General features: G+C 37.7%; 41 protein-coding genes and 1 pseudogene. 23 read left to right on the forward strand and 19 right to left on the reverse strand.

All coding sequences use genetic code 11. From position 1 onward, the window contains the following. Window positions 1-320: 320 nt before the first annotated feature. From XM47_RS01510 to XM47_RS01520, 3 genes are all read left to right on the forward strand, one after another. Window positions 321-1,241 carry a reverse transcriptase family protein gene (locus XM47_RS01510; RefSeq protein WP_281175787.1) on the forward strand — a complete coding sequence of 307 codons (921 nt, stop codon included), beginning with the start codon at window positions 321-323 and terminating at the stop codon, window positions 1,239-1,241. A 1-nt stretch (window position 1,242) separates the two neighbouring features. After that, on the forward strand, window positions 1,243-2,637 hold the full coding sequence (locus tag XM47_RS01515) for an AAA family ATPase (RefSeq protein WP_048688584.1): 1,395 nt from the start codon (window positions 1,243-1,245) through the stop codon (window positions 2,635-2,637). Between the two features lie 539 nt (window positions 2,638-3,176). Then, window positions 3,177-4,784, forward strand: a complete 1,608-nt coding sequence (locus tag XM47_RS01520) for a methyl-accepting chemotaxis protein (RefSeq protein ID WP_172656488.1) — start codon at window positions 3,177-3,179, stop codon at window positions 4,782-4,784. Between the two features lie 300 nt (window positions 4,785-5,084). On the opposite strand, the gene XM47_RS01525 is transcribed toward XM47_RS01520, so the two are convergent. Together XM47_RS01525 and XM47_RS01530 are read right to left on the reverse strand one after the other, a co-directional pair. Beyond that, entirely contained in the window at window positions 5,085-8,753 is a 3,669-nt protein-coding gene (locus XM47_RS01525) for an Ig-like domain-containing protein (RefSeq protein WP_048688590.1), read from the reverse strand. After that, the gene (locus tag XM47_RS01530) at window positions 8,750-9,214 is read right to left on the reverse strand and encodes a hypothetical protein (RefSeq protein ID WP_048688592.1); all 465 of its coding nucleotides are present in this window, start codon (window positions 9,212-9,214) and stop codon (window positions 8,750-8,752) included. Before XM47_RS01530 ends, XM47_RS01525 begins: the two co-directional genes overlap by 4 nt. A 459-nt stretch (window positions 9,215-9,673) precedes the next feature. On the opposite strand from XM47_RS01530, the gene XM47_RS01535 reads away from it, so the two are divergent. Next, complete coding sequence (locus XM47_RS01535; RefSeq protein WP_172656489.1) at window positions 9,674-10,525, forward strand: type 2 periplasmic-binding domain-containing protein; 852 nt, start codon at window positions 9,674-9,676, stop codon at window positions 10,523-10,525. A gap of 134 nt (window positions 10,526-10,659) precedes the next feature. Here XM47_RS01535 and XM47_RS01540 read toward each other — a convergent pair whose 3' ends face one another. Genes XM47_RS01540 through XM47_RS01555 form a run of 4 tightly spaced genes read right to left on the reverse strand, consistent with a single transcriptional unit; the run spans window position 10,660 to window position 14,887 of the window. Next, entirely contained in the window at window positions 10,660-11,697 is a 1,038-nt protein-coding gene (locus tag XM47_RS01540; protein WP_077066429.1) for an SMP-30/gluconolactonase/LRE family protein, read from the reverse strand. Window positions 11,698-11,702: 5 nt separating this feature from the next. Beyond that, the gene (locus tag XM47_RS01545; RefSeq protein WP_048688595.1) at window positions 11,703-12,353 is read right to left on the reverse strand and encodes a bifunctional 4-hydroxy-2-oxoglutarate aldolase/2-dehydro-3-deoxy-phosphogluconate aldolase; all 651 of its coding nucleotides are present in this window, start codon (window positions 12,351-12,353) and stop codon (window positions 11,703-11,705) included. After that, on the reverse strand, window positions 12,354-13,688 hold the full coding sequence (locus tag XM47_RS01550) for an MFS transporter (RefSeq protein ID WP_048688601.1): 1,335 nt from the start codon (window positions 13,686-13,688) through the stop codon (window positions 12,354-12,356). Window positions 13,689-13,732: 44 nt separating this feature from the next. Next, the gene (locus tag XM47_RS01555; protein ID WP_048688604.1) at window positions 13,733-14,887 is read right to left on the reverse strand and encodes a mandelate racemase/muconate lactonizing enzyme family protein; all 1,155 of its coding nucleotides are present in this window, start codon (window positions 14,885-14,887) and stop codon (window positions 13,733-13,735) included. Window positions 14,888-15,053: 166 nt separating this feature from the next. Between XM47_RS01555 and XM47_RS01560 the strand changes: the two genes are divergently transcribed. Together XM47_RS01560 and XM47_RS01565 are read left to right on the forward strand one after the other, a co-directional pair. Beyond that, window positions 15,054-17,375 (forward strand): beta-galactosidase, encoded by a 2,322-nt coding sequence (locus XM47_RS01560; protein ID WP_053084491.1) that lies wholly within the window; start codon window positions 15,054-15,056, stop codon window positions 17,373-17,375. Window positions 17,376-17,606: 231 nt separating this feature from the next. Continuing rightward, on the forward strand, window positions 17,607-18,164 hold the full coding sequence (locus tag XM47_RS01565) for a YiiX/YebB-like N1pC/P60 family cysteine hydrolase (protein WP_048688606.1): 558 nt from the start codon (window positions 17,607-17,609) through the stop codon (window positions 18,162-18,164). Window positions 18,165-18,209: 45 nt separating this feature from the next. Here the strand turns inward: XM47_RS01565 and XM47_RS19490 are convergent. From XM47_RS19490 to XM47_RS01580, 5 genes and pseudogenes are all read right to left on the reverse strand, one after another. Further along, window positions 18,210-18,341: pseudogene (locus tag XM47_RS19490) on the reverse strand (IS256 family transposase); the annotation flags it as partial. A 184-nt stretch (window positions 18,342-18,525) separates the two neighbouring features. Further along, window positions 18,526-19,560, reverse strand: coding sequence for a CobW family GTP-binding protein (locus XM47_RS01570; protein WP_048688609.1), 1,035 nt, complete (start codon window positions 19,558-19,560; stop codon window positions 18,526-18,528). A 23-nt stretch (window positions 19,561-19,583) separates the two neighbouring features. Beyond that, the gene (locus tag XM47_RS18810; RefSeq protein WP_245623397.1) at window positions 19,584-19,781 is read right to left on the reverse strand and encodes an SEC-C metal-binding domain-containing protein; all 198 of its coding nucleotides are present in this window, start codon (window positions 19,779-19,781) and stop codon (window positions 19,584-19,586) included. A 64-nt stretch (window positions 19,782-19,845) separates the two neighbouring features. Continuing rightward, window positions 19,846-20,241: a MerC domain-containing protein gene (locus tag XM47_RS01575; protein ID WP_048688611.1), complete on the reverse strand. Its 396-nt coding sequence runs from the start codon at window positions 20,239-20,241 to the stop codon at window positions 19,846-19,848. 433 nt (window positions 20,242-20,674) lie between these two features. Beyond that, complete coding sequence (locus tag XM47_RS01580; RefSeq protein WP_048688613.1) at window positions 20,675-21,178, reverse strand: DM13 domain-containing protein; 504 nt, start codon at window positions 21,176-21,178, stop codon at window positions 20,675-20,677. Window positions 21,179-21,424: 246 nt separating this feature from the next. On the opposite strand from XM47_RS01580, the gene XM47_RS01585 reads away from it, so the two are divergent. Beyond that, entirely contained in the window at window positions 21,425-22,654 is a 1,230-nt protein-coding gene (locus XM47_RS01585; RefSeq protein ID WP_048688616.1) for a hypothetical protein, read from the forward strand. 113 nt (window positions 22,655-22,767) lie between these two features. On the opposite strand, the gene XM47_RS01590 is transcribed toward XM47_RS01585, so the two are convergent. After that, complete coding sequence (locus XM47_RS01590) at window positions 22,768-25,083, reverse strand: methyl-accepting chemotaxis protein (protein ID WP_048688619.1); 2,316 nt, start codon at window positions 25,081-25,083, stop codon at window positions 22,768-22,770. Between the two features lie 304 nt (window positions 25,084-25,387). On the opposite strand from XM47_RS01590, the gene XM47_RS01595 reads away from it, so the two are divergent. Then, complete coding sequence (locus XM47_RS01595; RefSeq protein ID WP_412731118.1) at window positions 25,388-25,906, forward strand: hypothetical protein; 519 nt, start codon at window positions 25,388-25,390, stop codon at window positions 25,904-25,906. A gap of 53 nt (window positions 25,907-25,959) precedes the next feature. Here the strand turns inward: XM47_RS01595 and XM47_RS01600 are convergent, their stop codons facing one another. Further along, a complete protein-coding gene (locus XM47_RS01600) occupies window positions 25,960-27,165 on the reverse strand; it encodes a glycoside hydrolase family 43 protein (RefSeq protein ID WP_048688624.1) in 1,206 nt (401 codons plus the stop codon). A 246-nt stretch (window positions 27,166-27,411) separates the two neighbouring features. On the opposite strand from XM47_RS01600, the gene putA reads away from it, so the two are divergent. The 5 genes from putA to XM47_RS01630 all read left to right on the forward strand — a co-directional run bounded on the left by putA (window position 27,412) and on the right by XM47_RS01630 (window position 38,355). After that, window positions 27,412-31,230 carry a bifunctional proline dehydrogenase/L-glutamate gamma-semialdehyde dehydrogenase PutA gene (putA, locus tag XM47_RS01605; RefSeq protein ID WP_048688627.1) on the forward strand — a complete coding sequence of 1,273 codons (3,819 nt, stop codon included), beginning with the start codon at window positions 27,412-27,414 and terminating at the stop codon, window positions 31,228-31,230. Between the two features lie 114 nt (window positions 31,231-31,344). Next, window positions 31,345-32,277: a homoserine O-acetyltransferase MetA gene (metA, locus tag XM47_RS01610; RefSeq protein ID WP_048688629.1), complete on the forward strand. Its 933-nt coding sequence runs from the start codon at window positions 31,345-31,347 to the stop codon at window positions 32,275-32,277. Between the two features lie 159 nt (window positions 32,278-32,436). After that, window positions 32,437-36,135, forward strand: a complete 3,699-nt coding sequence (gene metH / locus XM47_RS01615; protein WP_048688631.1) for a methionine synthase — start codon at window positions 32,437-32,439, stop codon at window positions 36,133-36,135. A 212-nt stretch (window positions 36,136-36,347) separates the two neighbouring features. Next, window positions 36,348-37,154 carry a flagellin gene (locus XM47_RS01620; RefSeq protein WP_048688634.1) on the forward strand — a complete coding sequence of 269 codons (807 nt, stop codon included), beginning with the start codon at window positions 36,348-36,350 and terminating at the stop codon, window positions 37,152-37,154. 250 nt (window positions 37,155-37,404) lie between these two features. Continuing rightward, window positions 37,405-38,355 carry a substrate-binding domain-containing protein gene (locus XM47_RS01630; RefSeq protein ID WP_048688638.1) on the forward strand — a complete coding sequence of 317 codons (951 nt, stop codon included), beginning with the start codon at window positions 37,405-37,407 and terminating at the stop codon, window positions 38,353-38,355. Window positions 38,356-38,388: 33 nt separating this feature from the next. Here XM47_RS01630 and XM47_RS01635 read toward each other — a convergent pair whose 3' ends face one another. The 3 genes from XM47_RS01635 to XM47_RS01645 all read right to left on the reverse strand — a co-directional run bounded on the left by XM47_RS01635 (window position 38,389) and on the right by XM47_RS01645 (window position 42,190). Next, window positions 38,389-39,501: a DUF3083 family protein gene (locus XM47_RS01635; RefSeq protein WP_048688641.1), complete on the reverse strand. Its 1,113-nt coding sequence runs from the start codon at window positions 39,499-39,501 to the stop codon at window positions 38,389-38,391. Window positions 39,502-39,707: 206 nt separating this feature from the next. Continuing rightward, window positions 39,708-40,124, reverse strand: a complete 417-nt coding sequence (locus tag XM47_RS01640) for a SulA-like leucine-rich domain-containing protein (protein ID WP_048688643.1) — start codon at window positions 40,122-40,124, stop codon at window positions 39,708-39,710. Window positions 40,125-40,465: 341 nt separating this feature from the next. Then, a complete protein-coding gene (locus tag XM47_RS01645; RefSeq protein ID WP_048688645.1) occupies window positions 40,466-42,190 on the reverse strand; it encodes a proline--tRNA ligase in 1,725 nt (574 codons plus the stop codon). Window positions 42,191-42,728: 538 nt separating this feature from the next. Here XM47_RS01645 and queA point away from each other — a divergent pair. Genes queA through secF form a run of 5 tightly spaced genes read left to right on the forward strand, consistent with a single transcriptional unit; the run spans window position 42,729 to window position 48,141 of the window. Continuing rightward, window positions 42,729-43,793 (forward strand): tRNA preQ1(34) S-adenosylmethionine ribosyltransferase-isomerase QueA, encoded by a 1,065-nt coding sequence (queA, locus tag XM47_RS01650; RefSeq protein ID WP_048689188.1) that lies wholly within the window; start codon window positions 42,729-42,731, stop codon window positions 43,791-43,793. Between the two features lie 25 nt (window positions 43,794-43,818). Further along, window positions 43,819-44,937 (forward strand): tRNA guanosine(34) transglycosylase Tgt, encoded by a 1,119-nt coding sequence (gene tgt, locus XM47_RS01655; RefSeq protein ID WP_048689191.1) that lies wholly within the window; start codon window positions 43,819-43,821, stop codon window positions 44,935-44,937. Window positions 44,938-44,974: 37 nt separating this feature from the next. Continuing rightward, window positions 44,975-45,310, forward strand: a complete 336-nt coding sequence (yajC, locus tag XM47_RS01660; protein ID WP_048688647.1) for a preprotein translocase subunit YajC — start codon at window positions 44,975-44,977, stop codon at window positions 45,308-45,310. Between the two features lie 29 nt (window positions 45,311-45,339). Then, window positions 45,340-47,193 (forward strand): protein translocase subunit SecD, encoded by a 1,854-nt coding sequence (secD, locus tag XM47_RS01665; protein WP_077066430.1) that lies wholly within the window; start codon window positions 45,340-45,342, stop codon window positions 47,191-47,193. 3 nt (window positions 47,194-47,196) lie between these two features. Beyond that, window positions 47,197-48,141 (forward strand): protein translocase subunit SecF, encoded by a 945-nt coding sequence (secF, locus tag XM47_RS01670; protein WP_048688653.1) that lies wholly within the window; start codon window positions 47,197-47,199, stop codon window positions 48,139-48,141. 283 nt (window positions 48,142-48,424) lie between these two features. On the opposite strand, the gene ppnP is transcribed toward secF, so the two are convergent. Then, entirely contained in the window at window positions 48,425-48,706 is a 282-nt protein-coding gene (gene ppnP, locus XM47_RS01675; protein WP_048688656.1) for a pyrimidine/purine nucleoside phosphorylase, read from the reverse strand. 237 nt (window positions 48,707-48,943) lie between these two features. Here ppnP and fadI point away from each other — a divergent pair, with 237 nt between their 5' ends. From fadI to XM47_RS01700, 5 genes are all read left to right on the forward strand, one after another. Continuing rightward, window positions 48,944-50,254 carry an acetyl-CoA C-acyltransferase FadI gene (gene fadI / locus XM47_RS01680; protein ID WP_048688659.1) on the forward strand — a complete coding sequence of 437 codons (1,311 nt, stop codon included), beginning with the start codon at window positions 48,944-48,946 and terminating at the stop codon, window positions 50,252-50,254. Next, window positions 50,254-52,410, forward strand: a complete 2,157-nt coding sequence (gene fadJ, locus XM47_RS01685) for a fatty acid oxidation complex subunit alpha FadJ (protein ID WP_048688662.1) — start codon at window positions 50,254-50,256, stop codon at window positions 52,408-52,410. The genes fadI and fadJ overlap by 1 nt, the downstream gene beginning before the upstream one ends. A 172-nt stretch (window positions 52,411-52,582) precedes the next feature. Continuing rightward, on the forward strand, window positions 52,583-54,187 hold the full coding sequence (locus XM47_RS01690; RefSeq protein ID WP_048688666.1) for an NAD+ synthase: 1,605 nt from the start codon (window positions 52,583-52,585) through the stop codon (window positions 54,185-54,187). A gap of 16 nt (window positions 54,188-54,203) precedes the next feature. Then, on the forward strand, window positions 54,204-54,542 hold the full coding sequence (locus tag XM47_RS01695; RefSeq protein WP_048688670.1) for a P-II family nitrogen regulator: 339 nt from the start codon (window positions 54,204-54,206) through the stop codon (window positions 54,540-54,542). Window positions 54,543-54,566: 24 nt separating this feature from the next. Continuing rightward, the gene (locus XM47_RS01700) at window positions 54,567-54,947 is read left to right on the forward strand and encodes a rhodanese-like domain-containing protein (RefSeq protein ID WP_048688672.1); all 381 of its coding nucleotides are present in this window, start codon (window positions 54,567-54,569) and stop codon (window positions 54,945-54,947) included. A gap of 139 nt (window positions 54,948-55,086) precedes the next feature. Here XM47_RS01700 and tpiA read toward each other — a convergent pair whose 3' ends face one another. Together tpiA and XM47_RS01710 are read right to left on the reverse strand one after the other, a co-directional pair. Then, window positions 55,087-55,887, reverse strand: a complete 801-nt coding sequence (gene tpiA / locus XM47_RS01705; RefSeq protein ID WP_048688675.1) for a triose-phosphate isomerase — start codon at window positions 55,885-55,887, stop codon at window positions 55,087-55,089. Window positions 55,888-56,146: 259 nt separating this feature from the next. Then, on the reverse strand, window positions 56,147-57,592 hold the full coding sequence (locus XM47_RS01710; RefSeq protein ID WP_048688677.1) for a sulfatase: 1,446 nt from the start codon (window positions 57,590-57,592) through the stop codon (window positions 56,147-56,149). Window positions 57,593-57,671 lie beyond the last annotated feature (79 nt).

Genomic DNA, 57,671 nt, shown 5'->3' on the forward strand with positions numbered 1-57,671 from the left:
GGCTATGAGTCATGTTACCCTTACGCCAATTCGCCTATCTGTGTATTGGCGTAAGAATGTAACCTACCCCTTCCTTTTCCTTTCAGAAATCCCTATTCACTCATTCCTGTTACAATTATCAAATTTTTTGCTGGCGTACAGATAAGAAACATCCACACCATATACATTAATCTTTTAGCCAGTATACTGATAACATAACGTATTAATAAGTATAGGTTTATAGGCGGAGCATTATACACGTGAACGGTGAGAACAATAGACGATGTCTACAAGAAATATTTGTCTCGACATTCCATGACAAAATAATGTTTAAAGACTTCATGCAAATTGATGTGAATGGTGAATTTCAGAAGATTAATCTGAAAAAACGTACAGTGTACGCTCCTACACCTAAACTAAAATTGCTCCACCGTTTTATAAATAACACTGTATTAGAGTTCGCAGACTACAACGCTGATGTAGTTTTTTCTTACAGAAAAGGTGTAAGTATTCGTAATGCTGTTGAAAAGCATTCACATAATAATTTTTTCTTTCAAACAGACCTATCGAACTTCTATGGCAATATTCACCAAAGTGAAGTTCAAACGGCATTAATGAATCAGCTTAAAAATACACCTGTGTTAGACGTGGAAAAATATATCCAAAGAATAGTAGAACTAGTTATTGTTGATGACCATATTCCTGCCGGATTCTCGACGTCGCCTCTATTAAGCAATATTTGCCTATTTAGCTTCGATAATGAGCTTTTAAAATATTGCCAGGCACATGACCTTACTTATACTAGATATTCAGACGATTTAATTATATCCGGTCAGACTAATGAGTTCGCTGGAGATATTGAACCAGTAATTAATAATTTACTGGCCGAGTATGTAAATACCGGAATTAGTATCAATAAATCTAAGACTAAACTTCACAAAAAAGGGCACAAATTCAAGTTACTTGGCTTTAGTATTCTACCAAATGGGGTTGTTACAATACCTAGTGCAGATAAAAAAGAAATCGAGTCTCTGCTTTATTTTTATTTAACGGATAACAATAAATTTGAAAACCATTTTAAGAATACTCAGAATCCTAAGGATATAGAGTCCTATGATAAATCATTAAGAGAGCACGCTTTAGGTACACTATCGGGAAAATTGATAGCTTTTAACTCAATGGACAAGCAGTACGTTTCTAAATTACGTCGAAAATATGGCAATACAGTGATTGATATGTTCATCAGAAAGTCGGTGAAGTAAATTGAATATTACAATTACAGTTAGTAATGTTCAACATATACACAAGCAAGAAGTCTCCTTCGATTTGTCTAAAAATCATCTTATGTGTATTGCAGGTAAGAACGGAGTGGGAAAGACTACTTTGATACGTGCTATACGTAATTTAGCCATAAATAATACATTTCAAGAAACCGCCGCCCCATATATATTTAATAAAGACAGTAAAATCAAATATTCAATTGATAAATTAGCTGAGCCAATTGAATTTACGTTCAACAAATTTTTAAAAGGTATAGACAGTCGGCAAGATATACCAGAAGAGCTTAAGTCTATTATTAATGTCGAGCTACCAATACCCCATGGAGAGCGTTTTAACCACTTCAGGCGCTTATCTGACATTGACGAATTATTGCGAGCTAAAATAGCTATAGGTGAATTCACAGCACCAGCAGAGTTAATTACATTCTTGGAAAGGATCTATGGCGAGAATAGATTCGAGTTGTTAAAACAAGTTGAAATCAGTAAAACCACTTACTATTTTATTCTCAAAGATGAAGAGGAAAGGTATTACATTAGGGAAGATTACTTTAGCTCTGGTGAGTATTTTGTTGTTAATTTGTTTAAGCAAATTCAGCAAGGCAAAAAATTGATTGTAATTGATGAAATAGATATTTCGTTAGATGCTAGTGCTCAAGTTAATCTAGTTAAAGTGCTTCGAGAGTATTGTATTCAATATCAAACAAATATTGTGTTTACCACTCATTCACTTGCGTTGATGAAAACACTAGAGGACGACGAATTATACTATATGGAGCCAGTTCAAGGACCTGATGGTGCTCGCATTTCAGTCACGCATCGTTCGTATAACTTCATTAAGAGTGTAATGTATGGCTTCACAGGATTTGACAAGTATATACTGACTGAAGATGAGTGTTTAGCTAACTATATCAATTATTTAATCAGCACTTTTGATAATGGGGTATTTTTTAAATACCAAATTATCTACATTGGTGGTGCGACTCAAGTAATTGATCTTAAGAGGCGAAATGATAATGCTAATTTTCTTTCTGAACCAAAAAATATAATGGAAGTATTAGATGGTGACCAAAGAGGAAAAGCTTATACACATGATGTTGAAAATTTGATTTTTCTGCCATTTTTGAACATAGAACTTGAGTTATATAGAAGGTTTGAAGCGGGAGAACTTCCGATTTCTGGTTTAAGTGAAATAACTAATAAAAAAGAAACTGACAAAGCGAAAAATTTATACAAACAATTGACTAAAATAGATTACGTACGTGGAGCGTTGATGTCAAAGGAAGATATTTACGCTTATTTGGAAACATTGAACCCAGATGGAGTACAGGAATTCAAAGAGCATCTTCGTGAATTTTTAACCATCGAGTTTGATAAATAAGATCCTAACTAAATCATTTTCGTTTTATATCAGTGGTTATATATTGTCTTGAATTGAGTAATTAAGCAATTTATATCCAAAAATATCATATGTGGACGGCTGCTTTGAAATTTTTAATAAACTAAGCAAGAATGTTCTGAACGTCCGCTTCTGGCACAGAGCCGTCCTTCGGCTCTAAATTGTTTCTGTCCAAAAACGTGCTAGAGTGGCCGTCCGCTTTTCGCGCAAAGCAGAAATATAGGCTTTGTGCCACAGTGAACTTAATTTGTCAGCGGCAAACTTAATGCAATTCAGTGGTGACCGTAAATGTCATTTGGTGGCTGTGTTGAATGATAATGACTGGCATTTTTGATGTAATAGGCTGGCAAATTTAATGTGATTTTCCACGTGGGGGCGGGGGCAAACTTATTGATTCCAATTCGGTAAATCATGTAACACTGATGCAGTTTTCGACTGATATTAACTTTATCACTTGATTACCTGAAAGTTGTTTCTTAAAGGTCAGGTCTCATTAAGACTGGTTAATAATGGGACTTATTATGAGAGCTTTTTTTCAATCTATTAGTGGCAAGGTGCTGCTTGGTTATTTATCTGTTTTTATCATTACTTTATGCGCCGCTAATATTTTAATTAGTGCGAATCATAAAGTTAATTTAAAAACGAGCGCTTTTATTGAGCAAACGCTGCCGCAAATTGATTTAATCAATCAGTTAGATTCAAATTATATGCAAGCCTTACTGTTTGCATATTCTTATTATGGAACAACCATAAATCCAGCTGAATATTTAAAAGTCGTTAAACCATTGGACGAAAAGATTAATCAGCAAGTCAAGAAGTTACAAGTAATGGAATTAGCGAACTCGGATTTAACTGCAAAAAATAACCGTTTAATTCGATATCTATATGACCTCAATAAAATTATGCGAGAATCATCCGTAGACTGGGATGCGGCGAGGGATTTACTCGTTCAACTAGATAAACAAGCTATTCTAATCACAGAATCTCTGGATCAAGTTAAAATCAAAGTATCGAATCACGCTAAATATGAAAGCCAAGTTATTCTGGATGATCTTGATTTTAGTTATTATGTGTTACTCAGTTTAGTAGCGGGTATCTGCCTCGTATCTGTAATTGCTTACTTAATATCTCAACAAAAAATAACTGCGCCGATTAAACACTTAACCAGTAATTTGAGCATAATATCAGACCAACACGATTTAAGCCGTGCGATAAGCTTAAACTCTAAAGGTGAAGTTAAGACTATGACGGATAGTTTAAACTCATTATTTGATAACTTTAGAGGTAGTATTACTAAGGTTTCTTTAGCGACTAGCCAAATATTTGAATCAAGCCGACACTTTACCGCTAATAGCCAAAGCTCAAACCAATCAATAACAGATCTCAGTAGTAAGGTTGAACAAGTTACTGAGCAAATGCAAAATCTAGAGCATCAGATGATAGAAAGTTTTGAATGCTCCCAGCTAACAGCGGCGCAAGCCCAGCAAAGTGCTGACTTGGTCGCAGCTGGGCAAGACAAGGTAGTTGAAAGCGCCAAAAGTATTAATGAGTTAGCGGTTGATATTAGTAAAACAGCCGAAATTTTAAATAGTTTGCATCAATCTGGAGAGCAAGTTTCTGGGGTCGTCGATACGATTGCTGATATCGCTGCTCAAACTAATTTACTGGCATTAAATGCGGCTATCGAAGCAGCTAGGGCAGGAGAATCTGGACGCGGATTTGCTGTTGTTGCCGATGAAGTACGAACATTAGCAACTCGAACGCATCAGTCGACAGTAGAAATAAATAGCATGCTGGTGAAAATAGTTGAGGCGATTGGCTCGGCACTCGCCACTATGGACTCTAATCAAGCAAAGGTAAGAAAATCTGAAGCGCAAGCTGAGTTATTAGTAGAGTCATTAGAGTTAACTCGAGGTCATATTTTACAACTAGCTGATACCAGTATTAAAAATCAAGCTTTGGCGGCTAGCTCAGAGCAAAGTGCTAAGAATATGGAGCAAGATATTATTCAATTTAAGCAGGTCGCAAACAGTATATCTGATGGTAATTTAAGAACGATAACCAGTGCCGAAGATCTAACTGAGCTGGCATCTCAATTAAATGATTTAGTCAAAGTTTTTAAAACATAATAGTTTAAAAGTAACGGAAATTTTGAGCAAATACAGCTAATGCATGTGAAATATTATCACTTTTGATTCTATGCTCTGAGGCAAGATTTAGTTATAGCTCACAGATATTTTGGGCTATTTTTCCTTGCTAATAAGGTATTAGGTGCGTTGAATTTGCGTACATAATAGCCAGCTATGACGTACGCAAATTGTCCTTATGCAAAGAAAAAGCACATCTCGAGAAATAAAAACCAATAATATCAATGATTGGATTGGTTAACTCACCTCTAGTCCCGAGTTAAGGTTATTTACAGCTTATTTTTATAATTCTATATCATCAACATATAGCTTTCTGTCAATTGAAAGTAGATATTGAATCAAGTCAGCTTTCTCCTGCTCTGTAAGTTCAACTTTATGATCAGCGGTATTTAATACTTGATCGATAGAATTTGCCTGACCGTTATGGAAATAGGGGGCGCTGTCCCATAACTCGATTAATGTCGGGGTTCGTATGGCCGTCAATGCTGCCCCGAGTCTATTACCAGAAGCGGCAGTTATTGTTCCAACGTCGTGCATATTGCCATCTCTAAAAGCATCTGATTGGTGGCAGCTATTACAATTTTTATCAGTAAAAACTTGTTGCCCACGACTAGCCGAGTCTGTTAAATCGCCATTGTATGTTCGATATGGTGAATGTTTGACTCTTTGCTTGCCAAGTCCATTTATATAAGCGGCTAATGCATCTAGATCATTCGATAGATTAGCGCTGACGTGGCTGATAGGATCGTCGTTAGCGCCAAAAGTTTGTCCTTGAACTAATCCGTCCCCTCCATTCAGTCTTTCAATTTGTAATTCAAAATCTTGTACTTCATCAAAATTACCAGACCAGTGTAAGTTGCCAAAACGTGTGCCATTTGAGCCATTTAGCGAAATAGTATTGCGAAGCCCTTCACCGAGTGAAGTGATATCCCAAGTTCTCCCATCGTGACCAGCACCATCATGGCAGCTCGCACAACTCATGTATCCTTCGTTGCCCATTTGCGGAATTGAAGAGTGATAGAAAACTTGCAAACCCTTAAGTTCTTCAGCAGAAAGTGTTTCTGTGGCAACTGTCGAAATAGTTTCAACGTTAGGGTTGATATCGCCCTGATTTAAATAAGACGAAATATCAATTGCAGAAATACTACGATCAGTGAAGTTTTTAACATATAGAGTACGCAAATTACTGCACATTTCTTGAGGTGCTCCACCGACTCTAAATCTTGCTGTAGTGTTGTTTTCAGCATTTGTTACTAAAACCACATTGTTACCTTGAAGCGATATCGCGTTGATTTGTTCATTGACTAGATAAGTTATGCCCGCTGGATCTGAAACGTTATCTAAATCTATCGCGTTATCACGGCTGGTCGCGTCGATATTTGAATCGATATTATTGGTTAAATCTAGGGTAACTATGATGGACCTGACGGTATTATCATCGTCTAGCGCTTCTGAGTTTGTACTCCCTGCACGTGAACCACGGTCGGTATTCGCTTTATTGGCTGTGATATAGGCAAATTCGCCGGCCGAATCAATCACGATACTGCGCAAATAATTAGGTACCCCAGAGCCATGATCTATGTCATCTGGCACTAAAATTTTATTCACTGTTATGGTTCGAGTTAAGCTCATATTTTGGCTGATATCGACATCGTAGACACTGCCATGGTCTAACGCTGAGATGAATCGAGTTACTAGCAGCCTATCACCATTTAAAGCCATTGCTTTTGGGGTAGAGCCTAAATATAAACGTTGGACAATTTGTTTTGTGGATACGTTAATTTTAATAACTTCGCCACTGGCATACAAAGCGACATAAACGAAACCATCTTGCGAAACAAGATTAATTGGTTGAGTACCATGACCAGTATCAATTGAGAATTGAGGCTGTCCATCGGTATTAAAAAACACCACTTTATCGTCATTTTGATAAGTTACTGCTTTCAGCTCACCTGTTTGTGTGATTGAAGTAGGTGTTTCGTAACCTAGGTTAATTTCCATTTTATAGCTATGTGTCTTTTCTAAAGTATCCGAATGAAAAGATGATGTGATGATCGCGATAGTATCGTTGTCTGGGTTAACAACCCAAACATCTTGGTTTTGCTCTGTTTGTGCGCAAGATATTTGAGACGACTTTGTCGGAAAATAACTTACTCCACTATAACTGGGTTCAGCGTCTGGTTCTGGTGGGGTTACTGGTATTCCAGGTGTTGCACCATTCAGTAAATCGCCATCATTAGTGGTGAAACTAAATTGGTAATCTTGCATCGTATTACCCATGAAATCTTGAATACCAGAAACACTAACTTGATATTGGGTGTTTGCTGCCAAATTTTCATTAGGCCAAATCGATATCATCCCAGTATGTGCAAGCTGATAACGAAAATCTATACTTTCGTTTGTTGTTAGATTTGTCACTGAGACTGCATTTTCAACTGTTTCTGTTCTAAGCGTCTCAGGTATATGGACATGAATAAAAGTGTCAATCGGCACACCAACTTGTTCTGCTAGTGGTCTATGCCCTGCTACATATGGAGCACGAGTATCAGGCTCATCACTTGTTACAAAAAAGCACATGCCTTGTTCATTTACATCATCAGTCACCCACCAGTCGTAGCCACCAAAGATACCAACTTGACCAATTGGCCTGAAATACTGGCTGCCGTCACACTGGTTTGCAATATCGTCAAATTTATACACGATTTGGTCAAACTCTTGTGCATCTATTTGACCATCTTCAAATAAGGTTTCGCAAAGCGCCATATTTACTTGGAAGTGGTCGACATAGGCATATTCATCTTGAAAATTAACATACATAGGATCACTAGAGCCGTCTCCATCTGAATCATTATTTTCATCTTGATCAAAAAATATTTCGCAGGTTACTTTAGGGTTTTCTGGATCTAAAAAGTCGACAATGAATAAGCTAGGGTAGTCTCGTTTCGGTACATCTATGCCATCTAAAGCCCTAGCAGAGTAAACCATTTTACTTGCACCATATGCCTCTACCCAATAACCGCCGACGCCGACTGTATTGCCACTAGGTTCGGTTCTTTGCTCGTTATAGACACTCAGTAAACGCGGTAACCTACCTTGTTTAAAACCAGATACATCATAAACAGCTAAGCCTGTTGATTGTTGATCGGATGCTACAACCAATAAATTCCCTAACCATGTTGGAAATCCTGTTACACCTGTCGCGGCTAAATGATCCCAATGAACGATAGGCTCACCTAACCAAACCCCTAGGTTAGTTGGGCCAAAAAGGGCTTCTAATTCTGGATTTCCTTCAACAGACCAAGGATTAATTGGGCCACCTTCTATATGTTTTGAGCTATCTCGGATGATATATTGACCTTGATTGTCAAAGCCATAATTCCAATAACTACGAATATAATAGGGCGCTGTCATATGGACATATGCAATTGGGTCATATCCCCAATCCCAGTAATTTTCATTGGTGTTAAGTTCACCATCTGTGCCTGCTAGTTCAGGGTGATGGCTCAAATCACCTGAGTTTCTACCGTATAAAAGTGGGCCTTTATTCGGATCAAATCTGACTACCGTCGCATGAGCAGCAATTGGCATACCCGGATGGCAATCATCAGTATCACAAGTTAATTGTCGATATAAGCTGGGATTGGTTAAATCCGATAAATCCCAAGCAGAATCTCGGGTGCGGTTATTTAAGGTAATACCATCTAATGGCTCTCCCGTAATGGGATCGATAAAAGTTGTTGAAGTGGTTCCTGGTGCTTCAGGTAGGTTAATTAATATAGGACCTACCGGCATTAAGATAGCCGTTCTGCCGTATTCAGTTCCGCGTTTTGCTAAAAATTCACCTTTTGTACCGTAATCTTGGTTGCTAGGATATTCGACGGCTAGAGTTTGAAAGCTTGTAACAATGCCAACGGCGGCGCAAGCATGGACTAAATAATTGAATAATTTCATTGTATCGCTCCTACTTGAATTGGAGCGCTAAAAACACTGTTGCCAAACTCATCAAAAGACTCAATGAATAATTGACCACCACTTAACCTAGATGCAGCTGTTAAACTCGCCTGATTATTACTGGTAACAAGTGTGTTGAATTCACCTGTATTTGCGGTAAATAAAATTCGATAACTGTGGGCATTACTTTCATCCCAGCTTAACAATAAATTCCCTGAGCTGTCGTCCTGCAATTGCAAGTTTGTAATGGTTAAACTTGCTAAATCAGTTGTGTTCAAAGATTTAGCGGGTGGCTTTGGATTGTAATTAACAACCACAGGTTCTGGCGTAGGGGGAGAAATAATGGGAGGTTCTGGGTTATCCGTTTCATCTTCAATTGAAATTGAAGCGTTACAGCCGCTTAGTAATAAAATTGTCATCACACTAAGTCCACTTTTCGTTAATTCATTTACTAATTTCATATTGCCTCTTGCATTAGACCGCTAAATAAATATTTCCTTTCAAAGATAGAACTTGAATATAAGACAAATATTTCAGTTTTATTCTAGCGATTATGAAAAATTAGACAGTGTTAACAAAAAAATGTGGAGAGGTGGTAGTTAATTTAAATAATGATATTGGAGAGGCAAGGGACGCAGCGCGTTGAAAAATTAACTTAATCATCAAGTAATTCATTTGTGTTTTTATAATTGAGTGTATTTTCAGGCACTAGGTATAAGTAGCTGAAAAAACGTAACTAAAATTCATTTTTATTTTTTGTTATTAATCTTTAGCTGCAAATATTGATACTGCATTTTAGCTAAGAGAGTCTATAAAACTAATCAATTATGAAAGATAGGCTAGAATAATAGAATGTTTAGACGTACACGGCTTTTCGTATCTTAATGCTCCCATATCAGTTGTTTATAAAATTTTTATATTTGACCTGTTTTTGGCTTGGTGCTTTTTCAGCCGGTGCTGCAGATATCGTTAATATTGTCAAAGGTCAATCTGCATTTGACACTCGTAATAAATATACAGATGCAGTACTTAGATCGACTCTAGAGCAAAGCACAGATAAGTATGGTCCTTATGTCTTAAATTACGTTAAAGAAGTTATACCTACCCCCAGAATTAGCCAGTTTCTTGCGGATGACCATTTATTAAACGTAGCAATCGCACTGACTAACAAAGAATGGGAGCGGGATTTAATTACTATACGTATTCCTATTCGCAAAGGCCTACTAAATTATCGACTCCTATTGATAAATAGAAAAAATTCAGACAAATTTAAAAATATTAAAACGGTCGAAGACCTAAAAAAACTCTCTGTTGGCCTTCGAAAAACTTGGGTGACACATGGGGTAATGTCTGATTTAGGTTTTAGTATTGTTGATGCATTTGCCTACGATGCTATTTTTTCTATGTTACAAAAACAAAGGTTTGATTATATCCCGCGCGGAATCTACGAAATTTATGATGAATTAGAGGCGCGTAAAGAATTAACTGACTTGATGATAGAGCCTAATTTAGCCCTTCATATACCCGCACCAATTTATATGTTTGTGTCGCCTGCACATCCCAGAATTGCCAAGCGACTTGAATATGGACTTAACAAAATGGTCGTCACTGGTAGGTTAAATCAAATTTTTGACGATTTTTATGGCGATTTAATTAAAAGAGCGCAGTTACATAAAAGATTAATACTAGAGGTTGGTAACCAACAATTGCCAGAGAAGACACCAATACATGATAAATCGTTATGGATAGATATATTGAACCAACAAAAGTAAAGTTCAGATATACCTCAATAGTAAAATTATCACGGTAATTTAATCGATAATATGTTCAGAGGTTACGTCTTTTAGGGGTCATGAGAATGAGTTCGCTAGGCTAGAAGCTAACCGCTTCTAGCCTATTTCGAGTTTTATTTTAGCGCGACACTCATTAACGTATCGTGAGCTGTTAAATATAAAGTTTTTTCATCTGCTGATAAGGTGCAGTTTGCAGTTAATTTACCTGTGTAGATTTTCGCTAATACTTTTCCTTCTGGCGTGATAAGCCAAACACCGCCTGGCCCAGTTGCAAATAAATTACCGCTTGAATGCAAAGCCATTCCGTCCGGCATACCTATTTCGCCTTTTACCTTAACATCGTCAGTGGCGTCGATTAATAATCGCTTGTTGCTGATGCTGCCATCAGATTCAACTTGATAAGCTAACCAACGAGGAAATTCTTCATCAGACACAGCAACATATAAGGTTTTTTCATCTTTTGATAAGGCGATACCATTTGGAAAATTGATACTATCATCGAGTAGTTCTAGTTTACCTGCTGGGTTAATACGAAAAAGCCCCTGAAATGCCAATTCTTTACGTGGATCATTTAACCTTTCTTTTAAACCGTAAGCTGGATCTGTGAAGTATAAGCTGCCGTCAGAATGATAGACTGCGTCGTTTGGACTGTTTAAACGCTTGCCGTTTAAGTTGCCAGCTAAAGTGATAAATTTAGATTTAGGCTTGTCTAAATCTGAGTCCATAATGGCAACACGTCTGTCCCCTTGCTGCAATAATACAAGTTGACCTTTAGAGTTTATCAATAGGGCGTTTGAGCCTTGGTCATGGTCTCCTTCAAATAATCCAGTTGCCCCGGATTTATTTAAATAAAGCTCTGCGCCTTTTCCTGGCTGAAACTTCATAATTTTATTATTCGGAATGTCTGAATATAATAGATAGCCAGCGTCTGGTACCCAAACAGGCCCTTCAGTCCAAATATGGCCTGAAGCTAGAGTTTCAATTTTTGCATTTGGACTAAGGTATTTTTCGGCCTCTGCTTCAAAAATTGTCACTGAGGGTTTAAACGCTTCTTGTGCGGTGCTTATTTGATGAGATTCATCTTTAACTGATGCGCAGGAAGCTAGCAATAAGCTGCTCGACAATAGGGTTAATATTTTTATTTTTTTCATCTTTATTATTCCATTGGTAATTTAGATAGATATGATTTGATATGCTTGATTAATTCTAATTTTTCGTTTTCTGTTGTAACTGCTCGGGTCAGATCATTGCCGACGCCAACACCGACGGCTCCAGCATTGAACCAATCTGTGATATTGTCTAAATTTACGCCACCTACAGGCATAAATGGCACGCCTGAAAAAGGACCTTGTAAATCTTTAAAATACTTCACACCTAGTGAGCCAGCAGGAAAAATCTTGATAAAATCTGCCTTAAACTCTATGGCTTCTGCAACTTCTGTTGGGGTTAACGCGCCCATTAGCACAGGTAAACCATGGGCGTGAGCTAGCTCAACAACATCTTTGTTGGTATTGGGTGTAACAATAAATTGAGCACCAGCTTCAATTGCACTTTCTGCTCTTTGTATATTAGTGATTGTCCCTGCACCAACTAATGCATTTGGATAAGTGGCTCTTGCTTCACGGATAGCTTGACAGTATCCGGGGGTATTGGCTGTGACTTCTAGTGTAGATACCCCTGCCGTAACTAAACACTCAACAACCTTAGCCACTTGATATTCGTTTTTTAGCCGAATAATGGCGACTAGCTTGCTTGCTTTAATTTTTTCAGAAACGGCTAAGCGTTTTTCTAAGATAGATATATTCATTTATATTGCCTTTGCTTCTACTGATGGTGATTCTGTTGAAATTCGTTCAATTTTTCCAACTAAGAATAAATAAGCGCATGATCCAATTGCAGCTAGCGAGGCAATAAAAATGAGGGCTGGCTTAAAATCACCTCCCTGTACTAAAAAACCAATAATGATGGGGACTGTTACCGCGGATAAGCCACCAATTGAGTTAAAGCAACCGCCAACCAGACCAACTAGATGTTTAGGTGCCAGTAATGAGACAAATACCCATGCAATTGATGATAAGCCGTTGCCAAAAAATGCGATCGATAAAAAGGTAATCACCCAAAAGGTATCGTCAGTGTAATTTGCGCCAAGAATAAAGATAGTTAGCAGCATGCCTACAATGATAGGGGCTTTGCGCGCGACTTCTTTTGAAACGCCTTTTTTAACTAAAAAATCAGAGCTAAAACCCGAGACTAAAACACCACAAAAGGCCGCTAAAAATGGCACAGAAGCGAGAAATCCGGATTGAATAAAATCTAGTCCACGGTACTCAACTAAATAGGTTGGGAACCAAGTTAAAAAGAACATTAAAGTACCGCCTAAACAATATTGCCCTATGTATATTCCCCATAATTTTTTGTTAGAGAAGACCGCAATAAAGTCTTGTTTGCTGATCTTAGTCTCTTTCTTTGGTTCTTTGCTGTTAGTTGAAGTTGTTTTGACTTCATCAGCTTCGATGAGTTTCAATTCTGACTGGTTTATACTGGGATGATCTTTAGGATCTCGGTAAAAAATATACCAAACGACTGCCCAAACAATACCGATAATTCCCGAAATTATAAATAGCCCACGCCAACCAAATTGACTTTGAATTAGTGCCAGTACAGGCATTAAAAATGCCAAGCCAATGAATTGCCCTGAAGTATAGACGGCAATGGCCGAAGCTCGCTCGTTTTCCGGAAACCAAGTTGTCACTATTTTATTGTTACAAGGGTAAGAGGGCGCTTCAAATACGCCTATTATCATACGGCAGCCAATTAAAGCGGCAAAAGAGCTAACTAAACCTTGGACTAAAGTGGCAATTGACCAAGCAGTCAAAATGAAAGGATATAAAATTCTAATTTTAACTAAATCCACGGTTAAACCGCCTGGAATTTGCAATAGTGAGTAAGTCCAGCCAAAAGCTGAAAATATCAATCCCATTTGGACTGAGCTTAAAGACAGCTCTTCCGTGAGTGCAGAAGCTGCGACTGATATATTTGTTCTGTCCATATAATTAATCACGACACTGATAAAAATGAGCGTGAGTATTTGAAACCGCTTTTTGGTTGGCTTATCACCAATCTTTGTTGTTTGTTGTAACATGACTGAGCCTTATTTTTTCTATAATTAATTTGTGCTTAAATCGATTACCAGTTGTTATAAGAACCATCTACTTTGTGCAATCTTGGGGGCTCCCAAAACTTAAATTCCAAGTTCTCAATGAGTGATTCGTTAACATCAATCCCCAAACCTATGGTTTCTGATACTTCAAACGCATTATTTTTAACTTCTGGGCGGTTTATAAAAAATTTGTCATAGTCAGACATATCACCGTCATATGGCGGTAGTTCTAGCCAAGCTAAATTACTAATAGCAGCGCAAAAGTGAATTGACGCAGCTGCACATATTGGACTGAGTGGGTTATGCGGCATCATATCTATGTAATGTAATTCACACATGGCGGCTATTTTCATTGCTTCTGTGAAACCGCCAGCATTACAAATATCGATACGACCGTAATCTGTGATACCTGTTTCAACAAAAGGCGCAAAGTCCCATTTACTGGTAAATTCTTCACCTATGGCTAAAGGCACTGGACATCTTTGTTTTAAAGACTGATAGGCTTCTGGGGACTCTGCTCGAATCGGTTCTTCTAGAAAATCTATGGTGCCAACTGGCATGCGCTGGATGAATGAAATGGTTTCTGGAATGGTTAACCTATGGTGATAATCAATCCCTAAAGTGACTTCTGGGCCTAGCGCAGCTCTGGCTTCGGTCAGCCATTTGGCGGCTTGTGCAATTGATTTTCTACAATCGAAGAGCTCAGAATGGTTAGGGTTACCGTGTTGTCCGGTTGTAGCTCTGATAACTCGCCAGCCTTGTTGCTTTAGCTTAACAACATCTTCGACTAGTTCTGGCCCGAGCGGTACAACACTGGTTGAAAACAATGGAATGGTTTGGCGCTGTTTACCACCAAGCAGTTTATAGACTGGAATTTTTAAGCTTTTAGCGACTAAATCATGCAGTGCAATATCGATGGCTGAAATAGCGGCTGCTAGCACACGGCCGCCTTCAAAATATTGGCTCCGATACATTTCTTGCCATATTGCTCCAATGTTAGAAGGATCTTGGCCAATTAAGAATTGCTTAAAATGCTCTATTGCTCCAATGACAGCTTGTTCTCTGCCTGATAAGCCTGATTCACCCCAGCCGTATACACCCTTGTCTGTTTCAACTTTTACTAAGCAAACATTGCGAAAGCCTGCCCAAAATCCGTATGCTTTAATGTTTGTTATTTTCATTCTAATGCCTATTTATTCATCACTAATTTTATATTACACTCAAAAATATAAAAATTGCACATAATTTATTTTATTTTGTGTATTTATGTTTTAGGCCTTGTTAAAATATTGATTAAATGTTAATTGTTGACAAAGTTTAGGCGAAAAACGTTAATTGGTGAATAGAATGATAAAAAATAAACTGAGAAAATCTCTGATTATCCTAGCTTCAAGTTATATGGCTTTGGGATGTTCGGAAAACTCGCAACAAAAAACTGAGTCGAGTCAAAGTCAGCTCAATCAAACTTATTTGTATCAATTTGATTTGGCGACAGAGCTAAATGATTTTCTTGAAGAAAATACTCAGCTTAGCTTAATTCCTGAGACTGCAGCGATAGAAAATGCGACTAGTAAAAGATTAAGTGTGACTTTTTTAGCCAAAGAGAATTATAAATCGTCTTTAACTATTCAGCCTAAAAAGCCATGGAATTGGCAGCAAGATAAGGCATTTTATCTTGCGCTTGATATTGAAAACCCAACGCAAGACTCTACTCATATATTCGGTCAAGTTATTGATAACAAGAAACAAACGCATACTCGAAGCGTTGTGATCCCAAAACAAAGTAAGCACACCTTTTATATTGAATTGAAAGGTGAAGATCTGAATCAAGAGACAGGTATTCGGTCAAACCCAGCTTCGTGGCAGTCTAAAGACAAACCTTTCATTTGGCGCTGGGGAGTTAAAAACTTAGATTTAACCCAGATCGTCAAAGTCAAATTTAGCGTAACAAGCTTATTAAAAGATAAAACTATAATCCTAGATAATATTCGGTTAGTCGACAGCCCCGAGATGGACCCGAATTACCTGGCAGACCTAGTAGATAAATACGGCCAAAGCACCAGAGTTGATTATCCACAAAAGGTAGAGACTGATGATGTTTTACAAAAGGTGAGTCAAGCTGAACTTGAACAGCTCGACGGTAAATTAATGCCAGACAGATCTAAATTTGGCGGGTGGAAGTTTGGTCCTAAATTAGAGGCAACAGGCTATTTTAGAGCGGAAAAACTAGGCAACACTTGGACTATGGTTGATCCAGAAGGTTACTTATTTTATTCGCACGGTATTGCTAATGTCAGAATGGCAAATACTACGACGATAACAGGACGAGATTATAAAAAGCCAATTCCTCAAACGGCGGCAAGCGACGTTACTCCGGAAGATTCGAAAGGGGTTATTCGTGCCAGTGATGATGTTTTGAAAACCGTATATGTTGCCTCTGAATTACGACACAAAATGTTTCAGTGGTTGCCTGAATATGATGATAGCTTAGCTAAGCACTTCGGCTATCGACGAAGCGTGCATACGGGGGCACTTGAAAAAGGTGAAACCTTTAGCTTTTATCAAGCTAATCTAGAACGAAAATATGGTGACGATTTTATTCCTAAATGGCGAGATGTCACAGTTGATAGGATGATTAACTGGGGTTTTACCTCATTTGGTAACTGGATAGACCCTATGTTTTATCAGTTAGATCGTTTCCCTTACTTCGCAAATGGTTGGATAATTGGTGATTTTAAAAAGGTGAGTAGTGGCGCTGATTACTGGTCACCTTTACCCGATCCTTTCGATCCTGAATTTAGTAAGCGTGCAAAAGCGACTGTTGATGTGATTGCGAAAGAAGTACAACAAAACCCTTGGTGTGTCGGTATTTTTATTGATAACGAGAAAAGTTGGGGTAGCACATCAAGTTTACAAGCTCAATACGGCATTGTTATCCATACCCTTAATCGCACAGCAACGGAAAGCCCAACAAAAGCTGAATTTGTAAAGTTGATGCAAACTAAATATCAAACCATTGAACAGCTCAACCAGAGTTGGAACACGAAAATTAGCAGCTGGAATAGTTTTGCCACTGGTTTTAAAACACAAGATTTAGAATCTTCAGCCAACATGATAGCGGATTACTCAGCTATGTTGAGTCATTATGCTCAAGCTTATTTTGACGTGGTGAATAAGGCCCTGAAACAACAACTGCCAAACCATATGTATATGGGTGCCCGTTTCGCAGATTGGGGCATGACGGCGGAAGTTGTTGAAGCCGCGGCTAAATATGCAGACGTCGTGAGTTACAATTTTTATAAAGAAGGTTTGCAAGACAAGCACTGGGCTTTTCTGGAACAAATTGATAAACCTAGCATTATTGGTGAGTTTCACATGGGCGCAACTGATACTGGGCTATTAAACCCTGGGCTAGTTCATGCACAATCTCAGCAAGATAGAGCTGATATGTACACAGAATATATGCAATCAGTACTTAAAAATAACTATTTTGTCGGAGCACATTGGTTCCAATATACAGATTCCCCTTTAACCGGACGTGCCTATGATGGTGAAAATTATAATGTTGGCTATGTCAGCGTGACAGACACGCCTTATAAGGAAATGGTTGAAGCAACTAAAAAAATTACACGTGATTTATACTCAAATAAATATGGTCATTTAAAGTAATTTGGCTGGTGCTCAACGTAACTAAATACTAAGGACTGGGTTTGTAAATTACTTTGGCGTTAGATCACTGCCTATATTTAGCTCAGCTGTGATCTTTGGTTCAAAATGAAGCAAAGAATAGGAGTAATAATATTTGAACCAGTATCAATAATTCTGTATTTTTAATGTAAATTGTATTCTTAAATCTAAATCAGCCTCAATTAAGCTTAATTGAGGCTATTAGGAAAAATTATGCATTTAAGTCGGATTAACATTGTTAATACTCTCAATAATGGTGATTTAGTCTTTTTTAGTGGGAAAGATTACATTTCACGTACGATTAAAGTTGTTCAATTTAGCCGCTGGTCTCATGTTGCTATGGTTATTCGACCGCAGTGCTTCAATTATGAACCCATTATTTTGGAGTCTAGCGGTAAGATGGGGCAAGTTATTATGACACCACTATCTGATCGTATGATTAGCTATCGAGGTAAAATTGGAATTAGATATTTGTCTGGTGTCGAGTTTAGCGATGAAGAAATGTATCAACTGAAACTTGCTCAATTTGATTTTTATGGCAGGCCATTTGAGACAAAAAAATTTGAAATGTTAAAAGCTTGTTTTCGACCTTTTTCGAATAAAGAAGAAGATCTAGAAACGGTATTTTGTAGCGAACTTGTGGCTGAGCTTTATCAAGTAATGGGTTTGATTTCAGAAGATCATAATAGTAATAACTTTACACCAAGAAGCTTATCTAGGCAGGTACCCTTACTTCGAGGTGAATTATCTAAAATGCGGATATTTAAGTGATGTCAGATTTTTATGACCCAGTAACCTATTCTGTAACGGTCAGGTTTAAATAACATCTTTCAAACGGTCTTCGAATTCAATCATAAATCGATTCAAGGCCTTTTTCCAATTTCTTATCGGCATCGTCCATTTTTCGTTTTCGGATGCCTGCTCAATCGCCAAATAGATTACTTTTTTCGCTCTACCTTCAGCTTCTTCTAACTAGGATAAGCTTTTGACTTTAAACCTGCATTCATAGCTAAGTCACAATTGACTGAGTCTCTTATTTGACTGAATGAGCTTTTTATCTTCATTGTTTTGCGTAATTTAAGTTTTCTTTCTCAGCTTAGTTATTTTTTATCCGGCAGAGGTGAGGGGGCTTTTAATCTGTTTCCATTAGATTTAAGCAAGCTAGCAGTTTTGTTTCTAGCTTGTCATCTATGTCAGATGCAATTATTTCAATATAGCTTTCTTTGCTTTTGTCACCAGATGGTTTGAGTTTGATCTCGGTTAAGCCATCAGAGGTGATGTTATAGCCAAATCTCCCCTTATCTGTGATTAAACTGGCTTTAATACGTTCTGCATTGATCGTTAGTAACAGGGTTTGGAGTTTGGTGTGGTCAAATATTTTTTGATCAGAAAATCGCCAGCCGACACTCGTGAAACCTTCTCCGCTATTAACCGCTTTTATAAACCCTGATTCAGGTATAGGTATGTCTGAAACTAAGGTTTTTTTGGTTTGATTATGTTTATGATTGTCTTGATATTTGCTCGTTACTGATGAATTTAATGTATTTAAACCAGCTAGTTCTGCAAGTGTGATATTGCCTTGCTGTGCAAATATGACTTTGGCATTGGCTTGCCCTTTGACTTTTACATAATCAATTAATCTTGCTTTGTCTTCATCCTGATATAAGTCGACTTTGTTACCAACAATTGTGCCAGCAATCGCAATTTGCTGGTTAAAGGTTTCATGCTCGGTGTAACGAGGATCGGATAATTTTCGTGCGTCGACTAGTGTGATTGTTTTTTGTAATGCTAGGGTTTCTTGGTAGTACTGACTTGAAAGCACTTTTAGTACTTCTTTGGGGTGACCCAGCCCAGTAGGTTCTATAAATAGGCGATCTGGCTTCGCGGACACGAGCAGCTTATTTAATGCAATTTGCATCGGCACGCCTGCTGCGCAGCACATACAACCGCCGGGAACCTCTTTTATATAAACACCTTGTTGTTGCGAAAATTGTCCTTCAAGCAAAGCGCCATCAACCCCAATTTCGCCAAACTCATTGACTAATACTGCCCAGCGTTCATTGGCTGGCTTGTGTTTAAATAATTGTATTATGGTTGAGGTTTTACCTACGCCTAAAAAGCCCGTAATAATATTAGTAGGAACAGAGGTAATTTTATCTGGCTTCATCATTTCTCTTTAGGTCTAGTACTTTACCCACAACATTTTTTAAACTTTAGGCCACTCTTACATGGGCAAGGTTGGTTGCGACCTATTTTAGCTTGGTTATAAACTACAGGGCTTTGTGGAGCACAGCAACTTGATTTACTACAACAACTACTATCATTTACTTTAGTTTCATTTATGATTGCAGGCCGCTTGGTAACTTGATTATGGTTAATGCTAGTCAATTATTAAACCTTTTTATAATTTATGTAGACAATGCTAATTTGTTTGAGATCTGGAACTTCATTTTTAGTGTGCGCAGTTTTTATTGTTTTGACAGCGTTTAAAGTTGCGTAAATGAGCACTGGCCACAAGAATAGCACCTAATAAGGTTAATATTTTTTCGCCTGTTTCGCCCAATATATCATGAGCGAAAAATACGGCTGTGACCATTAAACTAAGGCCTAGTAATCCCCAAGCAAATAAATTGTATCTTTGATGCTGTTTACAGCCCATGTTTAATGCATAAATGCTAGTCGGAATAACGGCGAGTAGCATCCAAGTATGTAGTGCTTCATTTTGCAGCTGTAGTGTTACTAAACTTGGCAACATGGTTAGTAAAACGGGTAACACTAAACAATGTGTTGCACATAACATAGATAGCCCAATTGCGAATTTGTCTGTTAATGCTTGTGTTGTTTTCATGCTTCTCTCTATTTTTATTTTAAACTTGGAAAATTATTGAATTCATTCAAGAGTCAGTTTTTTAGACTTGGCTTAGGAATAATTTAGCGTCTCGACTTTTTGTTATGTTATAACATATCTTGTAATTGCGCTAGTATATGTATTAGGATTATTTTATTAAATCTAAAGGGTTTTTACGATTAGGCTGCAGTGGTGGAATAATGTTAAACCTGAAAGAAGAAAGGCAGGCACCGCTTGTAAGTGACTAAATTAAGCGTTAAATTTAGTCACTTTATTGATTGAAAGCGATCTTGAAAAGTCATTTTAACAGTCTGTAGCTTACAAGTGAGTATGAAGCCAAGTAAGCTGAAAACGGGTAAAACGATTAGATAAAAGTATTCATTTTAGGTGCCGATCTCATATCGGATAAGCACCTCTTCCTTGAGCTTGTTGGTTACATAAACAAGCCATCGCCAAAGCTAACATTAAAATCTGCACACCATACGCTCAACCCGTTTAGCTGATCAAGTTGTGCAGCAGAAGTTAATGTGACATCTATCGTATCACCACTATAAACAGTTCCATTTAGCATATTCCCTAGTGCAAAACCGCCACTGTCGTCACTGTAGACACCGTCTATACCACCGTAAAAATAAACAGCAGGACCATCGCCGTCATAGTTAAATGCAGATACGCGTATAGTGCAGTTGTCGAGTATTTGAGCTGAGCCACTGACATCATGGGCTAATGTACTGAAAACCATAGTTTTACCTACGTTTGGATGATCGTTTTCATCACATTTATATTGTGTGTTCATATCCATATTGTCGTCTGACATTTGCTCTGAGCCTTCATCACTGGCGGCTTTTTTTATATCAATAGTAGTGTCAGTGCCGCAGGCCGATATTGTTAAAGTGGCTGCCAGCATTAATCCAATTCGGGTAAGTTGCAATTTCATTGATGAGTCCTCTAGCTTATTTAAATAACTTTTATCAAGACATTTAAACCAGACCGGGAGTTGTTAAAAAAAATTTCAAATTATAGTTTAGTCATAAAAATAAACCTGCTGGCGCAGGCTTCTGTGAATTGTTATGGAAAATTACAGAATTTAAAACTAACGACTAAATTTGAATTTAATGATTTATTTTGATTTAATTTTGTTGTTATTGTAGTATTTTTGTTTTTTATTTTTTGGGAAATGGTTATGGATATTTGGAAATCTGCATTAAGCACATTATTCGCATGCTCTTTGGTGTCATGCGGTGGGTCAGGGAGCTCTAATGAAAGTAAATTGTCAAACTCGGATATTCAGCAGGTTAAGTCGGAACTGGCCAATTTGGGATATAGCGACTTTTCTAAGATGTCAGCTCAAGAGGTACAGCAGCTTCAAACTGCACTAAGACAACAAGGTTTCGGTACCTCAGATATAGATAAACTGTTTGTTGCCTTGGGTGTTGGTGGGGATAGTCCTGAACAAGAATCCCAAAGTGGTGAAAGAGACAATGGTGAAGAAGATAATAATAGCGAGCTATCGACTAATGTCATAGACTCAAGTCTATTTGGTTATTGGAAAGCAGAGTCGCAAGACCACTATGTGGTGATTGGGAATGCGTCATTTGTGGAATATGTTGATAAAGGTGGGTGTTATGAGGCATTTCCTTACAATCTAGTATCCAACCAAAATAATAAAATATCTGTTTCATCTGTCGCTGATGGCTCTATATCAGCAGCCGCTCTTAGCCTTGAAGGTGGAAGTATATCAGCTGAATTGCCTATCGGGGGTATTCAAACCTATTCATCTGTTACTTTTATTCCGTTTGGTATGAAAGGGTGTGCTAGCAATAATCCAATCCGGATTGAAATTGATTTTCGTGCTTTACCACAAGCTATCCGACAACTTGACACAACTTATCGAGTAAATGTATTTTTTGATGTGAATCGTAATGGTCAATTTGACGTTGGTGATCTAAATGTACTTCTAGTCAAAAGAGCTAATGTGAATACTGGCGGCACTTATGCAGAGGTCCCAACCGATTTGAGTGCCACAATAACTCTAGTTAACGAATTTTCAGACCGAATAGCAAGTCGTTCAAATGCCGACAATGCTATTTCTGCTTCTGTTTCTGGCAATACATTAACTTTTCAAGCAGATGCTAGCCAAGCTGCTTTATTAGCAAATTTATCATCGACAACTCCATTTTATGTACAGACTAATTTATCTTATTCATCACCAGATAGGACGCCTTATCCAGACATGACGATGCAAGATGAAGGGCCTTGGCTGTGGTCTGAATCAAGTGAATTGCATTTAGATAGATTCCCAGATAACGGTTACGCAGATTTTAGTGCTGCAATTTACCATGATGCTCTAAATGATCAGACTGGTGAAGCTGGTTGGGTTGACATTGAATCAATAAAAATTTCGTTTAATTAATGTCATAGCCCGAGTAAATTGTATATAGCCAAGTACTCGGGCAAATTTAGAGAGTAAATCGTGCGATTATCTATTTCATTTTATAGCACGATATAAATCTTATTCATTCCAATTTATTTAAACTGGCACACCTGTCCTAGTAAGCCACTAGCAATACCAGAAAGGGCAACACTCGCGCTAGATACATCTTTGGACGCAACAAATAACTCTGAAGCTGATTGTTCAACTTTTGTCATGTTTTTCATGATTTCATCGCAAGTATATTTTTGCTCTTCGTTAGCGGAAGCAACCGTTAAATTAATGTTATCTAAATCTTGAATGCCTAGTAGTAGTTCATTTAGTGATGTACTGAGTTCATCCACAAGATGGATACCTCCTTCTGCTGAAGCAGATGCTCTTTGCATTGAATCTACTGCTGCACCTGCAACTATAGTAAGGGAATTAATATTTTCTTGAATTTCGACTGTGCTTTGTTGCGTTCGAGTCGCAAGTAACCTAACTTCATCTGCTACAACGGCAAACCCCCTTCCATGCTCACCGGCTCTGGCTGCTTCGATAGCTGCATTTAATGCTAAAAGGTTGGTTTGCTCTGCAATAGCAGTGATGACGTCTAAAACTTCATTTATGCTTTCTACCTGACCTTTTAATTGCCCAAGTGTATCGGCTGAATGCAATACTTCGTTAACGAGTTGGTTGATGTTACCTTTGGCTAAATGAGCACGTTGCGAGTTTTCTTCGGTAATATCTTTAGCTCTTGATGTTTCAGATGATGCTTGGTTAGAATTTTCTGCAACTTCCTTTATTGTTAAATAAAACTGCTTTAATGCTTCGTTGATTTCGTGTGATTGTTCTTGTTGTGTGTAAGCTGCATTATTTGTTAATTCAGTAGTCACATTTAGTTGGGTACTTGATGATGCAACACTTTCTGAGTGTTCTTTAATTGAACCGATTATTTGTTTTAGGAGTGACAGAAAATTGTTAAACCCTAGTGTAACTTTGTCTATTTCTGTGATACCACTTTTCTTGAGTACTACATTTAGATCTGCATTGCCGCTATTTAGTTTCTCAACCTGATCAGCTAACTTGTGAATAGGTCTGGTTAATATCACAGATAACCAATAGGCTAATACAAAGGTTACAATTACTAACATTGCAATAACTGTTGTTGCAGACCACCAAATGCTTTGACTTAACGTTTCTATTGCAGCATACGCTTCAGTTTCATCTACTTCGGATAATAGGGCCCAAGTATGACTGCCATAATGAACTGGACCATAAGCAGATAACACTGCTACCCCTCGGTAATCATTTAGAGTTGTAAATCCTTTATTACCTTTTAATGCCTCATCAGATGCTTTCCCTTGCACTGATTGGATACCTATTGTGGTGTTCTGAGCTCTAATCTGTTTAGCTTGCGCCGGATACATTGTCGAAATGGTGTTTAAATAATTACTTTGATCTTCTACGAAGAATCGACTTTCATTTCTCAATGTTTTGTCTTTACCGACTAAATAAGTTTCTCCACTTTGGCCAAAACCTTTATTTTTCCAGTCAGAATCGTGGGTCATAATATTGTTAATTTCTGCTAATGGCATCTGGAAAATTAGGATTGCTTTTGATTGACCATCAATTTGAATGGGACTTGCAATGAAACTTGCCGGAGCATTGTATGAAGGCAAGTAAGATGTGAAATCAGAAATATAAGTTTGGTTAGCAGGTAATGATTTTGCTTGCCTAAATGCTTCGGCGATACCTGTATTGGCATATGGTCCATTTATTAAGTTTGTGGCAAAATCCAACTCTTTAAACACGCTGTATACTATATTGCCTGAATCAGCATCTACGATGAAAATATCGTAGTAGCCAAACTGATTTAAATAGAATTGAAAATCTCTATGGTGCTGCTGGTGTATTTTCGCGTAAGTTGTATTGCCTTTTGGTGCAAGAAGTGCATCTTTTTCTCCCAGTTTATTCGGATTGTTACTGATAAAATCGAACTGTAGCAGGTTTGAGGTTGCGTTAAGGTTTTTATAAAGCTTTTCAACTTCTGTCATCTGGCCATTTACGGTCTCAAACTTTTTACCAAATTCTTTATGGTAGTAATCTTGCAAAGACTGTCTTAATTCAAAGTCTGTAATTTTTTCACGTTCGCCTGTATATAATTTAAAGGCGTTAATAAAATCACTGGCTGCTTTTTGTGTCTGTGAGTTTGCTGACAGTGTTTGAACTTGTTTTTCTATGGTAGAAAAGTATTTTTCAATTTTTGTTGTAATTGCTTCTCTTTTGGCAATTAAATCGCGTTGCGATTTTTGGTGGATATTTTCATCGAATTCAGCAATGGAGATTTGGGCAATCAATATGACTACAGCAATACTTGCGGTAATAACACTCAAAACCATACTGATTAATATTCTATTTTTATAACTCATTAATTACCAACAACTTATAACACTCTTGATTTATATTGGGGGCACGCAAAATGTATACCAAATCAGAAATAGACCAACTTTATACGTTTGAGAGCACAAATCTGGTTTATAATTTATTAATTGCACTAAACACACGCTTATGTGTGCACCATTAAGTGAATTTGTACCTATTAACGTTAGTCCTAATAGATACGGGGATAATTTGGAGCTTTAATTGCAATGAATTTATGATTTGTTATTATTGAATGTTGTTTTTTTGTTAAATGATATTATATTTAAAGAAAAGCTTAATGGAATGAATACTTTGTCTGCAAAACTACCCATTATTATAGATATTGAAGCCTCGGGATTTGGTAAAGGAAGTTACCCGATTGAAGTTGGTTTTGTCCTAGCAAATGGCCAGAGAAAATGTCAACTGATCAAACCTGATTCAAGTTGGACACATTGGGATTTAGAGGCAGAGAAAGTTCATAAAATTAGGCGACTGCTATTACAGGAGCGAGGTGATACTCCTCACCAAGTTGCGCTTTGGCTAAATCAAGAATTGGCTGGTAGCACAGTTTATTCTGATGCTTGGGGACACGATTCAAGTTGGATAGCTAAATTGTTTGATATAGCAGAGCTGAATCCAAGTTTTAAAGTAGACAGTATAGTTACTCTCCTCACAGGTGAGCATGATTTAGATTTGTGGCAGCAAAGTATGGATAGGGTCATTACCGAGTTCAAAGGACAAAGGCATAGAGCAAGTGTTGACGCTGCTATTATCCAACGTTGCTATGAGTTAACTAAACTTAGAGCTAAAAATATTCGGAGAGTTGCTTAGTGTTACTGCGTTAAACTGACTGTTTAACGCAGTATTTCCAAACCTTCAATTTGTTATTTAACTAACTTGTATTGCTCAGCAGTCAACTTGATTGTTTGTTTTGTATAAGTGGGGCCGTCGGACTTTAATGCACCGTCTTCATCTATCCAAATAGGATCCATGACTAAAAAGGGTGACTTACCATGCGCTATGCCGTGGCAAGATAACCATAGACGGCCATCAGGGCCTCTAAAAATCGCATTGTGTCCAACATGATTGAATGGACTGTTCACGTCACCTGTATATTTAAAACCACGTTCTTCGGTCACTTGTTTATTCATCGCGCCATAAAATGGATTGTTAGAATGCTTAGTCCATGGACCTGTGATTGATTTAGCAGTAGCGTAGCCGATTTCATAACCTCTAGTCCAACTAGAGTAAAACAAATAATAAGTGCCTTTTTCTTTAATCACATACGCGCCCTCAATGCCGATTGAATCCCATTCATAATATTTAGCGACTTTAGGTTTTGGGCGGCCGTCATAGCCTGGTTCTTTTAATAATTTACCTTTGTCATCATAGGCGTAGTCTAGCGGGCCAGCTTTTATTGCAGTTTGAGGCTCTGTGGTGAATTCACCTTTAGCTAAGTTTATTTCGGCAAAGCGAATGCCTTTCTTGTGTCCTTGGTTCCAAAATGCCCAAGTTGTCCCATTTTCATGATAAAAAGTTAAGTCATTTCCGCCGGTCAGAGGCTTTTCCTCTGTTACTACAGTATAAGGCCCTTCAATCTTGTCAGAAACTGCGTAACCTGTGTATTGGCCTACATAACCAAGTTCGTCATTTCTTGCATTAAATAATGCATAGTATTTACCTTCTACTTTTTGAATCTCGGGTGCCCAAAAGCGACGGTAGTACCATTTGTGTTTTCCGACTGGCTGAACAATATAACCTCGGTTTTCCCAATCAGTGAGGTTTTTAGAACGGTATAAAATCACACCTTTATTTAATTTACCACTTGCTTCATCTTCTTGGCGCGACCAATGTGGGTATGAGGTGCCGGTCATATACCACCAATCTCCATCACGAAATATTTGCGCGTCTCGTATGCCATCTTTATCTATCCCAGAGGTGATAGGATTTTGGTAGCTAAATTCGAATGTTTTGTTTTGCTCTGAAGTTGTATTGATGTTATCAATTGTGTGTGTGCAACTCAGAATGAATAAGCTAGCTGATGCTGCAATCGTTAGTAAACATTTTTTTAGTAATAAGTTATTAAGCATAAGTTAACTCATAATGATTTATTTTAGACAATCTATTATTAAACTATGCATGCGCAAGTTGTAATGCGAATTGTTAAGAATTGTGAATCGATTATTTTCGTTTTTAATTTTAACTCCTGTAATAAGTTTATAAAAATAATGGCTTAATTTCCGTTAGCATGTTAATTGTAAAATTAAATATTTAAATTATTTCTTAATTGAGGAATTTCTACACTGGTTTTAAATTTAATTTAGGGGTCTGAATATATGCTATTTAATGGCAAGTTAATCACTGAATGTCCTATCCGTCAGAAAATTCGAGATTTTTATCGTATCGATGAAAATATTGCAGTTGATTTAATTTTGCCAGATGCCGAAGTGAGTATGGCAGCGCGCAGTCGAGCTTGGGCAAGGGCTAGAGACTTAGTTTTAAATATTCGAAAAATTCAAGAAAACAACCACGGCATAGATGCATTACTCAACGAGTATTCACTCTCAAGTGCCGAAGGTGTGGTTTTAATGTGTTTGGCAGAAGCATTATTGAGAGTGCCAGACAAAGCGACTCAAGATGAGTTAATTCGCGACAAAATATCTAAAGGCCATTGGACTTCCCATCTTGGTCAATCAGAATCCTTATTCGTAAACGCATCTTCGTGGGGCTTATTAATCACCGGCAACATGGTCAAGTATGCCGATAATAAATCACAACATAACCTGCTTAAACAATTAATGGGGCGCTTAGGTGAGCCAGTTATCCGTAAAGCCATGAATATCGCGATGAAGTTAATGGGTAAGCAATTTGTTATGGGCGAAACCATCAAGGATGCGGTGGAGCGAGCTCAACAAAAAGAAAGTACTGGCTATGTTTATTCTTACGATATGTTAGGGGAAGGGGCTAGGACGCGTGAAGATGCAAATTTGTACTTTAAAGCCTACGCCGATGCAATTAAAGTTATTGGTACAGCAGCGAAAGGTAAGGGGCCAAGACTGAGTCCAGGGATTTCAGTTAAGTTGTCTGCATTAGAGCCTAGATATGAAACAAGTCATTACCAGCATGTGATGCAAACCTTGCCTGTGAAATTGAAACAGTTGTGTTTGCTGGCTAAATTTTACGACATAGGTTTAACCGTTGATGCGGAAGAATCTGAGCGATTAGAGATTTCTCTCGATATTATTGAAAACGTGTTTACTGATCCTGAATTATCAGGCTGGACAGGCTTTGGTATTGCAGTGCAGGCTTATCAAAAACGTGCGTTATTTGTCATTGATTGGTTGCGCCAATTAACCATAAAAACAAGACGAAAAATGATGGTGCGACTGGTGAAAGGCGCATACTGGGATAGCGAAATTAAGCAAGCACAAAAAGATGGCTTAAAGCATTATCCAGTGTTTACACGAAAGTCATCCACCGATGTTTCTTACCATGCCTGTGCTAATCGTTTATTAGATTACAGAGACACTATTTACCCACAGTTTGCCACCCATAATGCTTATACCGCATCCGTGATTATTGAATTAGCGGGTGACGATAAACAAGGCTTTGAGTTTCAATGCTTACATGGCATGGGAGATGGATTATATAATCAAATCGTTGAAGAATTAGGCATCCAATGCCGCGTATATGCGCCGGTTGGAGGGCATGAAGGCTTATTAGCTTATCTGGTGAGACGATTACTAGAAAATGGTGCTAACTCTTCATTTGTTAATGCGATTGTCGATGAGAGCAAGCCTGTTGAGACCTTACTGTACGACCCTGTTGAAAAAACCCAAAACTTAACCAGTAAATACAATACCCAAATCTTAAAACCGGTAGAGTTATATGGATCTGAAAGGGATAATTCGAAAGGGTTAGATTTGTCTGATTTTGATCAAGTATATTCTTTGAAATTGCTAGTAGAGCGCAGTTTAAGTCAAATTCAATACACTGAAAATCTAGGTTTAGCAGAAGTATCTGACCAAAAACAGCTTGTTAGAAATCCAGCTAATTTGAATGAAGTGATTGGCTTTCATACATTTGATAAGCGTGAATCTATGCTGGCTAAGCTGAATCAAGTAGATTCAAATTTTTTAGTTTGGTCGCAAACGGATGTAAAACTTAGAGCAGATTTACTCAATCGAGTAGCTGATATTTTTGAAAGGCATATGCCCGATCTGATTGCATTGTGTATTAAAGAAGCAGGCAAAGTGACACAAGATGGCATAGATGAAGTTAGAGAAGCGGTTGATTTTTGTCGATATTACGCGGCACAAGCGATCAAGCTATCGCAGGATGAAAGGCTAGTACCAAGAGGCGTGGTTTTATGTATCAGCCCGTGGAATTTTCCGCTCGCTATTTTTATTGGTCAAGTAGCAGCTGCGATCTCTGTTGGCAATACGGTTATTGCTAAGTCTGCAGAGCAAACGAGTTTAATCGCCAAACGTGCGTTAGAATTGATGGAATCTGTTGGTTTACCTAAAGGTGTGGTCGAGTTGATTGTCGCCCAAGGTTCAGAAGTCGGCAAAGTTTTATTACCGGATGACAGAATTAAAGCCGTTATGTTTACAGGGTCGACAGAAACAGCACAAGTTATTAATCAAGCTTTAGCTAAACGAGGCGGAGACCAAGTTCCTTTGATTGCAGAAACAGGCGGTCAAAATTGCATGATAGTTGATTCCACCGCGTTACATGAACAAGTGGTTGATGATGTGATTAGCTCAGGTTTTAAAAGCGCAGGACAACGCTGCTCAGCTTTGAGAGTTTTGTACTTACAGCAAGATATTGCAGATGATGTTATTAAAATGCTAATTGGCGCGATGAAAACATTAACCTTGGATGATCCGGCTTACCTATCAACCGATATTGGTCCCGTGATAGATGATAAGGCGCTCTCAAATTTAACTCAGCATGCCGAAAAAATGCAGCAGTTTGAACAAGAAGGAATGGCTAAACTCTTGTATCAAGTTGACTTACCTGTGTTGGCTTCGCAAGCTTATTTTTTCCCAGCGAGCTTGTATTTAATTGACAGTATTAAGTTGCTCGAAAGAGAAGTATTTGGCCCATGTGTTCATATAGTCAAATTTAAAGCAGAAGAATTAAACCAAGTAATTGAGAAAATAAACCAGACAGGCTATGGCCTAACTATGGGGATCCACAGCCGAATCGAATCCAGAGCGGTAGATTTAGCGGCTAAATCAAAAGCGGGCAATATTTATATCAATCGAAATATGATAGGCGCTGTGGTTGGTGTTCAGCCATTTGGTGGACGAGGCTTATCTGGGACAGGGCCGAAAGCAGGTGGTCCTAACTATTTATCTAGGTTGATGAAAGAAAAATCGACTATAGAATTCACACCTCAGGAATACGATTTAGTTCAGCCCTCATTACAAAGTGACGCGCAGGCCATTTTAGAGGCGGCCCAACTTATGCTAAAAGCGAACCAAGCGGAAACCGCATGGCGGCACACAGATTTAAATAGCCGCTTGTCTGTGGTTAGGCAGCTTTTGGCCAAGATTGCGACAGTCGATAAATTAGATGAGTTTGCCGACGATTTAGATCGAACTTTAGCTCGCTCGCGTAGCCAATTGATTCAAATTGAAAAGCAATTAAAGACAAGTTTGGTTTTACCTGGGCCGACAGGAGAGTCGAATACACTGTCTCTAGAGCCAAGAGGTATACTAGTTTGTTTTGCCGATAAAGATGTAACTTTTGAATATTGGACTTTGTCGATAGTAACGGCATTGGCGACAGGTAATATTGTGATTACTGTGGTGTCTGATCTCTTCTATCAAGAAGCGCTGGCGTTTAAAGATAAGTTTGATTCAACGGGGGCTGATTCAGGTGTTCTACAAGTTGCAAAACTTAAACATACTCAAGCTTTACTTGAATCTGAACAGCTTAAAGGGGTTGTGGTTGATAGTCATTCTCTAAGAAGTGCCTATTTTGCTATGCAGCTAGCCAAACGCAAAGCAGATATTCTGCCTGTCATTAGCGCTGAATATAATGATAACTTAATCAAGCGCTTAGTTACTGAAAAATGCATTAGCATAGACACAACAGCCTCAGGCGGTAATACGAGTTTAATGACCTTAGTGGAAGAGGAAAATTAAACCGACTGGTAAGTTAAACTTACGTCTAGATGTTTAGACGTCTAGACGTAAATAATTTGACAAAATAGGCTTAACCAGCAACAATTCACTCATATTTCAATTCAGGAGTCTGTTATGCCTATTAAAATTCCCGATCAGTTGCCTGCGATCAAGGTTTTGCAACAGGAAAACATCTTTGTTATGTCTGATTCTCGAGCGTCTAGTCAAGACATTCGCCCGATGGAAGTTGCGATCCTGAATTTAATGCCGAATAAGATCGAAACAGAAGTTCAATTAATGAGGCTATTAGCCAATAGCCCACTGCAAATCAATATTGATTTACTTCGAATTGATATGCGTGTGCCTAAAAATACACCAGCGTCCCATATGGATAATTTTTATCATTTATTTGATGACGTAAAAAACAGTAGTAAAAACTACGATGGTTTAATTATAACTGGCGCACCTTTAGGCTTAGTTGATTACAACGAGATCTATTATTGGGACAAGTTGCAAGAAGTACTCGATTGGGCTAAAAAACATGTTCAATCGACTCTACACTTGTGTTGGGCCGCACATGCTGCGTTCCATCATTTTTATGGTATAGATCGTTTTGTTCGACCGAAAAAAATATCAGGTGTATTCGAGCATAAAACCCATGATCAGTATGAGCCTTTAACCCAAGGTTTTGATGATACTTTTAAAATGCCACACTCTAGATATGGCCAAGTACCATTAGAAAAACTAGAAGCCCATCCAGATTTAAACGTTTTAGCTAGCTTTGAAGATGGCGGGGCATTTTTAGTTGCATCTAAAGATCGCAGAAGTGTGTTTATTATGGGTCATCCAGAGTATAATGCGACGACTTTAAGCGATGAATACCACAGAGATATTCAAAATGGCTTGGAAACGGAAATCCCCGAAAACTACTTCCCGGACGATGATGTAAGCAAAATGCCGCCAAATGTGTGGCGAAGCCATGGTAATTTACTATTTTGTAATTGGCTAAATCATTATGTTTATCAAGCAACACCATATGATTTATCGCAGTTGAACCAGTCGAAGTAACAAACAACTGGCTTTAGCGAGTTACAATATAAATTCAAGGCGCCTTAAAGGCGCTTTGCTGTTTTTTAAATATCTCAATAGAGGTTTAAAAAACCGCAATTAAATCTCAGCTAATTTATATTTAAGATTAGCGCACGTAAAAGATTAGAGAAGGTTTTGATGATTAAGCAACATCCAGCAAAAGCAAAAATTGAATCACTATTTAAAGAGCGAATTTTAGTTTTAGACGGCGGTATGGGAACTATGATTCAGGCATATAAGCTTGAAGAAGAAGACTATCGCGGTGAAAGGTTTGCTGATTGGCATCTAGATATTAAAGGTAATAATGACCTTTTATCTATCACTCAGCCTGAAATTATTGAAGCGATTCAAAGTGAATATTTAGCGGCTGGCGCTGACATTATTGAAACTAATACGTTTAATGCGACGACGCTATCAATGGCTGATTACGAGATGGAATCTTTGAGCCGTGAAATTAATGTCGTTTCCGCTCAATTAGCGCGTAAAGTGGCAGATAAATTTACGGCTGAAAATCCAGATAAGCCTAGGTTTGTTGCTGGTGTTTTAGGCCCAACAAGTAAAACTGCTTCTATATCCCCTGACGTAAATGATCCGGGTTTTAGAAATGTTAGTTATGACCAACTAGTTGAAGCTTATATTGAATCAACAACAGCTTTAATTGAAGGCGGTGTCGATTTCATTTTAATCGAAACTATTTTCGATACATTGAATGCCAAAGCGGCTGGTTTTGCGGTATTACAAACTTTTGAAAATTTAGGTATTGAGTTACCTATTATGATCTCAGGTACAATTACAGATGCCTCAGGTCGAACATTATCTGGCCAAACGACAGAAGCTTTCTACAACTCTTTACGTCATTTAAAACCTATGTCTATTGGTTTGAACTGTGCTTTAGGTCCAGCGGAATTACGTCAGTACGTTGAAGAGTTAAGCCGAGTATCTGACTTTGCTGTTTCTGTTCACCCTAATGCGGGTTTGCCTAATGCATTTGGTGAATACGATTTATCGCCTGAAGATATGGCTGTTCATATCAAAGAGTGGGCCGAATCTGGCTTCTTTAATATTGTTGGTGGCTGTTGTGGTACGACCCCTGCTCATATTAAAGCTATGGCTGAAGCGGTTAATCAAGTTAAGCCAAGAGAAATCAAGCCAAGAGCTATCGCTTGTCGGTTATCTGGATTAGAACCGCTTACGATTGATGAATCATCGTTATTTTTAAACGTAGGTGAACGTACCAATGTTACTGGTTCAGCAATGTTTAAACGTTTGATTGTTAATGGTGATTTTGATCAAGCATTAGATGTTGCGCGCCAACAAGTCGAGAACGGTGCACAAATTATCGATATCAATATGGATGAAGGTATGTTGGATTCTGAAGCGGCTATGGTTCGCTTTTTAAATCTAATTGCATCTGAACCAGATATCTCGCGTGTACCTATTATGATCGATTCTTCTAAATGGGAAATTTTAGAAGCCGGTTTAAAGTGTATCCAAGGTAAAGGCATAGTCAATTCAATTAGCTTAAAAGAAGGTGAAGAAAAGTTCATCGAGCAAGCTAACTTGTTGCGTAAGCACGGCGCGGCTGTGATCGTTATGGCTTTTGATGAAGTTGGCCAAGCGGACACAAGAGCGCGAAAATTTGAAATCTGTAAACGCTCTTACGATGTGTTAGTCAACAAAATAGGTTTCCCGCCAGAAGACATTATTTTCGATCCAAACATTTTCGCCGTTGCGACGGGTATTGAAGAGCATAATAACTACGCAGTCGACTTCATTGAAGCCTGTAAAGATATTACAGATAACTTACCGTATGCCATGATTTCTGGTGGTGTCTCTAACGTGTCTTTCTCGTTTAGAGGAAATAACCCAGTTCGTGAAGCGATACATGCTGTATTTTTATATTATGCTATTAAAAACGGTTTAACTATGGGGATAGTAAATGCAGGTCAGCTTGCTATTTATGATGATATCCCGAAAGAATTAAAAGACGCAGTTGAAGACGTTGTTTTAAATAAAGACGACAACGGTACTGAAAAGTTACTCGACATCGCTGAAAAATATCGCGGTGATGGTGCGAAACAAGAAGATAAAACAGCGCTTGAATGGCGTAGCTGGACAGTTGAAAAACGCATTGAATATGCCTTAGTTAAAGGTATTACTGATTTTATCGAAGAAGATACTGAAGAAGCACGACAAAACGCTGAAATTCCTCTGCACGTTATCGAAGGTCCATTAATGGACGGTATGAATGTGGTTGGAGATTTATTCGGTGAAGGTAAAATGTTCTTACCTCAAGTGGTTAAATCTGCACGTGTTATGAAGCGAGCGGTTGCTTATTTAGAACCTTATATTGAAGCAGGCAAAACTGAAATTTCAACCAATGGTAAAATTTTACTCGCGACAGTAAAAGGCGATGTTCACGATATCGGTAAAAACATTGTAGGCGTTGTTTTACAGTGTAATAACTATGAGATAGTCGATTTAGGCGTAATGGTTTCGGCAGATAAAATCTTAAAAACGGCGATAGAAGAAAAAGTCGATATTATCGGTTTATCTGGTTTAATCACTCCATCTTTAGATGAGATGGTGCATGTAGCAAAAGAGATGAAGCGACAAGGTTTTACCATTCCATTATTGATTGGTGGCGCGACAACGTCAAAAGCGCATACAGCGGTTAAAATTGAAAGAAATTATGATGAGCCTGTAGTTTATGTACCTAATGCTTCGAGAAGTGTATCGGTTGCATCTGCACTACTGAGTAAAGAGCTTAAACCAGCTTTTGTTGATCGTTTAAATCTTGAATATGAAAGAGTTCGTGAGCAACACGCTAGCCGTGGCCCTCGTAGTTCACTAGTTAGTTTAGAAAAAGCAAGATCGAATCCGTTTCCACTGTCTTTTGAAAACTATACACCAGTAAAACCTAAACAACTGGGTATTACTGAACTACAAGACGTTTCAGTTGCTGATTTACGTCAGTATATAGACTGGACTCCATTTTTCTTAACTTGGCAGTTATCAGGTAAATATCCACTTATCTTAAAACATGAGGTTGTGGGTGAAGAAGCTACTAAATTATTTAATGATGCAAATGAAATTTTAGACATCATAGAAAAAACTGGAAAAATTAAAGCTAAAGGTGTTTTCGGTTTATTTGCTGCAGCAAGTGAAGAAGATGATGTTATTGTTTATGCCGATGAAGCAAGAACTGAAGAGATTACTCGTCTACATCATTTACGTCAGCAGTCGGAGAAAAAATCTGGACAATATAATCGCTGCTTAAGTGATTATTTAGCTTCGACAGATTCAGGTGTTCAAGACTACATAGGTGCGTTTGCAGTAACGGCTGGTTTTGGCGCAGATGAATGGTCAGAAGAATTCTTGGCAGAGCATGATGATTACAACAGCATCTTAGTCAAAGCCGTTGCAGACCGATTAGCTGAAGCATTTGCTGAATATTTACACGAAAGAGTGCGTAAAGACTATTGGGGTTATGCCGCTGATGAACAGCTTGCGAATGAAGATTTAATTCGTGAAAAGTATCAAGGGATACGTCCTGCACCAGGATATGCTGCTTGTCCAGAGCATACCGAGAAAAAGCGTATGTGGGATTTACTCGATGTTGAAAAGCGCATTGGCATGTCACTTACGGAAAGCTGCGCTATGTGGCCAGGTGCTTCGGTAAGTGGTTGGTATTTTGCACACCCTGATACTAAGTATTTTGCGGTCGGTAAATTACAAAAAGACCAAATAGAAAGTTATGCCCAAAGAACTGGCATGACAGTAACAGAAACTGAAACTTGGTTAATGTCTAACTTAGATTATGAACCAGATGCATAAATAGCTGTGCTTGGTTAGATTTAGAAGGCTGGTATATCCAGCCTTTTTGCATTAAGTCGTGTGTAAATTTATCAACATTCATAGATGTATACTAAAAAGTTTACAGCTTTGTCGATTTATGAGAAGTTAGTTTAAAAATTGAATTGAATGAATATTGACCAAATATTTTGAAAAGCTATACTTAATTAAATTTTTAATGAAGGCGTGTTGATATGAATTTTAGTGGTATTTCATCAAATTCGAATTTGTTAGATCAAATTAATCGTAAACAAGAGAACACCTTTGAGCAATTAGCTTCGGGTAAAAAGGTCAATAAAGCGGCTGATGATGTTTCAGCACAACTGATTATTGAAAGGCTCTCTAGCCAATCTAATGGATATCAACAGTCAGTTCGTAATGCTTACGATGGTATTTCATATGCACAAGTAGCAGAAAGTACTTTGTCTGGTATTTCTGATTCAGCGAATAGAATTCAAGAACTCACTTACAGAGCCGGCAGTGGCATTTTGTCTGATAGCGATAAACAAGCTATCCAAAGCGAGATTGATTTATTAAAAGAAGGCATTCAAGATTCAATATCAAATAGCAATTTTGCCGGTAAGCCTATTTTCGGCTCAGAAGGCAGTGCTGATTTTCAAATCGGAGCCAATGCAGGTCAAACACTTTCTGTTGGTAATAAAGACATTGCCGCACAGCTTGAAAGTTTTGGATTAGCTGATATTGATGTTACCCAAGCGGGTGGTGTTGATGCAGCACTTGCTTCGTTAGAAGATATTGGTCAATTCTTAGGAGAAGAGCAAGGCAGTCTTGGTGCGATTCAGAATCAATTTCAATCTGCTGCTAATCAGTTAGCTCAAACTGATGTAAATGTACAAGCTGCTAGAGCGCGTTTAGCTGACACAGATTATGCACAAGCTTCAGCACAACAAGCTCAAAATGATGCGCAAAGCCAAAGTGCTAATATAGTTGCGGGCGCGTCTCGTCAACAAGCTGAATCAGTTTTGAATTTATTATCTTAGCTTTATTTTTAAACAATTTAATGTCTTTATATGCGTTAATTCAATAAGTTTCCTATAATCAAATTTGTAATTTGGTTTAGGAAACTTCGCTTTGATTAATCCCGCAAAATTAATATATTTTATATTTTTCCTAATTTTATTCTGCAAGCCGCTGCATTCTAGTACTGACCCTTTATGTAAATCAGAAATTTTAAAACCACTAAAAGCAGTCGTTTTTATACCTTTAGTCGGTGATACAGGCTTTTGGGCAATGCAACATAAGTTTTTAGTAAAAGTGGCATTTAGCTTGAACATTGAGCTTGATATTCAAAATATGAATGAAGAAATCGATCCTACTTTTCCAGCTAATTATTTAAAGCAAACACTTGAAAATAATCATATAGATTTTGTCTTATCCCCTTTGTTTTTTGGTAATGAAAACTTATTAAAGTTTACCAGTAGTAAAAATATTCCTATTTTTACCTACAATACTAGTTTAGATGCGCGTCACAATAGTCTATTGGGAAAACCCAGAGAAAACTATCCCAATTGGCTCGGGCATATTTCACCGGATGATGAAGGTGCTGGATACATGCTAGCAGAGGCTTTATTAACAAAAACTAAAAATTTTAATAGATTATTAGCGATAGCGGGTAAACATCAGAGCGTTGTTAGTGGGAATAGAGAAAGGGGTCTCGTTAATTACTTTAATAGCAAGGGAGAAGCTTTAATGCCCATTGTTCATAGCGATTGGACTTTTAAACGAGGCTATCAAGTCACTAAGTCTATGTTAAAACGAGATCCTAATATTGAATACATTTGGGTTGTTTCTACTAGTGTTGCATTTGGTGTCATAAAGGCTGTGGAAGAAATGGATAAATCTGACACCATCAAAGTCGGTGCATTCGACTGGTTACCAGAAACTATGGGTTTGATTGAGAATAAGACACTCTTTATGTCATATGGTGGACATTTTGTAGAAGCGGGTAAAGCATTAATCTATATGCGTGATTATATAATGGGACATGACTTTAAAGAGACTAGCGGAGTTATTTTAAAAACAAAATTGAATAGGCTAACTTTAAAGAATTTAAATAAGTACAAAAATGGTATCTTAGGTACTAATTGGGACAAAATTGATTATAAGCAGTTTTCATATTGCTTAAATCAAGGTAAAGGCAGGTATGAATTATCTATAGATAATTTGATTGGAACCAACTAGCAAGATTTACTAGTTAATTCCAACCAATTAATTTTAGATCGAGAAACCGATGTGCTGGTGGAATCTAATTGGCATAAGCTCTTCATCATGCTTATAACCTAATTGATTTGAAACACTTCTCATGGTTTGCTGAATTTGGTTTAAGAATTTACCATAACCATAACTTGTCATGTTTTGGTGAGAAGCAACAAATACAAACTGTACTTTATCTACTAGTTGATCGCCTTCCCATTTTTTAGCGAAACCAATCATGTGTTCATCAGGCGTAAAGTTTAGTAATTGTAATTCACCGTTAGCACTAACAGACTCATCTTTTTTGCTTCGTACAACTGGAATTAAATCATTTGCAATAATAACACAGTTGTCTAAGCCATTTTGTTCTGCACTTTTTACTAAAGATTTAGAAATTAGCTCATACAGTGGTGTATAAGGTTCTTCTGAAGACTTATCAATTTCAAGTAAATTTCTGATTCTGCGTGTGATTGGTAAATCAGCAATCGCGTAAGTTTGAGCTTCTGCTTTATCTGAAACTGTAATGCCATCAGCAGAAAAACGATCCGAAATTGCTCTTAATTTATGAGCTTGAGTACCTGTATCGCCTTTTTCTTTAGCAAATAAGTCATAAGTTAAATGCTGGTGATCGCATACTCTAACTGTATCTTTTTCTAATCCTAATTTTTCCGAATATTGGCTAATGGCTGTTTTAACTCTCTCATGGAAAAAAGCAGATTTCTTACGAATATTATCTTCGTTGGTTAAGAATAAAATTTTGATCTTATCTGCTCTTTTAGCACCATCATAATAAGCTTTTTGACCAAAATGGTAGCTAGGGTTATATAGAAATAAAATCTGCTGTTCTGTTTGAGAAATGATTTTTTCAGGACTGTAGCGAACTCTGATAAATTTATCGTTAGCAACTAGGTAACAAGTTTCTAAACCTAAAGATTCAGCTATTTCAAAAAGATCGGCAGATAATGCTTCATAAAACTCAGCATATGGTTGCTCGTCTGACTTGACAATTGTACTAGCGTATTTCTCTAGTAATTGATCTGTTAATTCAAACTTAGCGATCAAATATTGATTTTCACGAGCTGACTCAGGTATATATACTTTGTGTTGCGCACTTCTGTTACGAGTTATTGGCATTACCACACCCTATTTTAAATTGTTCTAATATTTATTATTTATTATCTGTATCGATAATATTGTTAGCATTTTTAATTGTAAGTCAGTTTTTCTAAACTTTACACTTAAATTTAAGAAAAAAACTAGATAAAAGGGGATTTATTGATAAGAAATAAAAAAAGGAGCTATAAAGCTCCGTGGTGAAAGCGCAAAGCGCAAAACTACTGTTATGAAACTAGTTTTAATTTTGCCGGTTTATTCGCTTTAAGCGGTTTAACCATAATGCAGTTAGCTTGAGACGAAGCTGAAATTTCGATTAGATCATTTTTATCTTCTGTCGATAAATTTTCGATCCAAGATACAACGGTTGCACATTTTCCCATCTGCAATGCTTTCTTAGTTATTTGTACACTGTCTTGATTTACGTTTGAGTGAATGACCAGCATTCTATTTAAGTTAATTCCAACCGATTCAAGGAAAGCTTTGTTAGGCATTTTATGTGGGCAAACGACACATAGCCAGCGATTATCTTGCTGTAACTGGCTGATATTACGCCAAAATCTCAGCTCGAACTCGTTTGTTTGTAAATTAGTGGCGAAAAAACTAACATTTTTGTTTGCGTCTGTAGAAATTATTGTATTCATGCTGTCTCTCTATCCAGTTTGTATGTATATACAGTATACTGTTTTTTCATACAGTTCAACTACTGTTTGAATTATTTTTGTACAAATTTATATTAAACAGGCTTCAGGTTAGTTACTGATAATGCGGCAAAGCACTATTTCGTGTGGATTTGAGATAATGGTGCTAAAGGCAGTCTATGCGCAATCAATAGTTTTAGACTAGGATATACAGCTGTCAGTTATTGCTTTTGAGGCTTAGCTTAGGCAAGTATCGAGTCAGTAGAGGGAGATTAGCTAATGAGTTTTGTAGTGGAGAAACCTAGCTAACTGGTTGTTAGCTAGGTAAGACAACTAAAATAAAATTAAGCTGTTAATTTAGACTGTATAAAATTGACGACTTCATCAATTTTGATTGTTTCTTTATCACCTGTTTGGCGATTTTTATACTCGACAACGCCTTCATCTAAGTTTCTTTCGCCGATGACAATTACATGTGGAATACCGACTAATTCAATGTCATTAAACATGACACCAGGTCGTTCTTTTCTATCATCAAATAAAACTTCACATCCAGCTTGTTGCAATTCTTGATATAAGTTGTTTGCAATATCAGGAATACGATGTGATTTGTGCATATTCATAGGCAAAATACAGACTTGGAATGGTGCAATGGCCGTTGGCCACTTGATGCCATACTTGTCATGATTTTGCTCTATAGCAGCCGCAACAATACGCGATACACCAATCCCGTAACAGCCCATAGTTAGGGTTTCGTGTTTACCTGTTTCTGTTAACACACCAGCTTTCATCGCTTCACTATATTTAGTACCAAGTTGGAAAATATGACCCACTTCAATACCACGCTTAATGTTTAAAACGCCGTTACCGCAAGGGCTTGGATCGCCTTCTACAACATTTCTAATGTCTGCCACTTGGTAACCTTGAATATCTCTATCCCAATTAACACCTGTAAAATGGAAGCCATCTTCATTTGCGCCACAGGCAAAGTCAGCTAAGTAAGCAGCTGAATGATCAACAATAATAGGCACTGATAAATTGATCGGGCCAATTGAACCTGCGCTACAGTTAGCCGCTTCTTTTATTGCTTCGTCGCTAGCAAAAGTTAAAGGGGAGAATACATTAGGGAACTTTTCTGCTTTAACTTCGTTGAGTTCGTGATCGCCTCTTAAAACTAAGGCTACTACACCGGATTCTTGGCCTTCTTCATCAGCACCAACAACTAATAATGTCTTGATAACTTGATTAGGTGAAAGCTCTAATGTGTTAGAAACTTCTTCTATCGTGTGTTTATTAGGGGTTGCTACTTTTGCTAGAGATTTCTGTGCTGCAGGTCTTTCTGTTTGCGGTGCAAGCGCTTCGGCTTTTTCAATATTTGCTGCATATTCGCTGCTGTCACTAAAGACAATTGCATCTTCGCCTGATTCAGCTAACACATGAAATTCGTGTGATGTACTACCACCGATTGAACCTGTATCAGCTAATACTGGGCGATATTCTAAACCTAAGCGGTCAAAAATATTACAGTAGGCTTGGTGCATTTTTTGATAAGTTGACTCAAGGCATGCTTCAGTTAAATGAAATGAATACGCATCTTTCATTGTGAATTCACGGGCACGCATAACACCAAATCTAGGCCTAACTTCATCTCTGAACTTAGTTTGTACTTGATATAAGTTAATTGGTAATTGTTTATAGCTGCTAATTTCTTTACGAACGAGTTCAGTTATAACTTCTTCGTGAGTTGGGCCCAATAAGAATGGACGCTCATGTCTATCTTTGATTCTTAATAACTCAGGACCAAATTGCTCCCATCGACCAGATTCTTGCCAAAGGTCTGCTGGTTGTACGACTGGCATTAGTACTTCGATTGCACCAACTTTATCCATTTCTTCTCGTACTATTTGTTCTACTTTTCTTAAAACTTTTAAACCAGAAGGTAACCAAGTGTATAAACCCGAAGCTAATTTTCTGATCATACCAGCTCTAAGCATTAGCTGATGGCTGATAACTTCAGCATCTGAAGGTGTTTCTTTTAATGTTGATAACAAATAGTTGGAAGTGCGCATTAACAATGTTCCAGGTTAATAAAGAATAAAAATATATTGTAACTTTGCTGAGTAGCTAAGCCAATAAGTATTCGTGAAAAAGATAGTGGGGAATTGTAATTAAATTACTTTTAGTACAGAAGCAAATAAAGATTGGCAAAATTTAGATAAAAAAAAGCCCTGTTGGGGGACAGGGCAGTAATTTGCCTCAAATAAAGGCACTCAAGCACTAACAAAGGGATTTTCTGAAAAACTATGTGTCTCTCAAAGTTGTGCTCATTATAATCACGAAATGTAATAAAGCAACAAAAAATAGAGGCTTTTAAGCAAAAATTGCAAAAAACAATTAAATTTATGAAAATTTAACACAAAATTAACCTGTTTATGTAAAAAAACAACAAATTTAATAAGTTCATGTATGAAATTAACTTTGCTTTACAAAGTTTAATTTACAGACTAGGTGTCTATTTTGATTTAAATCCCGTCGAACCTTCTAATTACTTGCCATTCAATGGTCAGCACAATAGACTATCGCGTTTTATTCTTGTTGAGTGGTTTAATGCGAGTTTCTGATTTTTATTTTGATTTACCGGATGAGTTAATTGCTCGGTTTCCAGCTGAAAACAGAAGTGAGTCTAGGTTATTGTCAGTAGATGGTAATACTGGTGACTTGTCTCATTTAGTTTTTAATCAGATGCTAGATTTAGTAAATGAAAATGATTTACTTATCTTTAATAACACTAAAGTTATACCGGCACGCTTACTCGGTCAAAAAGTGACTGGGGGTAAAATTGAAGTTTTAGTTGAGAGAATTTTATCCGATTCTCAAGTTTTAGCTCATGTTAGATCTAATAAAGCATTAAAACCCGGCGCTGAGTTAATTTTAGAAGATAAGATCCAGCTTAAAATGGTTGAACGTCAAAATGACTTGTTCATTTTAGATGTATTGAATGAAACACCCGTTCTCGAATTATTAGAAGCCTACGGTCATATGCCATTACCGCCTTATATTGATAGAGCGGATACCTTATCTGATAAAGAAAGATATCAAACCGTATATGGTCAAGTTCCAGGTGCGGTTGCAGCGCCAACTGCTGGATTACATTTTGATAATGACTTGATTGAAAAAATTAAAGCTAAAGGCGTAAATACTGCTGAAGTTACCCTGCATGTTGGTGCTGGTACGTTTCAATCAATCCGAGTAGATGACATTAAAGATCACCAAATGCATTCAGAGCAAATCTTTGTTGACCAAGCTGTAGTCGACAAAATTAAGTCTTGTAAAGCGAAAGGCGGGCGCGTGATTGCTGTTGGTACTACATCGGTGAGAAGTCTTGAAAGTGCTGCAAAATTTGCTCAAGAAAATGGATTAGATGACTTAATTGCCGCGCACCAAGGCGATACTAATATTTTTATTTACCCAGGCTATAAGTTTAAAGTAGTGGACGCTATGTTCACTAATTTTCATTTACCTGAATCTACCCTGATTATGTTAGTTTCTGCATTTGCGGGTAAAGAAAATATTCATAATGCTTATCAAGAAGCGATTAAACAAAAATATCGTTTTTTTAGTTATGGTGACTCTATGTTCCTAACTAAACAAACACCAAGCGAACAGGCTTAACTGGTACTAATACATGACTGATTTTATGAAATTTGAAAAACTCGCAACAGATGGCAAAGCGAGACGAGGCCGAATTACTTTTGCGAGAGGTGTGGTTGAAACACCAGCGTTTATGCCTGTTGGAACCTATGGCACGGTAAAAGGTTTATCACCGGATGAAGTGAAAGACACTGGCGCGCACATTTGTTTAGGCAATACATTCCATTTAATGCTTCGACCAGGTACTGAAATTATTAAAATGCATGGTGATCTGCATGATTTCATGAATTGGTCAGGTCCTATTTTGACTGATTCGGGTGGTTTCCAAGTATTTAGTTTAGGTGATTTACGTAAAATAAGTGAAGAAGGCGTCGTATTTCGCTCCCCTATCAATGGTGAAAGAATTGAATTAACACCAGAAAAAGCTATGCATGTTCAACGTGACTTAGGTTCAGATATCGTTATGATATTTGATGAATGTACGCCTTATCCAGCAACTGAAGAAGAAGCTCGCAGCTCGATGGAGCTATCTTTACGTTGGGCTCAACGTTCTAAAGATGCACATGACGGTAACCCTTCAGCATTATTTGGAATAGTTCAAGGAGGTATGTATCCTCATCTTCGCCAAGAGAGTTTAAATGGTTTAGAGCAAATAGGTTTTGATGGTTACGCTATTGGTGGCTTGTCAGTTGGTGAGCCTAAAGAAGATATGATTAATATCTTAGACGAAATTGCGTATAAATTACCGGAAGATAAGCCTAGATATTTAATGGGTGTTGGTAAACCGGAAGATTTAGTTGAGGCAGTACGACGTGGTATCGATATGTTTGATTGCGTTATGCCGACACGAAATGCACGTAATGCTCATATATTTGTCAGTGATGGTGTTTTAAAGCTAAGAAATGCAAAACATAAGACAGATACAGACCCTTTAGATAAAAATTGTGACTGTTACACTTGTAAAAATTATTCTCGTGCATATCTACATCACTTAGATAAGTGTAACGAGATATTAGGATCGCGTTTAAATACCATCCATAACTTACATTTTTATCAAAAAGTGATGCAGGGCTTAAGAGATGCGATTGAACAAGGTCGACTTGAAGAGCACGTAGAAGAATTTTATGCGGCTAGAGGTTTACCTGTACCGCCGTTAAAAGATTAATTTTTAATTTTAATATTGTTGTATATAGAGGAAATTTATGGACTTTTTAATTGCAAATGCATACGCAGAAGGTGCTCCAGCTCAAGAAGCAGGCGGTTTACAAATGCTAATCATGTTGGGTATTTTTGGCGCTATCTTTTATTTTATGTTGTATCGTCCGCAAGCTAAGCGTGTAAAAGAGCACAAATCATTAATCGAATCACTTGCTAAAAACGATGAAGTTTTAACTCAAGGTGGTTTAGTCGGTAAAGTCGTTAAAGTAAGCGAAGATAAAGATTTTATCTCAGTTTCTTTCACTGATAATGTTGAAATTGCGGTACAAAAGTCTGCTATTACAGCTGTACTTCCAAAAGGTACTATCAAATCTATCTAATAGATTAATCAATTTAATAGGATATTCTGGTGTTAAATAAATACCCACTATGGAAATACCTGATGGTGCTGATTGTTGTCGCCGCAGGTTTTTTATACGCTTTACCAAATATATATGGTGAAGATCCTGCGCTTCAAATATCAGCTACCCGTGGTGGTAATGTTGAAATAAGCCAGTTGGAAGAAGTTAAATCTGCTTTAAATAAAGCGGATTTAGCTTTTGATTCTATAAAACTTGAAAATAATTTAATTGTTGTTCGTTTTAAAGACACAGCAAGCCAACTTGCTGCTCGTGATATTGCTACACAAGCTTTAGGCAATAATTTTATTGTGGCGATCAACCTAATGCCGGCTCAACCTAAATGGTTAGCTGATTTAGGTGGTAACCCGATGAAACTTGGTTTGGATCTACGCGGTGGTGTTCATTTTCTAATGGAAGTGGATATGGCCGTTGCGATGGAGAAAAAACAAGAAGAATTACTTGAAGATTTTAAAACTGAACTACGAGAAGAAAAGATTCGTTATCGTCGTTTAGTACCATATAAAAACGGGGTTAAAGTTAGTTTTCGTGGTGAGGCTGATTTAGCAAAAGCTGAAGAATTATTGATTGAACAGCACCCTAAACTCATTATTGAAGCGCTAGATAATGAGAGTAATACCTTATCTGCTATTATGGGTGAAGCCCGTATTAAAGAAGTTAAAGATTACGCTCTACAGCAAAATATTACGATTATTCGTAATCGCGTAAACCAACTAGGTGTTGCAGAACCTTTGGTTATGCGACAAGGTGCTGATCGAATTGTGGTTGAATTACCTGGTATTCAGGATACAGCCCGTGCCAAAGAAATATTAAGTGCGACCGCTACGCTTGAATTTAGACAAGTGAATTATGATGCTGACGTACGCGCTGCTGTGAATGGTCGTTTACCACCTGGCTCCGAGCTTTATTATGACCGCCGTGACGGTCGCCCAGTGATCTTGAAAAAGCAGGTTATCTTAACGGGTAACCATATCACAGATGCAAATTATAGCTTTGATGAAAACCAAAGGCCGCAAGTCAATATTGATCTAGATAGTAAAGGCGGCAATAAGATGTCGAACTTTACCAAAGACAATATCGGTAACCCAATGGCGACTCTATTTGTTGAATATGTACCGACAGGTCGTAAAACACCAGAAGGTAAAGTTGAGTTTGAAGCTAAAAAAGAAGTTATCAACGTTGCAACTATCCAAGCGCGTTTATCTAATAGCTTTAGGATTACCGGTATTGATAGTGCAGGCGAAGCTCAAAACTTAGCTTTATTGTTAAGAGCGGGTGCTTTAATCGCACCAATTCAAATTGTTGAAGAAAGAACAGTTGGACCTAGCTTAGGTAAAGAAAATATTGAATTAGGTACACAAGCTATTGTTTGGGGATTCTGTTTAGTTCTAGCATTTATGTTGTTCTATTACCGAGGTTTCGGTGTTGTTGCAAATGTTGCACTTGCACTAAATTTAGTTTTATTAATTGGCATAATGTCATTGATCCCAGGCGCTACCTTAACTTTACCTGGTATGGCAGGGATTGTTTTAACCGTTGGTATGGCGGTTGATGCTAATGTACTTATTTTTGAGCGGATTAGAGAAGAAATTCGTGATGGGCGTGGACCACAACAGGCTGTTCATCATGGTTATGATAGTGCGTTTTCAACTATTGCTGATGCAAACATTACAACCTTCATTGCGGCAATAATTTTATTCGCTGTAGGCACAGGTCCAATTAAAGGTTTTGCTGTTACTCTAGCAATTGGTATTGTGACTTCTATGTTCACAGCTATTGTGGTTACTCGTGCAGTTGTTAATGCTTCTATTGGCGGTCGTAAAGTCAATAAGTTATGGATTTAGGGAATCAGAATAATGTGGATTAAAAATACCATTCAATTTATGTCATGGCGTAAAATAGCCATGGCGATGTCATTCCTATTAATTGCAACTTCAATTGGTTCTTTAGCGACTAAAGGCTTGCAATTTGGCTTAGACTTTACCGGCGGAACGCTAATTGAAGTAGGCTACGAACAAGGTGCCGATTTAGAGAAAGTTAGAGCTAAATTAGATAGCTCAGGCTTCCCCGATGCAGTCGTACAACACTTTGGATCTAATACTGAAGTTTTGATCAGATTGGCGCCAAGAGAAGACACTAATGCAAATACCTTAAGTAACCAAGTGCTTTCTGCAATATCAACAGATGAATTAGGCCATGCCGATATGCGCCGTATCGAGTTTGTTGGTCCAAGTGTTGGTGAAGAGCTTAAAGAGCAAGGTGGTTTAGCCATGCTTGTCGCGCTTATTTGTATCTTAATCTATGTTGCTTTTCGCTTTGAGTGGCGATTTGCGCTAGGGTCAGTTTTAGCCTTAGCACATGATGTTATTATTACAGTCGGTTTATTCTCTGTACTTTCTATAGAATTCGATCTGAATGTATTAGCTGCTGTTTTAGCTGTTATCGGTTACTCATTAAACGATACTATTGTTGTATCCGACCGTATTCGAGAAAACTTCAGAAAACTTCGTGAAATTGGTCCTGAAGAAGTGATTAATATTTCTTTAACGCAAACGTTAAGTCGAACTATGATTACATCCGTAACAACTATTTTAGTTTTACTTGCTTTGTTCTTTGTTGGTGGTGAATTGATCCATGGCTTCGCAACAGCATTGTTGTTTGGTGTGGTAATTGGTACATACTCATCGGTTTACGTAGCAAGCTCATTAGGCCTAATGTTAGGTATTAGCCGTGACGACTTGATACCGACTGTGGTTGAGAAAGAAGGCGAAGACCAAGACGCTATTATGTAATCACCTAAAATTACGGAATTAATTAAAAACCGATGCCAGCATCGGTTTTTTTATATCTAAATTTCAATTTATATTGATTTAGCTCTAGATATCAAAGTCTTATGAGTATTAGGGATAATAATTATTTTAGCTGAGATGTAGGTGAAAGATAGCTGAATCGAATGACTGAAGAAAATATGTAAGAATCTGAAATGTTAAAGAAGCTCTGTTTTATCTGAGTTAGCCTAGAGGAAATAAGACAAAGTCGGGCGCTAGCGCTACTTTGTCTTATTGACTTAACTACTTATGCATATGTACAAAGGTATGCAGATTGAGAAGTCGTTTTAACTTGGAATTTTTGATTTGCTGCAACGTCGAAGCTTTGTGTTGCAGTAAATGTTTTCCATTCAGTTTCACCTGGTAATAAAACAGTTAACGCACCGCTAACAACTGTCATAACTTCATCTTGGCTAGTACCAAATTCATATTCACCAATTGCCATTACACCGACAGTAGAAGGTAATTTTTCACCTTCAAATGCAATTGATTTCACTTTACCGTCAAAATATTCGTTTACATTAAACATAGAGCTCTCTTAATTTGGTTGTACTAACTTACATAAAACTCAGCTTAGCTGGGTTTTGATTTTTAACGGTGCAGATTTTAGACTGATACAAAAAAAAATAAACTAATATTTGAAAAACTTACATTATCGAGCGAATAGGCTAGCAAAATTTAAACAAGTGTTTTAAATTTAATAAATAATTTGCGCTCTAAAGTAAAATACGGATACCTGCACAATGTAGGTTAACGAGGATATAAGATGGCAAGTCAGAATGGTTTAAAAACACATGATGGGCATAGAATTGCGGTCGTGAATGGGTTAAGAACTCCTTTTGCAAAACAAGCAACTGCTTATCACGATGCTTCTGCGCTCGATTTAGGTAAGCTTCTAGTAAATGAATTGCTCGTAAGAGGCGATATAGATCCTAAAATAATTGAACAAGTGGTATTTGGCCAAGTGGTTCAAATGCCATCTGCGCCTAATATCGCACGTGAAATCGTATTAGGTACAGGTATGAATGTAAATACCGATGCTTATAGTGTCTCTAGAGCTTGTGCAACAAGTTTTCAAGCCGTTGCTAATATCACAGAATCTATCTTATCCGGCAACATTACATGTGGTATTGCAGGCGGTGCAGATTCATCTTCTGTTTTACCGATTGGCGTATCTAAAAAATTAGCTTCTGCGTTATTAGATTTGAGCAAAGCCAAATCAATCGCAGCTAAACTTTCAATTTTAAAAAATATTAGGCCTAAAGATTTAGCACCAGTCCCACCAGCAATTGCAGAATATTCTACAGGCTTAAGCATGGGACAAACTGCAGAGCAAATGGCTAAGTCTCACCATATTAGCCGTCAAGCTCAAGATGAGTTTGCACATCGCTCTCATACTTTGGCTGCAAAGGCTTGGCAATCAGGTTTGCTAGATGATGAGGTCATGACTGCATACCCTGAACCTTATAAGCAAAGCTTATCGCAAGACAATAACATTCGTTTTGATTCGGAACTAAATGCCTACGCCAAGTTGAGGCCGGTTTTTGACCGAAATCACGGTTCAGTTACAGCGGCGAATGCAACCCCCCTAACAGATGGTGCTGCTGCAGTGTTATTAATGCGTGAAGATGTCGCAAAAGCACAAGGTTATCAGCCCCTTGGGTACATACATAGCTATGCATTTACCGCAATCGATGTTTGGCAAGATATGTTGATGGGACCATCTTACGCGACACCAAAAGTACTAGAGAAAGCGGGGTTAAACTTATCAGACATAGATTTAATTGATATGCATGAGGCGTTTGCTGCGCAATCGCTAGCTAATATTAAAATGTTTAAAAGTAAAAAATTTGCTCAAACATGTTTGAATCGTTCATCTGTTATTGGTGAGATAGATATGGATAAGTTTAATGTTAATGGTGGCTCTATAGCTTATGGCCATCCTTTTGCTGCGACAGGAGCACGAATGATAACGCAAACCTTACGTCAATTGAAAAGGCAAGGTGGTGGTTTAGGTTTAACGACAGCTTGCGCAGCAGGTGGATTAGGTGTGGCAATGATTTTGGAGGCTGAGTAATGAATCGTTTACAACACTTTAGCCTAGCTATTGATGAAGACCAAATAGCCGTTATAACCTTGAATGTGCCCGATGAAAGTATGAACGTGCTTTCTCGTCAAACGATGAATGAAATACAAACCATTTTAAATGAGGTTGAAAAAAACCAACAAATTATCGGTGTGGTGTTAGTCAGTGGTAAACCTGATTCTTTTATCGCAGGTGCAGATATCAAAATGATTTCAGCCTGTAAAACCCTGAACGATGCTGAAGAGCTCGCAAAAGAAGGTCAGTCTATTTTTTCTCGGGTAGAAAAAGCACCTGTTCCTTTTGTCGCTGCAATACATGGGCTATGTTTAGGCGGTGGTTTAGAGTTTTCACTTGCGTGTCATTACCGAGTTGCGACTGATGATGATAAAACTCAACTTGGTTTACCTGAAGTTAAACTTGGTTTATTACCCGGTAGCGGTGGCACACAAAGGTTACCAAAATTAGTTGGCATTCAAAATGCGCTAGATATGATGCTAACCGGAAAGCAAGTTAGAGCCAAATCAGCCTATAAAATGGGATTAATTGATGACTTAGTTCCACAAAGTATTTTATTGGAAACAGCGAAAGCTTTAATTTTGAATCCTAACTCCGATACCAAATCAGTTAAGCGAAGCATAATTAATAAAGCGTTAGAAAATAACTCTTTTGGTCGAGGCTTGTTGTTTGATCAAGCACTTAAACAGGTTGAGAAGAAAACTTTAGGTAACTACCCAGCACCTGCAAAGATCATTGACGTGGTTAAGTTAGGTGTAGAAAACGGTCACCTTCAAGGCTATCAAGCTGAAGCTCATGGGTTTGCTGAGCTATGCATGACACCTGAAAGTTTTCAATTAAGGCATTTGTTTTTAGCTACAACGGAACAGAAAAAAGAAGAAAAATTAACTACAGAAGAGGTAAGACCAATCAAAAAAGTGGCTGTTTTGGGTGGCGGTCTGATGGGTGGCGGCATAAGTTACGTTAGTGCAATTAAAGCAGGCTTGCCAGTGAGATTAAAAGACATCCAAGAGCAAGGCATTGTTAACTCTCTTAAATACAGCTATGACTTGTTAGAGCAAAAGGTTAAACGCAAATTTATATTAAAATCGGTTGCGCAAAAACAGTTAGGTTTGATTACAGGTACTACAGATTTTAGTGGGTTTAAGCAAAGAGATATTGTGGTTGAAGCTGTATTTGAAGATCTAGCGTTGAAGCAGCAAATGTTAGCAGACGTAGAGCAAGCTTGTCATGATGAAACCATATTTGCTTCGAATACTTCATCATTACCTATTGGCGATATTGCAGCGAATGCAAAACGTCCTGAGAATGTCATTGGGCTACATTATTTTTCGCCAGTAGACAAAATGCCTTTGGTTGAACTTATTCCACACGCTGAAACTAGCGACTCAACGCTGGCAACTACAATCCAGTTTGCCCGAAAGCAAGGTAAGACACCAATCGTAGTGAAAGACTGTGCAGGTTTTTACGTTAATCGGATCCTTGCTATTTATATTAACGAAGCTGCTCATTTAATGTTAGACGGGGAGCCGATTGATATTATTGATAGAGCGCTAGTGAAATTTGGGTTCCCAGTTGGCCCTCTAAAACTACTTGATGAAGTTGGGATTGATATAGGCACCAAAATTATTCCTATATTAACTCAAGCATATGGGGAAAGATTTAAAGCGCCTTCTGCTTTCGATGCGATTATTGCAGATGGTAGAAAGGGTAAGAAAAACCAAAAGGGTTTTTATAATTACCAAGCAAATAAAAATTTAGCTCAGCAGCTTATTAATAAAGTTAAGCCTCAACCTGCAATAGATGAAAGTATTTATGATTTACTGAATCTAGATCCAGCTCAAAGGTTAAACCAAGAAGAAGTTGTAGAGCGCTGTTTAGTACAAATGCTAAACGAAGCTGCTCGTTGTTTAGAAGAAGGCGTAATACAATCGCCGCGAGATGGCGACATAGGTGCTGTATTTGGTATTGGCTTCCCGCCATTTTTAGGCGGACCTTTCCGTTACATGGATAGTTTTGGTATTAGCAATTTGGTTGATAGGCTGCAAAATTTCCATAGTCGATTTGGCGAAAGGTATAAACCTGCTCAGATATTGCTTGATTATGATACTGAAGGCAGAAGCTTTTATTGATACTAAAAGTAGGCAAGCGACTAACTAAACCAAGCTAAAACACCAATTTAGCTTGGTTTACTGTATTTATATCAATTTTATTTCAATAATAGTCGAAACTAATTTGCACTAGGGCTCATTAGTTTAATATTATGCAGTTATATTTTTAGTCTATTATTTTTTGGTTTTTGCTATGCAAATAACAATTGCACAATGCAATTTAACAGTGGGCGCGATTGCGGCCAACTGCAACAAAATCGTTGAAGTTACACAAAACTCTCCTGTCGATTCAATTGTCGTTTTTCCTGAGTTATCTATCACAGGTTATCCGCCTGAAGATTTACTTTTTCGTCCCGATTTATACAAACGAGTCGATGCTGCACTTGAAACTATTGCGGCTGCATCGGCTAAACATGTTGTTGTTGTCGGCCACCCTTGGCGCGAGAATGAATGCATCTACAACAGTGTAAGTGTTTATCATCAAGGACAATTATTAGTTCGATACCATAAACAGGCTTTACCTAACTACGGTGTCTTCGATGAAAAGCGCTATTTCACGCCAGGGTCTCAAGCAGCCAGTTTTGAATATCAAGGTAAAAAAATTGGTCTATTAATTTGTGAAGACTTATGGACAGACCAACCAATAGCAAAGTTTGATGGTCAAAATATAGATTTAATATTATCTATGAATGCATCTCCATTTAACCAAGAAAAACAAACAGAGCGAGAAGCACTCATTACTAAACGTTCTCAAAACCATAATCTGCCTATCGTTTATGTTAATCATGTTTGTGGTCAAGATGAGTTGATTTTCGATGGTGGTTCATTTGCAGTTAATGCAGCTGGCGAGCTTGTGAGCCGATTAGCTTTGTGTAATGAAAGCATCGTGAGTCTGGATTTTGAGCAAGATTTTACTAAAGGTGAGATTGCTGATTTACCTGCTAGTGAAGAAGCTGAGGTATATCAAGCTTTAGTTTTAGCAACTCGAGATTATGTTAATAAAAATGGTTTTGCTGGTGCAGTACTTGGCTTGTCTGGCGGGATTGATTCAGCTTTAACTTTAGCAATAGCCGTTGATGCCTTAGGTGCTGATAGAGTACAAGCTGTGATGATGCCGTTTAAATATACGGCTCAAATGAGTGTTGAAGATGCTAAACAGCAAGCTGAAGCTTGTGGTATTGAGTTTGATATTGTTTCTATAGAGCCTATGTTCAACAGCTTTATGGGGGCTTTAACCCCAATGTTTAAAGATGATACTGTTGATACAACAGAAGAAAACTTGCAGGCTCGTAGTCGCGGGGTACTGTTAATGGCGTTATCAAATAAAAAGCGCCGTATGGTATTAACTACGGGGAATAAGTCTGAAATGGCTGTTGGCTACTGTACTTTATACGGTGATATGGCGGGTGGTTTTGCTGTTATTAAAGATGTCCCAAAAACTTTGGTATATCGTCTTTCGGAATACAGAAATACAATTTCCCCTGTTATCCCACAACGTGTAATTGACAGACCGCCATCAGCAGAATTAGCACCAGATCAAGTTGACCAGGACAGTTTGCCTGATTACGATGATTTAGATGCAATATTAGAAGCTTACGTAGAAAATGATTTATCATTAAATGAGATAGTTTCTTTAGGATATGATGCATCTGTCGTAAAAAAGGTGCTAAGATTAGTTGACATAAATGAATATAAGCGCCGCCAATCAGCGATTGGTCCTAAAATAACCCAACGCAACTTTGGTAAAGACAGACGTTACCCAATCACTTCTGGCTTTGGCCGAGAGCATGCTCAGTAGCAAAGAGGATATAATAATGAAAAAAGTAGAAGCTATAATTAAACCATTTAAATTAGATGATGTTAGAGAAGGTTTAGCTGAAATTGGTATCACGGGTATGACAGTCACTGAGGTAAAAGGCTTTGGTCGTCAAAAAGGCCACACAGAGCTTTACCGTGGTGCAGAGTATAATGTTGATTTTTTACCTAAAGTAAAAGTTGAAATTGTTGTGACAGAAGAGCAGGTCGAGCGTTGTTTAGAAAGCATAATGAAAGTTGCTCAAAGCGGAAAAATTGGTGATGGTAAGATATTCGTTACTAATGTTGAGCGCGTTATTCGTATTAGAACCGGTGAAGAAAACGACGAAGCTGTATAAAACTACCTTTAAATTGGAGTGCTTATGAGCGCGCAGCATAGTTCAGGCTTTTTAAATCTAGTTAATCAAGTAAGAGCTCAGATTAAAGAGATTGATATTGAAACCATGCTTGAAATGAAAGAGCAAGATCAAGCGTTTGTATTGATTGATGTTCGAGAGCAAAATGAATGGGCTGCAGGGCATATACCTGATGCGACTTATTTAGGTAAAGGTATCATTGAACGTGATATTGAATCTCAATTTCCGGATAAAGCGACTAAATTGGTTTTATACTGTGGCGGCGGATATCGCTCTGCACTCGCTGCGGATAACTTGCAAAAAATGGGTTATACCAATGTGATTAGTATGGATGGCGGTTATCGTCGTTGGCTTAGCTTAGGCCACAGAGTTGAGGTAGACGTTTAATCTCTTCGCTTTATGGTCATTGATAAAATGAGTGGCGATAAAGCGGGTACTTACAGTTTTATCCAAGCAAGTAATAAATTGAAATAACACAAGTAGTCAGATCGGAAGATAATGCCTGACTACTTGTTGTACTATCTAATTAGGCTAAGACAGCTTCTGCATTCGTTTGCACTGTTGCATTAGCAGCTTGTTTATTCGCTAGCTCACAGATTTCGGAGAAGTGTTCAGGATCTAAGCTCGCACCACCTACCAAAAGACCGTCGATGTTTGGCATTGCTAGTAATTCGGCTGCGTTCTTTTTATTTACACTACCACCATATATGATTCTAATCTTGTCTGCTGTTTCTTTATCAAAAATCGTACAGATTTCTTCATAGATATAAGCATGAATAGATTGTACAGATTCAGGTGAAGCCGCTTTACCACTACCAATAGCCCAGATTGGTTCATAGGCAATGCAAAGCTCTTTGCCTGTTAAATCTTGACCTTGTAATGATTCATGAAGTTGTTTATATAAAATATGCTTCGTTAGTCCTAACTCATATTGTTGCTCATTTTCACCTATGCAAATAATCGGCATTAGGTTAGCTTCTAAAGCTCTAGCGATTTTAGTCTGGCATGACGCATTATTTTCTAAGAAAACTTGTCTACGTTCAGAGTGACCAATTAAACAAAAATTACAGCCAACTTCTTTAAGCATTTGACCAGATGTTTCTCCAGTGAAAGCACCAGATTCGAATTTACTGATATTTTGACTGCCGATCATGATTGAAGAGTTTTTTAAGAAATTTGCCATATCTCCTAGATATACATAAGGAGGAGCGATACCAATATTAACTTTAAAGTTGTGGCGAAGAAATTTAGAGACAGATGCACAAATTAAATCTGTACCGCCATTTAATTTCCAATTTGCGACTACGAGTGGGCTTTTATTTTTCATAAACTTGTTAACTCCAATTATTTGGCAGAGATGATACAAGAAATATGAGTAAAGTGTTAATTGTTTTGATTTAAAATGACTATAAATGATTTCAATTGCTTGGTGGTCTGTCAGGTTTATTTGGCACTTGTAGTCACTAAAATATAGTTTTTGAACAATTGAGAACTTGATATCTCTATTATCTTGTTAATCGATAGGTTATAGACAGTTAAGCGCCAATACGCTTAACTGTCTATAACATGATGTAGTTTTAGTATAATTACTTGTTGTTGACACTACGCTTAGCATTGAAAGACGGTGCGTCTGTTGGGTATTGTTTATAGAGTAGGTCAGCCATATTTGCTTCGATATTTTTGACTGCTAATTTACCAGATAAGTTAGCCGCCGCAATTTCACTTTCTCTATGATCGTATAATTCTTTGAATAGAATTTCTTGTGTGTCAGCATTGCGCCATTCAGTATAGCGCCAAGCACCATCTGTTACAGTGACACCCATATATTTCTTACCTCTATTAAATAAACTATAAGCTGCTTTATCCCAACTCATATTTGGATTGACGAGTAAAGGCAATAAGCTTTGACCATCTACCTTAGGTAAGCTTAAACCTGCCGCACGAGCGACGGTAGGAAATACATCTATATTTTCAACTAAGGCCGATGATGCCACGCCAGTTAGTCGATATTTTGCGCTCGTTTCACGGCTAATAATAAGTGGAACTCTAGTATCTAATTGCATGTTTGTGTGCTTATTCCATGCGCCGTACTCACCTAATTTATAACCATGGTCACTCATAAATACAACAAGCGTTTTTTTACGCAGATCTAATTCATCCAGCGCTTGCATTACTTTTCCAAGTTGAGCATCCATATAGCTAACAGATGCGTAGTATGCATGGATTAGGGTTTTAGTTAGCTCGTCGTCTAACTCTCCTTTTTTCGGAATGCCACCGTACATGCGTAACTCATTCCATTTAGTCAAAGCTAACCTGTACATGTTATTGGGTTTTGAATGACTTGGTACTTCAAATTGATCGCGTTGGTATAAGTCCCAATATTTTTTAGGTGCGTTAAAAGGTAAATGCGGTTTACTAAAGCCAACTACCATCAAAAATTTATCATTTTTTACTTTTTTAAGTGTCTCTATCGCATCTAAAGCAACTTTACCATCTTTATAAAAGTCGTCCGCTACATCACCGGCTTCGTAAGCAAACTTAGTCTCTTTATTACCTTTAATGGAGTAAAAATTTTCCAATTTTTTTATGTGCGTCGTCCAGTTATCCGTATCATCAGATGTACTATGGTAAACTTTACCTATACTGATAGTTTTATAACCATTTTCTTTAAACAGCTGCGGCATGGAAACTACATTGGGTTGATTTGGACGAAGTCGACCGGCTCTATCAATTGTATATAACCCTGTGGTTTCAGGTCGTAAGCCTGTTAATATACTGACTCTAGATGGGCCACAAATGGCTTGTTGCGCATAAGCTTGAGTAAATTTTATGCCATTATCAGCCAGCGCATCAATATTAGGGCTGATTACATGCTTACTGCCGTAAGTTCCTAAATCAACTCTCAAATCATCAATTAAAAAAATCAACACATTTGGCTGTTGTGTTGGTTTTAGTATATCTGCACTATGAGCTTGGGCTGAGAGTGCGCTCAAAAATAGCAGAATAAAAGTTGAAGCAATATTTCTTTTCATAGCGAGATTTCACAATTTTTCAAATTAAAGGATTTATTTTGACTAAACTTGATTAATATAGCAGATTTGCTTTAAAGCA

It is taken from the genome of Catenovulum maritimum, from assembly GCF_001050375.1.
GTDB classification, from domain to species: domain Bacteria; phylum Pseudomonadota; class Gammaproteobacteria; order Enterobacterales; family Alteromonadaceae; genus Catenovulum; species Catenovulum maritimum.

Coding starts and splice junctions, on each gene's coding strand:
- putA (WP_048688627.1), top strand. CDS start 27,412: ATGCTATTTAATGGCAAGTTAATCACTGAATGTCCTATCCGTCAGAAA.
- XM47_RS01690 (WP_048688666.1), top strand. CDS start 52,583: ATGCAAATAACAATTGCACAATGCAATTTAACAGTGGGCGCGATTGCG.
- ppnP (WP_048688656.1), bottom strand. CDS start 48,706: ATGTTTAATGTAAACGAATATTTTGACGGTAAAGTGAAATCAATTGCA.
- XM47_RS01600 (WP_048688624.1), bottom strand. CDS start 27,165: ATGCTTAATAACTTATTACTAAAAAAATGTTTACTAACGATTGCAGCA.
- XM47_RS01585 (WP_048688616.1), top strand. CDS start 21,425: ATGGATATTTGGAAATCTGCATTAAGCACATTATTCGCATGCTCTTTG.
- XM47_RS01565 (WP_048688606.1), top strand. CDS start 17,607: ATGCATTTAAGTCGGATTAACATTGTTAATACTCTCAATAATGGTGAT.
- XM47_RS01645 (WP_048688645.1), bottom strand. CDS start 42,190: ATGCGCACTTCCAACTATTTGTTATCAACATTAAAAGAAACACCTTCA.
- yajC (WP_048688647.1), top strand. CDS start 44,975: ATGGACTTTTTAATTGCAAATGCATACGCAGAAGGTGCTCCAGCTCAA.
- XM47_RS01710 (WP_048688677.1), bottom strand. CDS start 57,592: ATGAAAAGAAATATTGCTTCAACTTTTATTCTGCTATTTTTGAGCGCA.
- XM47_RS01640 (WP_048688643.1), bottom strand. CDS start 40,124: ATGAATACAATAATTTCTACAGACGCAAACAAAAATGTTAGTTTTTTC.
- XM47_RS01620 (WP_048688634.1), top strand. CDS start 36,348: ATGAATTTTAGTGGTATTTCATCAAATTCGAATTTGTTAGATCAAATT.
- tgt (WP_048689191.1), top strand. CDS start 43,819: ATGAAATTTGAAAAACTCGCAACAGATGGCAAAGCGAGACGAGGCCGA.
- XM47_RS01530 (WP_048688592.1), bottom strand. CDS start 9,214: ATGAAATTAGTAAATGAATTAACGAAAAGTGGACTTAGTGTGATGACA.
- XM47_RS01570 (WP_048688609.1), bottom strand. CDS start 19,560: ATGAAGCCAGATAAAATTACCTCTGTTCCTACTAATATTATTACGGGC.
- XM47_RS01590 (WP_048688619.1), bottom strand. CDS start 25,083: ATGAGTTATAAAAATAGAATATTAATCAGTATGGTTTTGAGTGTTATT.
- XM47_RS01635 (WP_048688641.1), bottom strand. CDS start 39,501: ATGCCAATAACTCGTAACAGAAGTGCGCAACACAAAGTATATATACCT.
- XM47_RS01700 (WP_048688672.1), top strand. CDS start 54,567: ATGAGCGCGCAGCATAGTTCAGGCTTTTTAAATCTAGTTAATCAAGTA.
- fadJ (WP_048688662.1), top strand. CDS start 50,254: ATGAATCGTTTACAACACTTTAGCCTAGCTATTGATGAAGACCAAATA.
- XM47_RS01630 (WP_048688638.1), top strand. CDS start 37,405: ATGCAACATAAGTTTTTAGTAAAAGTGGCATTTAGCTTGAACATTGAG.
- XM47_RS01525 (WP_048688590.1), bottom strand. CDS start 8,753: ATGAAATTATTCAATTATTTAGTCCATGCTTGCGCCGCCGTTGGCATT.
- XM47_RS01580 (WP_048688613.1), bottom strand. CDS start 21,178: ATGAAATTGCAACTTACCCGAATTGGATTAATGCTGGCAGCCACTTTA.
- XM47_RS01555 (WP_048688604.1), bottom strand. CDS start 14,887: ATGAAAATAACAAACATTAAAGCATACGGATTTTGGGCAGGCTTTCGC.
- queA (WP_048689188.1), top strand. CDS start 42,729: ATGCGAGTTTCTGATTTTTATTTTGATTTACCGGATGAGTTAATTGCT.
- XM47_RS01520 (WP_172656488.1), top strand. CDS start 3,177: ATGAGAGCTTTTTTTCAATCTATTAGTGGCAAGGTGCTGCTTGGTTAT.
- XM47_RS01545 (WP_048688595.1), bottom strand. CDS start 12,353: ATGAATATATCTATCTTAGAAAAACGCTTAGCCGTTTCTGAAAAAATT.
- XM47_RS01550 (WP_048688601.1), bottom strand. CDS start 13,688: ATGTTACAACAAACAACAAAGATTGGTGATAAGCCAACCAAAAAGCGG.
- XM47_RS01510 (WP_281175787.1), top strand. CDS start 321: ATGCAAATTGATGTGAATGGTGAATTTCAGAAGATTAATCTGAAAAAA.
- XM47_RS01560 (WP_053084491.1), top strand. CDS start 15,054: ATGATAAAAAATAAACTGAGAAAATCTCTGATTATCCTAGCTTCAAGT.
- fadI (WP_048688659.1), top strand. CDS start 48,944: ATGGCAAGTCAGAATGGTTTAAAAACACATGATGGGCATAGAATTGCG.
- XM47_RS01540 (WP_077066429.1), bottom strand. CDS start 11,697: ATGAAAAAAATAAAAATATTAACCCTATTGTCGAGCAGCTTATTGCTA.
- metH (WP_048688631.1), top strand. CDS start 32,437: ATGATTAAGCAACATCCAGCAAAAGCAAAAATTGAATCACTATTTAAA.
- XM47_RS01575 (WP_048688611.1), bottom strand. CDS start 20,241: ATGAAAACAACACAAGCATTAACAGACAAATTCGCAATTGGGCTATCT.
- tpiA (WP_048688675.1), bottom strand. CDS start 55,887: ATGAAAAATAAAAGCCCACTCGTAGTCGCAAATTGGAAATTAAATGGC.
- metA (WP_048688629.1), top strand. CDS start 31,345: ATGCCTATTAAAATTCCCGATCAGTTGCCTGCGATCAAGGTTTTGCAA.
- XM47_RS01695 (WP_048688670.1), top strand. CDS start 54,204: ATGAAAAAAGTAGAAGCTATAATTAAACCATTTAAATTAGATGATGTT.